At 67.8% G+C, this 53,255-nt stretch carries 65 protein-coding genes, 1 tRNA gene and 1 pseudogene (2 of these 67 cut by a window edge); 33 read left to right on the top strand and 34 right to left on the bottom strand.

From position 1 onward, the window contains the following. Positions 1–645 carry the 3' portion of a M23 family metallopeptidase gene (locus ACFTSF_RS13590; protein ID WP_380154121.1) on the top strand. The gene continues 204 nt to the left of window position 1, outside the view, so 645 of the gene's 849 nt are visible here — the last part of the coding sequence; the start codon falls outside the window, past its left edge; the stop codon is at positions 643–645. 1 nt (position 646) lies between these two features. Here ACFTSF_RS13590 and ACFTSF_RS13585 read toward each other — a convergent pair whose 3' ends face one another. Then, entirely contained in the window at positions 647–1,132 is a 486-nt protein-coding gene (locus ACFTSF_RS13585) for a GNAT family N-acetyltransferase (RefSeq protein WP_380154120.1), read from the bottom strand. Positions 1,133–1,189: 57 nt separating this feature from the next. Here ACFTSF_RS13585 and ACFTSF_RS13580 point away from each other — a divergent pair, with 57 nt between their 5' ends. Then, complete coding sequence (locus ACFTSF_RS13580) at positions 1,190–1,645, top strand: GNAT family N-acetyltransferase (protein WP_380154119.1); 456 nt, start codon at positions 1,190–1,192, stop codon at positions 1,643–1,645. Here the strand turns inward: ACFTSF_RS13580 and ACFTSF_RS13575 are convergent. Beyond that, positions 1,635–2,726, bottom strand: coding sequence for a sensor histidine kinase (locus ACFTSF_RS13575; protein ID WP_380154118.1), 1,092 nt, complete (start codon positions 2,724–2,726; stop codon positions 1,635–1,637). The genes ACFTSF_RS13580 and ACFTSF_RS13575 overlap by 11 nt on opposite strands. Continuing rightward, entirely contained in the window at positions 2,723–3,382 is a 660-nt protein-coding gene (locus ACFTSF_RS13570; protein ID WP_344144452.1) for a response regulator transcription factor, read from the bottom strand. The genes ACFTSF_RS13575 and ACFTSF_RS13570 overlap by 4 nt, the downstream gene beginning before the upstream one ends. A 37-nt stretch (positions 3,383–3,419) precedes the next feature. Here ACFTSF_RS13570 and ACFTSF_RS13565 point away from each other — a divergent pair, with 37 nt between their 5' ends. Continuing rightward, positions 3,420–4,070 (top strand): M15 family metallopeptidase, encoded by a 651-nt coding sequence (locus ACFTSF_RS13565; protein WP_380154117.1) that lies wholly within the window; start codon positions 3,420–3,422, stop codon positions 4,068–4,070. Here the strand turns inward: ACFTSF_RS13565 and ACFTSF_RS13560 are convergent. Then, on the bottom strand, positions 4,067–4,582 hold the full coding sequence (locus ACFTSF_RS13560; RefSeq protein ID WP_344144448.1) for an N-acetyltransferase family protein: 516 nt from the start codon (positions 4,580–4,582) through the stop codon (positions 4,067–4,069). The genes ACFTSF_RS13565 and ACFTSF_RS13560 overlap by 4 nt on opposite strands. 39 nt (positions 4,583–4,621) lie before the next feature. Here ACFTSF_RS13560 and ACFTSF_RS13555 point away from each other — a divergent pair, with 39 nt between their 5' ends. Then, positions 4,622–5,179, top strand: a complete 558-nt coding sequence (locus ACFTSF_RS13555) for a helix-turn-helix domain-containing protein (RefSeq protein WP_380154116.1) — start codon at positions 4,622–4,624, stop codon at positions 5,177–5,179. On the opposite strand, the gene ACFTSF_RS13550 is transcribed toward ACFTSF_RS13555, so the two are convergent. After that, positions 5,146–6,645 carry an FAD-dependent monooxygenase gene (locus ACFTSF_RS13550; protein ID WP_380154115.1) on the bottom strand — a complete coding sequence of 500 codons (1,500 nt, stop codon included), beginning with the start codon at positions 6,643–6,645 and terminating at the stop codon, positions 5,146–5,148. The two genes, ACFTSF_RS13555 and ACFTSF_RS13550, sit on opposite strands and share 34 nt — an antisense overlap. A 69-nt stretch (positions 6,646–6,714) precedes the next feature. Beyond that, complete coding sequence (locus ACFTSF_RS13545; protein ID WP_380154114.1) at positions 6,715–7,323, bottom strand: TetR/AcrR family transcriptional regulator; 609 nt, start codon at positions 7,321–7,323, stop codon at positions 6,715–6,717. Positions 7,324–7,426: 103 nt separating this feature from the next. On the opposite strand from ACFTSF_RS13545, the gene ACFTSF_RS13540 reads away from it, so the two are divergent. After that, on the top strand, positions 7,427–8,629 hold the full coding sequence (locus ACFTSF_RS13540; protein ID WP_380154113.1) for a TerC family protein: 1,203 nt from the start codon (positions 7,427–7,429) through the stop codon (positions 8,627–8,629). 121 nt (positions 8,630–8,750) lie between these two features. Further along, positions 8,751–9,548, top strand: coding sequence for a TrmH family RNA methyltransferase (locus ACFTSF_RS13535; protein WP_380154112.1), 798 nt, complete (start codon positions 8,751–8,753; stop codon positions 9,546–9,548). A 1-nt stretch (position 9,549) separates the two neighbouring features. Here ACFTSF_RS13535 and ACFTSF_RS13530 read toward each other — a convergent pair whose 3' ends face one another. Continuing rightward, positions 9,550–10,344, bottom strand: coding sequence for a class I SAM-dependent methyltransferase (locus tag ACFTSF_RS13530; RefSeq protein WP_380154111.1), 795 nt, complete (start codon positions 10,342–10,344; stop codon positions 9,550–9,552). Between the two features lie 124 nt (positions 10,345–10,468). Here ACFTSF_RS13530 and ACFTSF_RS13525 point away from each other — a divergent pair, with 124 nt between their 5' ends. From ACFTSF_RS13525 to ACFTSF_RS13515, 3 genes are all read left to right on the top strand, one after another. After that, positions 10,469–11,290 (top strand): alpha/beta hydrolase family protein, encoded by an 822-nt coding sequence (locus ACFTSF_RS13525; RefSeq protein ID WP_380154110.1) that lies wholly within the window; start codon positions 10,469–10,471, stop codon positions 11,288–11,290. 78 nt (positions 11,291–11,368) lie between these two features. After that, entirely contained in the window at positions 11,369–11,665 is a 297-nt protein-coding gene (locus ACFTSF_RS13520) for a putative quinol monooxygenase (protein WP_380154109.1), read from the top strand. After that, complete coding sequence (locus tag ACFTSF_RS13515; RefSeq protein WP_380154108.1) at positions 11,662–12,408, top strand: isocitrate lyase/phosphoenolpyruvate mutase family protein; 747 nt, start codon at positions 11,662–11,664, stop codon at positions 12,406–12,408. Before ACFTSF_RS13520 ends, ACFTSF_RS13515 begins: the two co-directional genes overlap by 4 nt. On the opposite strand, the gene ACFTSF_RS13510 is transcribed toward ACFTSF_RS13515, so the two are convergent. Next, a complete protein-coding gene (locus tag ACFTSF_RS13510) occupies positions 12,373–13,755 on the bottom strand; it encodes an AlkA N-terminal domain-containing protein (RefSeq protein WP_380154107.1) in 1,383 nt (460 codons plus the stop codon). The two genes, ACFTSF_RS13515 and ACFTSF_RS13510, sit on opposite strands and share 36 nt — an antisense overlap. A gap of 211 nt (positions 13,756–13,966) precedes the next feature. On the opposite strand from ACFTSF_RS13510, the gene ACFTSF_RS13505 reads away from it, so the two are divergent. Genes ACFTSF_RS13505 through ACFTSF_RS13495 form a run of 3 tightly spaced genes read left to right on the top strand, consistent with a single transcriptional unit; the run spans position 13,967 to position 16,015 of the window. After that, positions 13,967–14,512, top strand: coding sequence for an AAA family ATPase (locus ACFTSF_RS13505; RefSeq protein ID WP_380154106.1), 546 nt, complete (start codon positions 13,967–13,969; stop codon positions 14,510–14,512). Positions 14,513–14,558: 46 nt separating this feature from the next. Continuing rightward, positions 14,559–15,242 carry an RraA family protein gene (locus tag ACFTSF_RS13500; RefSeq protein WP_380154105.1) on the top strand — a complete coding sequence of 228 codons (684 nt, stop codon included), beginning with the start codon at positions 14,559–14,561 and terminating at the stop codon, positions 15,240–15,242. Next, positions 15,239–16,015, top strand: a complete 777-nt coding sequence (locus tag ACFTSF_RS13495) for an aldo/keto reductase (protein WP_380154104.1) — start codon at positions 15,239–15,241, stop codon at positions 16,013–16,015. Before ACFTSF_RS13500 ends, ACFTSF_RS13495 begins: the two co-directional genes overlap by 4 nt. Here ACFTSF_RS13495 and ACFTSF_RS13490 read toward each other — a convergent pair whose 3' ends face one another. Then, positions 16,016–16,897: an LLM class flavin-dependent oxidoreductase gene (locus ACFTSF_RS13490; RefSeq protein WP_380154103.1), complete on the bottom strand. Its 882-nt coding sequence runs from the start codon at positions 16,895–16,897 to the stop codon at positions 16,016–16,018. Positions 16,898–16,974: 77 nt separating this feature from the next. Between ACFTSF_RS13490 and ACFTSF_RS13485 the strand changes: the two genes are divergently transcribed. Together ACFTSF_RS13485 and ACFTSF_RS13480 are read left to right on the top strand one after the other, a co-directional pair. Further along, positions 16,975–17,400: a MarR family winged helix-turn-helix transcriptional regulator gene (locus ACFTSF_RS13485; RefSeq protein ID WP_380154102.1), complete on the top strand. Its 426-nt coding sequence runs from the start codon at positions 16,975–16,977 to the stop codon at positions 17,398–17,400. A gap of 3 nt (positions 17,401–17,403) precedes the next feature. Beyond that, entirely contained in the window at positions 17,404–18,066 is a 663-nt protein-coding gene (locus ACFTSF_RS13480; protein WP_380154101.1) for an alpha/beta fold hydrolase, read from the top strand. Here the strand turns inward: ACFTSF_RS13480 and ACFTSF_RS13475 are convergent. Genes ACFTSF_RS13475 through ACFTSF_RS13465 form a run of 3 tightly spaced genes read right to left on the bottom strand, consistent with a single transcriptional unit; the run spans position 18,050 to position 20,077 of the window. Continuing rightward, positions 18,050–18,355: a putative quinol monooxygenase gene (locus ACFTSF_RS13475; protein WP_380154100.1), complete on the bottom strand. Its 306-nt coding sequence runs from the start codon at positions 18,353–18,355 to the stop codon at positions 18,050–18,052. The genes ACFTSF_RS13480 and ACFTSF_RS13475 overlap by 17 nt on opposite strands. Positions 18,356–18,408: 53 nt before the next feature. Further along, positions 18,409–18,930, bottom strand: a complete 522-nt coding sequence (locus ACFTSF_RS13470) for a YciI family protein (protein ID WP_380154099.1) — start codon at positions 18,928–18,930, stop codon at positions 18,409–18,411. 22 nt (positions 18,931–18,952) lie between these two features. Further along, the gene (locus tag ACFTSF_RS13465; protein ID WP_380154098.1) at positions 18,953–20,077 is read right to left on the bottom strand and encodes a hypothetical protein; all 1,125 of its coding nucleotides are present in this window, start codon (positions 20,075–20,077) and stop codon (positions 18,953–18,955) included. Between the two features lie 79 nt (positions 20,078–20,156). On the opposite strand from ACFTSF_RS13465, the gene ACFTSF_RS13460 reads away from it, so the two are divergent. Continuing rightward, positions 20,157–20,585, top strand: coding sequence for a GNAT family N-acetyltransferase (locus ACFTSF_RS13460; protein ID WP_380154097.1), 429 nt, complete (start codon positions 20,157–20,159; stop codon positions 20,583–20,585). Here ACFTSF_RS13460 and ACFTSF_RS13455 read toward each other — a convergent pair. Continuing rightward, complete coding sequence (locus tag ACFTSF_RS13455) at positions 20,566–21,360, bottom strand: LLM class flavin-dependent oxidoreductase (RefSeq protein ID WP_380154096.1); 795 nt, start codon at positions 21,358–21,360, stop codon at positions 20,566–20,568. The genes ACFTSF_RS13460 and ACFTSF_RS13455 overlap by 20 nt on opposite strands. 69 nt (positions 21,361–21,429) lie before the next feature. Between ACFTSF_RS13455 and ACFTSF_RS13450 the strand changes: the two genes are divergently transcribed. After that, positions 21,430–21,942, top strand: a complete 513-nt coding sequence (locus tag ACFTSF_RS13450; protein WP_380154095.1) for a DinB family protein — start codon at positions 21,430–21,432, stop codon at positions 21,940–21,942. 3 nt (positions 21,943–21,945) lie between these two features. On the opposite strand, the gene ACFTSF_RS13445 is transcribed toward ACFTSF_RS13450, so the two are convergent. After that, positions 21,946–22,683, bottom strand: a complete 738-nt coding sequence (locus tag ACFTSF_RS13445) for a phytanoyl-CoA dioxygenase family protein (protein WP_380154094.1) — start codon at positions 22,681–22,683, stop codon at positions 21,946–21,948. Between the two features lie 133 nt (positions 22,684–22,816). On the opposite strand from ACFTSF_RS13445, the gene ACFTSF_RS13440 reads away from it, so the two are divergent. Next, positions 22,817–23,701, top strand: a complete 885-nt coding sequence (locus tag ACFTSF_RS13440) for a hypothetical protein (protein WP_380154093.1) — start codon at positions 22,817–22,819, stop codon at positions 23,699–23,701. A gap of 3 nt (positions 23,702–23,704) precedes the next feature. On the opposite strand, the gene ACFTSF_RS13435 is transcribed toward ACFTSF_RS13440, so the two are convergent. From ACFTSF_RS13435 to ACFTSF_RS13425, 3 genes are all read right to left on the bottom strand, one after another. After that, positions 23,705–24,388 carry a hypothetical protein gene (locus tag ACFTSF_RS13435; RefSeq protein ID WP_380154092.1) on the bottom strand — a complete coding sequence of 228 codons (684 nt, stop codon included), beginning with the start codon at positions 24,386–24,388 and terminating at the stop codon, positions 23,705–23,707. Positions 24,389–24,517: 129 nt separating this feature from the next. Next, positions 24,518–24,994 carry a GNAT family N-acetyltransferase gene (locus ACFTSF_RS13430; protein WP_380154091.1) on the bottom strand — a complete coding sequence of 159 codons (477 nt, stop codon included), beginning with the start codon at positions 24,992–24,994 and terminating at the stop codon, positions 24,518–24,520. Positions 24,995–25,155: 161 nt separating this feature from the next. Then, positions 25,156–25,238, bottom strand: a tRNA-Tyr gene (locus tag ACFTSF_RS13425). Between the two features lie 82 nt (positions 25,239–25,320). Here ACFTSF_RS13425 and ACFTSF_RS13420 point away from each other — a divergent pair. After that, entirely contained in the window at positions 25,321–25,812 is a 492-nt protein-coding gene (locus tag ACFTSF_RS13420; protein ID WP_344144399.1) for a YajQ family cyclic di-GMP-binding protein, read from the top strand. Here the strand turns inward: ACFTSF_RS13420 and ACFTSF_RS13415 are convergent. Then, the gene (locus ACFTSF_RS13415; protein ID WP_380154090.1) at positions 25,799–26,257 is read right to left on the bottom strand and encodes a DUF6882 domain-containing protein; all 459 of its coding nucleotides are present in this window, start codon (positions 26,255–26,257) and stop codon (positions 25,799–25,801) included. The two genes, ACFTSF_RS13420 and ACFTSF_RS13415, sit on opposite strands and share 14 nt — an antisense overlap. A gap of 10 nt (positions 26,258–26,267) precedes the next feature. Between ACFTSF_RS13415 and ACFTSF_RS13410 the strand changes: the two genes are divergently transcribed. Then, positions 26,268–27,263 (top strand): phosphotransferase enzyme family protein, encoded by a 996-nt coding sequence (locus ACFTSF_RS13410; RefSeq protein ID WP_380154089.1) that lies wholly within the window; start codon positions 26,268–26,270, stop codon positions 27,261–27,263. Positions 27,264–27,407: 144 nt separating this feature from the next. Here the strand turns inward: ACFTSF_RS13410 and ACFTSF_RS13405 are convergent, their stop codons facing one another. Further along, a complete protein-coding gene (locus tag ACFTSF_RS13405; protein WP_380154088.1) occupies positions 27,408–28,127 on the bottom strand; it encodes a hypothetical protein in 720 nt (239 codons plus the stop codon). A 101-nt stretch (positions 28,128–28,228) separates the two neighbouring features. On the opposite strand from ACFTSF_RS13405, the gene ACFTSF_RS13400 reads away from it, so the two are divergent. The 3 genes from ACFTSF_RS13400 to ACFTSF_RS13390 are packed head-to-tail and all read left to right on the top strand — an operon-like array spanning position 28,229 to position 30,679. Beyond that, on the top strand, positions 28,229–29,230 hold the full coding sequence (locus ACFTSF_RS13400; protein ID WP_380154087.1) for an NADP-dependent oxidoreductase: 1,002 nt from the start codon (positions 28,229–28,231) through the stop codon (positions 29,228–29,230). Next, positions 29,227–30,069 (top strand): alpha/beta fold hydrolase, encoded by an 843-nt coding sequence (locus ACFTSF_RS13395; protein WP_380154086.1) that lies wholly within the window; start codon positions 29,227–29,229, stop codon positions 30,067–30,069. Before ACFTSF_RS13400 ends, ACFTSF_RS13395 begins: the two co-directional genes overlap by 4 nt. Before the next feature lie 19 nt (positions 30,070–30,088). Further along, entirely contained in the window at positions 30,089–30,679 is a 591-nt protein-coding gene (locus ACFTSF_RS13390) for a TetR/AcrR family transcriptional regulator (RefSeq protein ID WP_380154085.1), read from the top strand. 3 nt (positions 30,680–30,682) lie between these two features. On the opposite strand, the gene ACFTSF_RS13385 is transcribed toward ACFTSF_RS13390, so the two are convergent. After that, on the bottom strand, positions 30,683–31,447 hold the full coding sequence (locus ACFTSF_RS13385) for a helix-turn-helix domain-containing protein (RefSeq protein WP_380154084.1): 765 nt from the start codon (positions 31,445–31,447) through the stop codon (positions 30,683–30,685). Between the two features lie 101 nt (positions 31,448–31,548). Here ACFTSF_RS13385 and ACFTSF_RS13380 point away from each other — a divergent pair, with 101 nt between their 5' ends. From ACFTSF_RS13380 to ACFTSF_RS13370, 3 genes are read left to right on the top strand one after another with little or no spacing between them, the layout of a single operon-like run. Then, on the top strand, positions 31,549–32,409 hold the full coding sequence (locus tag ACFTSF_RS13380; protein ID WP_380154083.1) for a phytanoyl-CoA dioxygenase family protein: 861 nt from the start codon (positions 31,549–31,551) through the stop codon (positions 32,407–32,409). Beyond that, on the top strand, positions 32,406–32,705 hold the full coding sequence (locus ACFTSF_RS13375) for a hypothetical protein (protein WP_344144375.1): 300 nt from the start codon (positions 32,406–32,408) through the stop codon (positions 32,703–32,705). The genes ACFTSF_RS13380 and ACFTSF_RS13375 overlap by 4 nt, the downstream gene beginning before the upstream one ends. Before the next feature lie 48 nt (positions 32,706–32,753). After that, the gene (locus ACFTSF_RS13370) at positions 32,754–33,332 is read left to right on the top strand and encodes a hypothetical protein (RefSeq protein ID WP_380154082.1); all 579 of its coding nucleotides are present in this window, start codon (positions 32,754–32,756) and stop codon (positions 33,330–33,332) included. On the opposite strand, the gene ACFTSF_RS13365 is transcribed toward ACFTSF_RS13370, so the two are convergent. After that, on the bottom strand, positions 33,329–34,336 hold the full coding sequence (locus ACFTSF_RS13365; protein ID WP_380154081.1) for a lactonase family protein: 1,008 nt from the start codon (positions 34,334–34,336) through the stop codon (positions 33,329–33,331). The genes ACFTSF_RS13370 and ACFTSF_RS13365 overlap by 4 nt on opposite strands. Positions 34,337–34,353: 17 nt before the next feature. Beyond that, on the bottom strand, positions 34,354–34,905 hold the full coding sequence (locus ACFTSF_RS13360) for a GNAT family N-acetyltransferase (protein WP_380154080.1): 552 nt from the start codon (positions 34,903–34,905) through the stop codon (positions 34,354–34,356). Positions 34,906–34,934: 29 nt separating this feature from the next. Between ACFTSF_RS13360 and ACFTSF_RS13355 the strand changes: the two genes are divergently transcribed. After that, the gene (locus ACFTSF_RS13355; RefSeq protein WP_380154079.1) at positions 34,935–35,777 is read left to right on the top strand and encodes an arylamine N-acetyltransferase; all 843 of its coding nucleotides are present in this window, start codon (positions 34,935–34,937) and stop codon (positions 35,775–35,777) included. Here ACFTSF_RS13355 and ACFTSF_RS13350 read toward each other — a convergent pair. From ACFTSF_RS13350 to ACFTSF_RS13310, 9 genes and pseudogenes are all read right to left on the bottom strand, one after another. Beyond that, positions 35,774–36,313, bottom strand: coding sequence for a DUF1707 domain-containing protein (locus ACFTSF_RS13350; RefSeq protein WP_380154078.1), 540 nt, complete (start codon positions 36,311–36,313; stop codon positions 35,774–35,776). The two genes, ACFTSF_RS13355 and ACFTSF_RS13350, sit on opposite strands and share 4 nt — an antisense overlap. A 20-nt stretch (positions 36,314–36,333) precedes the next feature. After that, positions 36,334–37,785, bottom strand: coding sequence for an NADH-quinone oxidoreductase subunit N (locus ACFTSF_RS13345; RefSeq protein ID WP_380154077.1), 1,452 nt, complete (start codon positions 37,783–37,785; stop codon positions 36,334–36,336). Beyond that, complete coding sequence (locus tag ACFTSF_RS13340) at positions 37,782–39,347, bottom strand: NuoM family protein (RefSeq protein WP_380154076.1); 1,566 nt, start codon at positions 39,345–39,347, stop codon at positions 37,782–37,784. The genes ACFTSF_RS13345 and ACFTSF_RS13340 overlap by 4 nt, the downstream gene beginning before the upstream one ends. Then, complete coding sequence (locus tag ACFTSF_RS13335; protein WP_380154075.1) at positions 39,344–41,110, bottom strand: NADH-quinone oxidoreductase subunit L; 1,767 nt, start codon at positions 41,108–41,110, stop codon at positions 39,344–39,346. Before ACFTSF_RS13335 ends, ACFTSF_RS13340 begins: the two co-directional genes overlap by 4 nt. Further along, positions 41,107–41,430, bottom strand: coding sequence for an NADH-quinone oxidoreductase subunit NuoK (gene nuoK, locus ACFTSF_RS13330; RefSeq protein ID WP_132407902.1), 324 nt, complete (start codon positions 41,428–41,430; stop codon positions 41,107–41,109). The genes ACFTSF_RS13335 and nuoK overlap by 4 nt, the downstream gene beginning before the upstream one ends. Position 41,431: 1 nt before the next feature. Continuing rightward, positions 41,432–41,926, bottom strand: a complete 495-nt coding sequence (locus ACFTSF_RS13325; RefSeq protein ID WP_380154074.1) for an NADH-quinone oxidoreductase subunit J — start codon at positions 41,924–41,926, stop codon at positions 41,432–41,434. A gap of 137 nt (positions 41,927–42,063) precedes the next feature. Continuing rightward, positions 42,064–42,279: pseudogene (locus tag ACFTSF_RS13320) on the bottom strand (4Fe-4S binding protein); the annotation flags it as partial. A 173-nt stretch (positions 42,280–42,452) separates the two neighbouring features. Then, the gene (locus ACFTSF_RS13315) at positions 42,453–43,238 is read right to left on the bottom strand and encodes a methylenetetrahydrofolate reductase (RefSeq protein WP_380154073.1); all 786 of its coding nucleotides are present in this window, start codon (positions 43,236–43,238) and stop codon (positions 42,453–42,455) included. A 118-nt stretch (positions 43,239–43,356) separates the two neighbouring features. After that, on the bottom strand, positions 43,357–43,701 hold the full coding sequence (locus ACFTSF_RS13310) for a YciI family protein (RefSeq protein WP_380154072.1): 345 nt from the start codon (positions 43,699–43,701) through the stop codon (positions 43,357–43,359). Between the two features lie 105 nt (positions 43,702–43,806). Here ACFTSF_RS13310 and ACFTSF_RS13305 point away from each other — a divergent pair, with 105 nt between their 5' ends. Beyond that, complete coding sequence (locus ACFTSF_RS13305) at positions 43,807–44,286, top strand: SigE family RNA polymerase sigma factor (RefSeq protein ID WP_380154071.1); 480 nt, start codon at positions 43,807–43,809, stop codon at positions 44,284–44,286. After that, the gene (locus tag ACFTSF_RS13300; protein WP_380154070.1) at positions 44,283–45,353 is read left to right on the top strand and encodes a hypothetical protein; all 1,071 of its coding nucleotides are present in this window, start codon (positions 44,283–44,285) and stop codon (positions 45,351–45,353) included. Before ACFTSF_RS13305 ends, ACFTSF_RS13300 begins: the two co-directional genes overlap by 4 nt. Here the strand turns inward: ACFTSF_RS13300 and ACFTSF_RS13295 are convergent, their stop codons facing one another. Next, on the bottom strand, positions 45,354–46,865 hold the full coding sequence (locus ACFTSF_RS13295) for an alkaline phosphatase family protein (RefSeq protein ID WP_380154069.1): 1,512 nt from the start codon (positions 46,863–46,865) through the stop codon (positions 45,354–45,356). A 154-nt stretch (positions 46,866–47,019) separates the two neighbouring features. Here ACFTSF_RS13295 and ACFTSF_RS13290 point away from each other — a divergent pair, with 154 nt between their 5' ends. Beyond that, positions 47,020–47,925: an AraC family transcriptional regulator gene (locus ACFTSF_RS13290; RefSeq protein ID WP_344144327.1), complete on the top strand. Its 906-nt coding sequence runs from the start codon at positions 47,020–47,022 to the stop codon at positions 47,923–47,925. A 70-nt stretch (positions 47,926–47,995) separates the two neighbouring features. On the opposite strand, the gene ACFTSF_RS13285 is transcribed toward ACFTSF_RS13290, so the two are convergent. Further along, on the bottom strand, positions 47,996–49,174 hold the full coding sequence (locus ACFTSF_RS13285; RefSeq protein ID WP_380154068.1) for a sensor histidine kinase: 1,179 nt from the start codon (positions 49,172–49,174) through the stop codon (positions 47,996–47,998). A gap of 14 nt (positions 49,175–49,188) precedes the next feature. Continuing rightward, a complete protein-coding gene (locus ACFTSF_RS13280; protein ID WP_344145573.1) occupies positions 49,189–49,845 on the bottom strand; it encodes a response regulator transcription factor in 657 nt (218 codons plus the stop codon). A 111-nt stretch (positions 49,846–49,956) separates the two neighbouring features. Here ACFTSF_RS13280 and ACFTSF_RS13275 point away from each other — a divergent pair, with 111 nt between their 5' ends. The 4 genes in view from ACFTSF_RS13275 to ACFTSF_RS13260 are tightly spaced (each overlapping or abutting the next) and all read left to right on the top strand, a layout consistent with a single transcriptional unit that may run on beyond the window. Further along, entirely contained in the window at positions 49,957–50,472 is a 516-nt protein-coding gene (locus ACFTSF_RS13275; protein WP_344144324.1) for a hypothetical protein, read from the top strand. Beyond that, positions 50,445–51,524, top strand: a complete 1,080-nt coding sequence (locus ACFTSF_RS13270; RefSeq protein WP_380154067.1) for a peptidoglycan-binding protein — start codon at positions 50,445–50,447, stop codon at positions 51,522–51,524. The genes ACFTSF_RS13275 and ACFTSF_RS13270 overlap by 28 nt, the downstream gene beginning before the upstream one ends. Further along, positions 51,521–52,183, top strand: coding sequence for an ABC transporter ATP-binding protein (locus tag ACFTSF_RS13265; RefSeq protein WP_380154066.1), 663 nt, complete (start codon positions 51,521–51,523; stop codon positions 52,181–52,183). The genes ACFTSF_RS13270 and ACFTSF_RS13265 overlap by 4 nt, the downstream gene beginning before the upstream one ends. Continuing rightward, a protein-coding gene (locus tag ACFTSF_RS13260; protein WP_380154065.1) for an ABC transporter permease crosses the window boundary here: on the top strand, positions 52,180–53,255 show its 5' portion. Its footprint extends 145 nt past the window's final position; 1,076 of the gene's 1,221 nt are visible here — the first part of the coding sequence; the start codon lies at positions 52,180–52,182; its stop codon lies off the right edge, out of view. Before ACFTSF_RS13265 ends, ACFTSF_RS13260 begins: the two co-directional genes overlap by 4 nt.

The raw sequence follows: 53,255 nt of genomic DNA, 5'->3' as shown, positions 1-53,255 counted from the left end.
CTCGGCTCCCGGGACGCATCCCGGATCAACCTGTCGCTCGCCGAGGCCAAGGCGTACCAAGAGCGCGCGGCCAGGGGCACCCTGACCTCGCGTCGCGCCCTGGCACTGTCGGCCGCCAAGGCGAAGTCCGCCCAGCTCGCCGCCGCGAAGGCCAAGGCCGTCGCCGCAGCAAAGGCAGCCGCGGTCGCGAAGGAGGCCGCGCTGGCCAAGGAGGCCGCGCTCGCCAAGGCGAAGGCCGCCGCCGGGCCGAAGGTCGTCCTGCCGACCACCGGCTACCACCTGACCGCTCGCTTCAACCAGGCCGGCGGCCGCTGGGCCCACAACCACACCGGCCTCGACTTCGCTGCGGCGTACGGGACTCCCGTTCGTGCGGTGATGGCCGGCGAGGTCATCCAGGCCGCCTTCGAAGGCGCCTACGGCCGCCAGGTGAAGGTTCGCCACGCCGACGGCACCGTGACGTCGTACAGCCACATGTCCGAGTTCGACGTCTCCGTCGGCGACAGCGTCACCGCCGGCACGCAGGTCGGCGCGATCGGCATGACCGGTAACACCACGGGCCCGCACGTGCACTTCGAGGTCCTGCCCGACGGCGAGAACCCGGTCAACCCCGACCCGTGGCTCCGCAAGCACGGCGTCAACCCGTAGTTCAGAGAGTCAAAGCCAGCACGAGGTCGTCGGTCGTCCCGCCGTCGATCAGGAACTCGCTGGTGTGGACAGCTTCCACCACGTAGCCGTGGCGTTCGTAGAGCCGACGGGCTGCCGTGTTCGATCCGAACACGTGCAGACTGAGCTTGCGAGCGCCGCGGCTACGCGCTTCTGCACCGGCAGCGGTCAGCAGCGCCCCCGCAACCCCGCGACCCCGAGCCGCCTTGGCGACCGCGAGCCCGTTGATCGCCAGTACGCCGGCTCCTTCGGGGAACGGGTACTTGTTCTCCAGCCGCAGATATCCCACGACGACGCCGTCGTCCTCCGCGACCAGGTGAGCCTCCGGCCCACTTCGCCCGAAGAAGGTGTCACCCATCTTCTCCAGGTACGACGGGAAGCCCGACGACCCGTCCCATGACGTCAGCTCGATCTCCAGCAGCGCCGCGTCGTCGGTTGCCTCTGCCCAGCGAATCTTCACCTCACTCATCTCACCATCGTCACCCAGCCGGGAGGTCACTCCCCCGGCGATGAAAGACTGGAGGCTGTGAGGACCCAGGTGGTGACCGCGGAAGATCGGGCAGCGCTGACGCAGTTCCTGCAGGAAGCCGATCTGACGTTGAGCGGTCTCGACGATCCCGGCGTACTGGTCTGGATCGACCGTGACGAGTCCGGCGCGGTGATCGGCAGTACCGGGTTCGAGCTCAGCACCGACCGCGACCACGCGCTGATCCGTAGCGTCGCCGTACATCCCGACGCCCGCCGCGGTGGCTACGGCACGGCGCTGGCGAGGTTCGCCTTGGACGAAGCAGCTCGCCAGGGCGCCCACTCAGCCTGGCTCTTCAGCCGCCGCTCCGGCCCGTTCTGGCAACGCCTCGGCTTCCACCCAGCCGATCGCGATGCCCTAGCCGCCGCCCTCCCCCACACCCACCAAGTCCGCCTCTTCACCCAAACCGGCCAACTCCACCGCGAAGTAGCCTGGTCCCGCCCACTCAGTCGCTGACTAGTTCAGCACTGGGAAGAGTGACTGTGGCGGTGAGGCCGCCGTTGGGGTTGGCGGTGAGGTCGAGGGTGCCGTGGTGGGTTTCGACGATGCGGGCGACGAGGGCCAGGCCGAGTCCGTGACCGGCGCCGTACCGGTCCTTGGCGAAGGGCTCGACGAAGGTGTGGACCTGGGTGGGGTCGAGGACCGGGCCGGTGTTGCGCACGATCAGGCGGCCGGGTGACAGCGCCAGGGTGACTGAGCCGCCGGGGCCGAGGTTGTGCCGGATCGCGTTCTGAACCAGATTCGTGACCAGTTGGTGCAGCAGGATTTCATTGCCCTCGACAACCGATTCGGCGAGCGCAGTCTCCACGGTGATCCCGGCCGCGCGGGCCTCGGACGTCAGCACCGGGAGGGCCGTACGGACAATGGCGGACAGGTCGAGCGGGTCGAGCTCGACCTCGCGATTGTTCAGCGCGGCCAGGCTGAGCAGCGCCTCGACAATGTCGATCCCGCGCTGGTTCGTCTCGGCCAGCCGTTTCACCAGCTCCGGCACATCCTGATGCTCGGGATCGGCCTGCGCGACATCGAGCATCGTCTTCATCACGGCATGTGGAGTGCGTAGTTCGTGCGAGGCATTGGCCGCGAACCGCCGGTACTGGTCGAACGACGCCTGCAACCGATCCAGCATCGCGTCGAACGTGTCGGACAAGTCCGTGAACTCGTCCCGGATCCCGGTCAGCCCGATCCGGTGATCAAGCGCACCGGTGGATGCCCGCTGAGCGGCCGCGGTGATCTCCTGCAACGGCTTGAGCATCCGCCCGGCCAGGAACCAGCCGCCGACCAGGCCGACGATCGCCAGGAAACCGATCGCGTACGCGGACAGTTTCACCGTCAGATCGAGAATTTCGCCGCGCGTCGGGGCCGGCCGTTCGTCGCGCGGATTGGCGGCGATGAACGGATAGTTCGGCACGATCCGGAAGACCAGCCACAGGATGCACGCCATCACGCCACCGGCGACGACCAGCAACCCGGCGTAGCTCAGAGTCAGTCGCAGCCGGACGGTCAGCCGCGGCCGCCACGTGATCAACGGCGAACTCATGCGCCCATCCGATAGCCGACACCGGGCACGGTATGGATCACCCACGGATCACCGAGCCGCTTCCGTACGGCGGAGATGGTGATCCGGACCGCGTTGCTGAACGGGTCCGCGTTCTCGTCCCAGGCCTTCTCCAGCAGGGTTTCCGCGCTGATCACCCCACCGCGTGCGGTCATCAACACCTCCAGGACGGCGAACTGCTTGCGAGTCAGTTTCACGAAATGGCCGTCCCGGTAGACCTCGCGACGATACGGGTCGAGCCGCACCCCGGCGTACTCGATCACTGTCGGTGTGGCCGCGGCGGGGCGGCGCAGTAGCGCACGTAGCCGGACGATCAGCTCGCGCAACTCGAACGGTTTGGTCAGGTAGTCGTCGGCACCGAGCTCGAACCCGGTCACCTTGTCGTCCAGGTCACCGGCCGCGGTCAGCATCAGCACGCGACATCCGATGCCCTGCGCAACGATCTGCCGGCAAACCTCGTCGCCGTTCGGGCCGGGGATGTCGCGGTCCAGGACGACGACGTCGTAGTCGTTCACCGCGACCGCCTCCAGCGCCGCGTCCCCGTCGAAGGCCAGGTCGGCCGCGATCGCCTCCAGCCGCAGGCCGGCCCGGATCGCCTCGGCGAGATAGACCTCGTCCTCCACGACCAGCACCCGCATACCGACCATTGAAGCAGGCCGGGGATATCGAAAACGTATGCCGAAACGTAGACGCTCCGGCAACATCGACTCAGATGAACTGTTCGGCATGATCGAAACCACACCTCGTCGCTCCACCGCCCTGACCGGGCTGGTGATCGTTGCCGCGGTCACCAGTTTTGGTCTGGCCGCCTGCTCCGCGGTCTCCGCCGCCGACCAGTCCGACACCTCGACCCCGTCCGGCACCCCGCGCGGCAAGTCCGGCGGCGGCAGCAAGCTCCCCGGCGCCGCGGACGGCAAGCTGCCGTCCGGGACCAGCGCCTTCGACACCGACCTGCCCGGGATCGCCAACCTCGATCCCAAACTGCGAGCGGCCGTCCAGAAGGCCGAGACTGCGATGAAGGCGGACGGCGTACCGATGCAGGTCACCACAGGCTGGCGGAGCAAGAAGTACCAGATCGAGCTGATGGACAAGGCGATCAAGCAGTACGGCAGCCGAGAGAAGGCGCGCAAGTACGTCGCCGATCCGGACGAGTCGCATCACGTCACCGGTCACGCGGTCGACATCGGCCCGACCGACGCCGACGACTGGCTGATCCGCAAGGGCAATCGGTACGGCCTGTGCCAGACCTATTCCAACGAGATCTGGCACTTCGAGTTGGTCACCACGCCCGGCGGCGACTGCCCGCCGATGACCACGCCGTCCTAGCTCGGTTCCTCCGGCGGATCCGGCAGTACGGCGAGTGGCCGTTGTCCCCAGGCCACGTCGTGCCAGCCGCCGAGCTTCCAACCGATGTTGCGGTAGGTTCCGATCGGTTCGAACCCGAGCGCCTTGTGCAGCCCGACGCTGGCATCGTTCGGCAAGGTCATCCCGGCGATCGCGGTCCGGTACCCGCGGGCGATCAGCCGCTCGAACAGCGCCTCGTAGAGCGCTCGCCCGGCCCCGGTACGACGCCGTCCGAGCTCCAGATAGACGCTGACCTCACAAGACCACCGGTACGCCGCTCGTGGCTTCATCGGACCGGCATACGCGTAGCCGGTCACCTGCCCGGCGTCCTCGAAGACCACCCAGGCGTGCGTCTCGAGCGCCTGCTTGATCCGCGCGCCCATCTCCTCCGGCGTCGGCGGCTCGGTCTCGAACGTGATCGCGGTGTCGGTGACATAAGGCGCGTAGATCGCCGCACAGGCTGCGGCGTCCTCCGGGCCGGCATCTCTGATCATGTAACGATAGTAGCCACAACTGTCGCTATAGTGGCAACCGTGAATCTCTCCGACTCGCTCGCCGCGACCGTGCACGCCGCCCGGATCGCCCAGGATCTCTCCGTGAACGCGCTCGCCGAGCGCTCCGGCGTCTCCCGCGCGATGATCGGCAAGATCGAGCGCGGCGAGGCCCAGCCGACCGCGGTCCTGCTCGGCCGGCTCTCGGGCGCCCTCGGGATGACCCTGTCCGAGCTGGTCGCTCGTGCCGAACACACCGGCGACCTCCTGCGCCGCGCGGCGGACCAGCCGGTGTGGACCGACCCGGTCACCGGCTACCGCCGCCGGGCCCTGTCACCGGTGACCGAAGGACCACTCGAGTTGGTCGAGGTCGAGCTGCCGCCCGGGGCCTCGGTCTCCTATCCGGCCGACGCGTACATCTTCAAAAGCCAGCAGCTGTGGATCCTCGAGGGCCGGTTGGAGTTCCACGAAGGACAGGAGGTACACCAGCTGAACCAGGGCGATTGCCTCCAGCTAGGCGCACCATCCCCCACTACCTTCCACAATCCGACCGACACCTCCTGTCGTTACGTCGTTGCGCTGGTCAAGTCGCGCACCTGAAACCACTTGCTCAGAGCAGCCTGCAGTCCTTCAGTTTGGTGGGCGTCATCCGCAGCCCACGCGACATATCCGTCCGGCCTGATCAGCATCGCGATCTGCCGCTCACCACTACCGGTTACCACGTCGACCTCGTCAGTCGCCTGTGACTTGTACGGCGAACCTTCGAGCAGATCAAGCAGGACCGGCCGACCCGAGCGCAGGATCTCGGCCAGGCGAACACCGTCAACGGTCAGGTCGGGGACTGATCGGCCGATCAGCGGGTGCGGTCCGTCGAAGTACCGGATGTCCGCGCCGGAGATCAGATCCGCGACATGCTGGACGACCGCGGGCTCAGCGAGCAGCTCGGCGAACACCTGCCGCAGCGCGGTGACATCGGGGCCGGGGGCAATCAATGCGGACTGTGCCTGGGTCTGCATGACCACTCGCTCACCGGCTGGACGGCGTTCCGATTCATACGTGTCGAGCAGACCTTCCGGCGCTCGGCCTTGGACCTCGGCGGCCAACTTCCAGCCCAGGTTGAGGACATCCTGCAGCCCGAGATTCAGTCCCGGACCGCCCATCGCCGAATGCACGTGGGCCGCGTCGCCGACCAGGATCACTCGGCCGACCCGGAACCGGTCGGCGATTCGCGTGTTGCCGCCGACAGTTCGCCGTACAAAGGGAGTCTCCTGCGTCAGCGGGAGATGGACGCCGAGGACGCGGTCGACGCTCGCCTGGAGTTCCTCGAACGTCATCTCCCCTTCCCCGGAGTCATCCCACTCGCCGGTGCTCACCAGCGCGGGGCGACCCGGGAACGGCGCGTAGACGAACAGGCCGTGATCCGAGCGATGATGCATGTACGGCGGCACGTCGCCGTACCCGGGAATCCGCAGTACGCCGGCCTGCTCATCGAAGTACTCGGAGGGGACGGAGGCGTGGCCGGTCCGGGAGACCATGGCGTCGTTGGTCACGCCGACGAAATCGATCCCGGCGAGTTTGCGGGTGCGGCTGCGACCGCCGTCGGCGCCGACGAGGAACTTGGCGCGAAGCGTGTACGGGCCGTCCGGACCGGTGACCCCGACGGTGACGCCATCGGCGTCCTGGGTGAAGTCGGCCAGCTCGTGGCCGCGGCGCAGCTCGGCGCCGAGCTCCAGCGCGCGCTCCTCGAGGACTGCTTCGATCTTCGGTTGCGGCGACGGCAGGATGTAGATCGGGTTGTCCTCGATCAGCTGCAGGGGCAGACGCATCGCGGCGAAGATGTACTCCGGACGCGGGGTCGGACCGCCTGGTTCGGCGCCGAGAGGTTCGGCGAGACCGCGGCGGTCGAGGGCGCGGGCGACCTGGCCGACCAGGCCATTGGCGCGCTGTTCGTTGCTGCGTTCGGCGAGGCGTTCGAGCACGATCGGGCGGACTCCGGCGAGCCTCAGCTCGGCGGCGAGGAGCAGGCCGTTCGGTCCGGCTCCGGCGATGACGACATCGGCATCCATGGCGGTTCTCCTTTGCGAAGGCAGGACTCAGCACCCCGGCTGCCGGCCAGGGTCTTGGTGGTTGGAGATTTAGGAGGGTTCGGGCAGACCGGCGGTGATCCGGTCCAGGACCTCGTTGAACAGCTCGAACATCGACCGCGGCGGATCGGCGCGCAGCCACTCGTGCGTCGCGGTCAGTTGGGCGGCGCCGACGACCTCGGCGACCAGCCGTGGATAGACGCCGGTCGCTCCGGTCCGCTCGGACACGATCACGATCAGCTCTTCGGTGACGGCAGCCTGGGCACCGGCCATCGCGCCTTGGAGCGCAGGCTCGGCGACCATCAACCGAACACCCGCCAGCCAGGATTCGTCCGGTAGTTGCAGACCGCCATGCCCCTCTTCCCCGAGCGTGAAGGCGGCGGCGACCGCGGCGCGAATCGCCTCCCACAAGGGCTCGTCGGCCGGTCGCCCCCGGAGCGCTTCGTTGACCGCGTGGCCGCGATCGACCTGGCGCGCCGCGATCGCCTCGGCCTTGCTGTTGAAGTAGTTGCGGAAGGTCCGCAACGAGACCCCGGCTTCAGCGGCGATGTCCTCGATCCGGACATTGGCGTAGCCGCGCTCGACGACCAGCCGGACCGCCGCCCAACTCAGCGCGATCCGGGTCTCGCGCTTCTTCCGCTCCCGCAGTCCCTCGGTCATGGCATCGACTCTACACAAACTTGCCCTTTAGGCAAAGATGCCTTTTCGGCAACTTTCTAACACTTGGCTTCTGCGGCGCTGCCGCCGTGATTGGCTGGGGCCCATGACGCTGGTCTGGGTACTGACCTTGCTCGGGATCATCGGGCTGCTGCTGTTCGACTACTTCTTCCACGTCCGATCCGCGCACGTGCCGACCGTGCGCGAGGCCGCGGTCTGGTCCAGTCTGTACGTCGGGATCGCGGTGCTGTTCGGGCTCGGCACGTTCATCTTCGGCGGCTCGGCGATGGGCTCGGAGTACTTCGCCGGTTACATCACCGAGAAGGCGCTGTCGGTCGACAACCTGTTCGTCTTCCTGATCATCATGACCAGCTTCCGGGTGCCCCGGGAGAACCAGCAGAAGGTACTGCTGGTCGGCATCGTCGTCTCGCTGATCGCCCGGGCCGGCTTCATCTTCCTCGGCTCGGCGCTGCTGAACACGTTCTCCTGGGTGTTCTACCTGTTCGGGATCGCGCTGCTGCTGACCGCCGGCAGCATGCTCAAACCGGAGACCGAGGAGTCACACTCGGCCCAGAACCTGGTCGTCCGGCTCGCTCGCCGGATGTTCCGGACCAGCCCCGACTTCGACGGCGACAAGCTGTTCACGGTGGTCGACGGCAAGCGGCTGATGACCCCGATGGTGCTGGTGATGGTGGCCATCGGCGGTACCGACCTGATGTTCGCGCTGGACTCGATCCCGGCGATCTTCGGTCTCACCCAGAACGTCTTCGTCGTCTTCACCGCGACCGCGTTCAGTCTGCTCGGCCTGCGGCAGCTCTACTTCCTGCTCGACGGTCTGCTGGACCGGCTGATCTACCTGTCGTTCGGGCTCGCGGTCATCCTCGCCTTCATCGGCGCCAAGCTGATCCTGCACGCCCTGCACGAGAACAACCTGCCGTTCATCAACGACGGCGAACACATCGAGGTCGGCGAGATCAGCACCGGCCTGTCGCTCGTGGTGATCCTGGTCGTGCTCGTGCTCACCATCCTCGCGTCGCTGCTCAGCACGCGCGGCCGGACCCAGACTGCGATGGCCCACATCCGTCGCGACGCAACGGCGTACCTGGACGAGGAGTACACCGACGACCCGGGCGAGCGCGAACGCATCTTCCTCCGCCTGCTCCGCGCCCGCGACCACATCGTCGCCCTAGGCCCCAAAGCCCGCCAGCAAGTCAAGAACGAGCCGGAGTTGTTGGCCCTCTGCCACCAAGTCTCCGAAACCCACGCCACCCTCCACGCCGGCCACACCAAGGGCTACATCCAGCCGTAGCGAACGACACGTAGTAGGGACCTACGTATAGCCAACTGCACGCCTGGGCTTTGCGGCCCGGGGACCGATTCGGCGACTACCACGTGTCCTTACCGACAACGTGCGCGCCTAGGGTAGGCGGATGCAGCGGATCTCGACGCGGAACGCCCGGTTCCAGGTGTGGCAGTCGTACTTGGGTAACCGGAACAAGCGGCAGCGGGCCGGGGAGTTCCTCGTGCACGGGGTGCGGCCGATCTCGCTCGCGGTCGACCACGGGTGGCCGATCCGGGCGGTGATCCACGATGCCGCGCGGCCGCTGTCGACGTGGGCTCGCGAGCTGCTAGGTCGACTCCCGGGTGTGGAGCGCATTGCGATGGAACCTGCGCTGCTGGCTGAGCTTGCGGAGAAGGACGAGCCCGAGCTCATCGCCGTCGTGGAGATGCCGGCCGACGACCTCGACCGGATCCCGGTCGGCCCCGGCTTCCTCGGGGTCGTCTTCGACCGGCCCACCGGCCCCGGCAACATCGGCTCGATCATCCGCTCCGCCGATGCCTTCGGCGCGTCCGGCGTGATCGTCACCGGCCACGCAGCCGACATCTACGACCCGAAGGCGGTCCGCGCGACCACGGGCTCGTTGTTCGCCGTACCGGCGGTCCGAGTCCCATCGCACCGCGAGGTGATCGACTGGGTACGACGTACTGACATCCCGATCGTGGTCGCGGGGACCGACGAGTCGGGCACCGTCGATGTCTTCAACTTCGATTTCACCCAGCCCGCATTGGTGCTGATCGGCAACGAGACCAACGGGTTGAGCTCCGCGTGGAAGGAAGCGGCGGACGTGTTGGTGCGGATCCCGATCACCGGCGCGGCCAGTTCGCTCAACGCGGCCAACGCGGCGACCGCCGTACTGTATGAGGTTTCCCGCCAGCGTTCGTTGTGAGTCAGGCGGTGCAGAGGATCTCGCCGTGCAGGATGGAGATCCAGCCGTCGGGCCTGGTCGCCCAGGTTCGCCACGCGGCCGAGATCTTTTCGAGCGTGGCCTCCGGTACGCCGGCCAGTCGGGCCTGATCGGCCATCGCCGACTGCAGGATGCGGTCGGCCCACATCCCGCCCCAGAACGCGCGACCGTCGGAATCGGCGAAGGTCCAGTTGCTCGCCGACGAGTCGACCTTCTCGAACCCGGCCTCGAGCGCCCACGACAGCAACTGCCGACCTGCGTCCGGCTCACCACCGTTGGCGCGGGCCATCCGCTGGTAGAGCGCCATCCACTCATCGAGCTCGGGGAGCGTCGGGTACCAGGCGAAGGCGCGATAGTCCGAGTCGCGGGCGGCGACGATCCCGCCTGGTTTGCAGACTCGGTGCATCTCGCGGAGCGCCTGCACCGGATCCGCGACGTGCTGCAACACCTGGTGCGCATGGACGACGTCGTACGTGTCATCGGGGATATCAAGTTTGTGGACATCGCCGACGACGAACTCGATCTCGATGTCCAGCTCGGCAAAGGTCGCGCGGGTGATGTCCAAGGCTTTGGAGGTCGCCTCGAGCGCGGTCGTCCGACCGGGTTCGACCAGGCGGGCGAGGTCGGCGGTGATGGTGCCGGGGCCGGCGCCGATGTCGAGCAGCGACATGCCGGGGCGCAGGTGCGGGAGGAGGTAGCCGGCCGAGTTCTCCGCGGTCCGCCAGCTGTGCGAACGCAGTACGGACTCGTGGTGGCCGTGCGTGTACACGTTATTCATCCCAGGCTCCTTTGCCCTCGGCGACACGCCTCACGGTAGCCCAAGATCTTGCTTCATGAGACATATCGTCTCGCATAGCGATACCCACTAGTTGCCTGGAGCAAATGCTTCTATCCCTGATGCCATGGTTGATCTCTCGTACGACGACGCGCTGCCGCTGCACGCGGACGTCGAGGTCCTGGGTGAGCGCGACGGCGTGGTCGTGGCCCGATGCCGTTACGACAACGCCGAGGGCTCACCGGTCGAGGGCTTTCTGGCCTTTCCGTCGGGCGCACTGCTGGCCGGCGACGAGGTGGCCGGAGTGATCTACCAGCACTCCACCGGCGGCAAGGAGGGGTTCCTGCCGGAGGCGATCCAGGTCGCCGAGGCCGGCGGGATCGCGCTGTCGCTGGCGATCGCCGACACCGGCGACTCGGTCCGCAACCTGCGCGAGTCGATCCTCGCGATCCGGCGCGGCGCCGACCTGCTCACGTCGTACGGCGTCGATCGGTTGGGCTGTGTCGGGCACTCGATGGGCGCGATGATGGCCGGCACGGTGAGCGGGATCGACCGGCGGTTCCGGTGCTTCGTGTTCGACTCGGGGCTGTCCGGGATGAGCATCTTCTACCGCGACACCGCGCACCCGGAGACCAAGCGGGTGCGGGAATCGATGACACCGGAAGAGTACGAACCACTGCTGGCGTTGATGGAACCGTACGACTGCGGGAACTTCGTCGGCGACGCGGCACCGGCTGCGCTGCTGTTCCAGTCGGCGTGGTTCGATCCGAACGTGAGCCGGGCGCATTGCGAGGCGTTCTTCGCGGCGGGGAGTGAGCCGAAGGAATTCCGGTGGTACGACACCGGGCATGTGATCAACGAGGTGGCGGCGTACAGCGACCGTGCGCGGTTCCTCGCCCAGTGGCTGGACCTGCCGGGGCTGCCGGATCGGCTGCGCTCACGTACTTGACCGAATATGGCCAGACTCTGAGGTGGGTGGCGGGCGAATCTTGAAGGGCTTCGAACAGACCTTTCAGGAGGAACTTTCATGTTGGCCAAGGTGTTTCCCATCCAGCTCAAGCCCGGTAGCCAGGCGCTCGCCGAGGAGATCGTGCGCTCGTTTGCGCCGCTCGGGCCCGGGGTTGAGGAGGGCACGCTGTCGTTCCGGGTCTACCGGCACCCGGCGAACCCGGACTACCTGCTGTTCGTCGAGCACTTCGCGAACCAGGCGGCGTACGACGCCCACACCGGATCGGCGGCGTACAAGGATCTGATCGCGGGCCGGTTCGCGGATCTGATCGTCGAGTTCATCGAGCACGACCACGAACTGCTGGTGAGCCTGTGACCACGCAGGCTGAGCAGGCCCGGCGGCTTCGGGCACTGCACGCGCAGCCGCCGCTCGTCCTGCCGAACGCGTGGGACGCCGGGTCGGCTCGTGCGATCGAGACGGCCGGGGCTTCGGCGATCGCCACCACGAGCGCCGGGGTCGCCTGGTCGCTCGGGGTGTCCGACGGTGGTGGGCTGTCGATGGCCGCAGCAGTTGGTGCGATCCGGGCGATCGTCGCTGCGGTCTCGGTGCCGGTCACGGTCGACATCGAGGCCGGGTACGGCGATGTGTCGGCGGCTGTGACCGCCGTACTGGAGGCGGGCGCTGTCGGCGTCAACCTCGAGGACAGCACCGGCGGCGTCCTCGACGAACCGTCCGTCCACGCTTCTCGCATTCGCGCGGCCCGCGCGGCTGCCGTTGCCTTCGGCATCGATCTGGTGATCAACGCGCGAACCGACACCTACATGTTCGGCGACGGCACCGGAACGATGGACCGTGCTGCTTTGTACGCCGAGGCCGGTGCCGACGTGCTCTTCGTACCAGCCGTCGTCGACGCACCGACCATCCGCACCCTGGCCGCCCACTCGCCGCTGCCGCTCAACGTGATGGCCGGCCCGGGCGCACCATCAGTCCCCGCGCTCGTCGAACTCGGCGTCACGCGGATCAGCGTCGGCCCAGCCATCACCGCTCGCGCCTACGCGTTGGCCACCGCCGCCGCAACCGAACTACTCAAGACCGGCACCTACGACACTTTGGCCTAGGTGGAAAGCAGCCAGAGACCTCCAAGGGCTGAGATGTCCGGCATCGCCCTCAAGCGGCCAGGCATCTCGCCCGCCAAGGCGCATCACCACCAACTGCGCCGCCCGCCGGCTCACCCCATCCACCTGCTCCAACCGCCGCCCCAACTCCTCCGGACTCCTACACTCCAGCTCAAGGTTGCCCTCAGCAACCTCTCGCGCCAACCCCGCCACCGGCTCCACCCCACGCAACGCCTCCGCCCCCGGAAACAAATGCGTCAACCCAAACCCCAACCCCGGCACCGCAATCCCGTACACCTCAACAATCTTCCGCAACACCTCATCCGCATCCCCCACGCCCCGCACCACTTCCCCCGACACCTCGTGTGCGCGGCCCGGCTCCCGCCGTACGGCTCCCTGATCTCGCGGCCCACCCACCTCGTCGGGTGCTGGCGGGTTGCGGACGATCGCCTGTACGGCTGCCTCGAACGGGCCCCAAGCCCCCGGCACGCGGATCCCGGGCCGTGCGGCAACCAGCGGACCGATCTCGGGGTCGGTGCTGAGGAACTGCCGTGCTGTGCTTGTGTCCGTCTCGAGACCGACCAGGCGCGCGGCGCGGTCGACCACGTGGATGACGCCCTCCCAGAACGGCAGATGGGCCTGCAGCAGGAGGTGATCCGGCCCGCCCGGCCCGATCTCCAGCAGGCCCGGTTCGCCGTCCAGCGTGATGGTGCGCCGATAGGTCCCGTCCTCGACCGACTCCACCCCGGGAATCGCGTTGGCCTTGAGGAACGCGCTCATCGCCTCCCAGTCGTACGGCGTGGTGAACGGCAACCGCAGTACCAGCCCGCCGTCCGCCGTCAACCGATCCGTCTTCCGCCGACGATCCCGCAGCTCCTTCGGTGAGGCCCGGAAGACCTCCCGCATCGCCCGGTTGAACTGCCGCAGACTCCCGAACCCGGACGCGAACGCCACCTCCGCGATCCCCAAATCACTGTCATCCAGCAACCGCCGCGCGAAATGCGCCCGCCGTGACCGCGCGAACTGATCCGGCGTCACCCCCAGATGCTCATGGAACATCCGTCGCAGATGCCGCGCCGACACCCCGATCCGCGCCGCCAGCGCCGCCTCTCCCGCAGCATCCAGCACTCCCGCGATGATCAGCTGCACCGCCCGGCAGACCAGCTCCGGCGCCTCGTCCGCTACGGTCCCCGCCACCCGATACGGCCGGCACCGTAAACACGCCCGGAACCCCGCCGCCTCCGCCGCAGCCGCCAACTCGAACGTCTGCACGTTCTCCGCCAGCGGCTTCGCCCCGCACCCCGGCCGGCAATAGATCCCCGTAGTCCGAACCGCCGAATACGTGGTCACGCCGTCACCCCCAATCCCAAGCCCTCCCCGTCATGCCCCAAACGCTAACCACCCCCACCGACACTTTCCGTCCCATCACCCGACCGACAGGACGTATAGACCTACCGCCCCGCTCAGCGCCCCCGCCGCGAGCATCAAATCGGCGTATACGTCCTGTCGTTGCGCGGATTTTCGGTTGGCGGGTCGCGGCCGAGATGGCTAGGGTTCGGCGGTGGACTCGAAGCCGCTGGTCGTCGTCGTAAGTGGTCCACCGGGGACCGGCAAGACGACGTTGGCGCACCGGGTGGCGGGTGCGATCGGATGCCCGGCGATCTGCCGGGACGAGATCAAGGAGGGGATGGCCCACGCCACCCCGGGATTCGTCGCCGGACCGGGCGATCCGCTCACGATGCGGACGCTGTCGACGTTCTTCGATGTGATCGGTCTGCTCGTCGGCCGCGGTACGACGATCGTCGCCGAGGCCGCGTTCCAGGACCGCATCTGGTCCCCCGGCCTGAGCCCTTTGCTCGGCCAAGCCGACCTTCGCATTCTGCATTGCACGGTCCCCGCCGAGATCGCCCTCGACCGCATCACCGCGCGAACCGAGACCGACCCGCGGCGTGCCGCACACGAGGACGCGCAGATCACCGCGGATGCACGGCTGCGGACCCACAACGCCTTCCAGGCCGTAGATCTGCCGGTTCCGTGCCTCACCGTCGACACCTCGGTCGAGGACTACAACCCGTCGTTCCGCGAGATCCTGCAGTTTCTGTCCTAGGGACCTATTACTGTCGTCGGTGACGCGATCGAAGAGGGGTCTGGGGATGCTGAAACGGTTCGACGAACTCACCACCGCACACGTGGCAGACGCCTGTCTCCGCGCAGGTGTTCCGGTTCGGACAGTGTCGCTCACCTCCGTGGTCGGCGACCGCATTGCCGGGCGAGCACTACCGGCTCAGCATGTGGGCAGCGTCGACATCTTCCTGGAGGCGTTCGAGGACGCCGCCGATGGCGATGTGCTCGTGGTCGACAACAGGGGGCGCCGCGACGAAGCGTGTGTCGGTGACATGGTCGCCCGCGAGGCACAGATCGCCGGTCTGAGTGGGATCGTGATCTGGGGTCTGCACCGCGATACCGTTGATATACAGCAGATCGGGCTACCGGTGTTCAGTCTCGGCGCACTGCCGACCGGTCCACTTCGACTCGACCCGCTCCCGGCCGATGCGTTGCTCACGGCAACTATTGGCGAGTGGACAGTGACCCGCGACGACCTCGTGCTCGGTGACGAGGACGGCGTGCTTTTCGTCCCAGCGGACCGGATCGACGAACTGTTCGACCTGGCCGAGTCCATCCGCGACACCGAGCGCAAACAGGCCGCCGAGATCCGGTCCGGCCGTTCGTTGCGCGAGCAGGTCAGATTCAAGGAGTACCTGACGGCCCGGGCGGCCGATCCGTCGCTGACGTTCCGTCAGCACCTGCGTGCGGTCAAGGGAGCGGTCGAAGAGTGAGCACCTGGAAGCTCGGTGACTACACCGTACGGCGGATCGGGTTCGGCGCAATGCGGCTCGATGCGGCCTCCGGCGTCGCCGTACTGCGTCGTGCCGTCGAGCTCGGAGTAGACCACTTCGACACTGCGGCGTTCTACGGACCTGCGAATGAGCTGATCCGCGAGGCGCTTTCGCCGTACCCGCCGGAGCTGTTGATTTCGACGAAAGTCGGCCCGGGGAACGACCCCGACCGCGGTTTCTACCAGGCGACCACAGCCGCCGAGCTTCGCGCGCAGGTCGAGGACGACCTGCGCGCTCTCGGCGTCGATTCGCTCGGCCTGGTCAACCTCCGCGTCTCCGACGACAGCGGTCCGCTCGCCGACCGCTTCGCCGTACTGGCTGCCATGCGCGACGAGGGCCTGATCCAGCACCTCGGCATCTCCAATGTGCGCGCCGACCACCTGCACGAGGCGCTCGCGATCGCGCCGGTCGTCTGCGTGCAGAACAGCTACTCGGTCGACGTCCGCACCGACGACCCGCTCGTCGACCTGTGTGCCGCTGAAGGCATCGCCTATGTGCCGTTCTCCTCGATGGTCGGGGCGCCGACCGCCGCGGTCCAAGCGGTCGCCGACGCCCAAGGGGTCAGCCCGCAGCAGGTCCGGCTCGCCTGGACTCTGCAGCGCGCGCCCAACATCCTCGCGATCCCGGGTACCGGCAAGATCCCGCACCTGGAGCAGAACGTCGCAGCCGGCGACATCCAGCTGACCGCGCAGGAGCTCGCCGTACTCGGCTGATCAGCTACCGACGGCGGCGCGGACGGCTGGGGCGACCTCGTTGCTCCACCGAGCGAGCTGGACGTCGAACGGCTCGGCTCCGCGCGGGAACAGCGTGAAGCCGCCGGCGCCGTGCTCGAGGATCGCGCCGGTGAGTTCCTCGACCCACTGGTCGCTGGAACCGCCGATCCAGACACCGTCCTCGCCGCGAGTACGACGTACTGGTGAGCTGGTGAGTTCGCCGGGGAAGTTGTAGATCGTGGCGATGTCGGCGGGCTTGCGGCCGACCGCCAGCGCGGCCTCGTCGATGATCGGGCGGGCCGAGCGGTACCCCTCGCTCAGCCAGTCGGCCGCGTGACCGGGGATCCAGCCGTCGGCCTGACGGCCGGTCGCGGCCAGCGACTTCGGCCCCTTCGAACCGGTCCAGATCAGCGGCGCGGCGACCGCAGCGGGCTGGAGATCGCCGATCGGGTAGTGCTTCGTGGGCTGCGGACTCCCGCCGTCGGACAGGCCGCGGACGAGCTGCATTGCCTCCTCGAACGCCTGCACCGCAGCCGCTGGGCGGAGCTCCGGCACGGCCATTGTGGTGATCGCGTTCCACGCTCCGCCGGCCCCGAGCCCCAGGATGAATCGGCCCTCCGACAACGCCGCGAGCGAGGTCGCCGTCCGCGCCAGCACCGGCGCCGGGCGCAACGGCAGGTTGGTGACGTTGACGAACGCCGACAGCCGCGTCGTACGGCCGAGCAGTACGCCGATCGCCGCGTACGCGTCGAGCAGGTCGGCGACGTACGGGTGATCCGACACGCTGACGTGATCGAGCCCGTCCCGATCGGCCTGGTCGGCCAGTCGCAGCGCGCTGCTGACGTCGCGAATCCCCGCCGGTGAGCCATATCCGAACCACATGATGAGCCTCCTGATTTAGTTCGTAGGCCTAAATAGTAGCCCTACGAAGTATCAGGTGTCCGGACTACACTGGTTCGATGGCGACGACGACGGCGCGCGACACCGAGCTGAGCAGTGCTCTCATCCAGGTCATGCACCTGCTCCAGGACCTGTACGCCGAGACCAGCCGCCCGCTCGGTCTCACCCCGCAGCAGGCGCACCTGCTCTGCATCCTGCTGATGGGTCCGCAAGGCATGACCGACCTCAGCCGCATCCTCAGCATCGAACGCTCGACCCTCACCAACATGGTCGACCGCCTGGAACGCCGTACCCTCGTCGCGCGCACCGCCCACCCCACCGACCGCCGAGCCTGCGAGATCCACCTGACCGACGCCGGCGAGACCTTGGCCCACCAGGCCCACGAGGCGATCACCGCCCGCATCACCGAGCGCACCGCGCATCTCCCGGCCGCGACCCGGGCAGAGTTCTGCGCCACGCTCAAATCCCTCCTCACCAACGCCTGACCGATGCGCTCGGTCGAGCACGCAGGCGCCCGAGTCGCGTACCAGGTCACCGGCGATGGACCGACGCTCGTCCTGGTCAAGAACAACCGCCGGCCGCGTGAGTTCCCCGCCGCGAACTGGCTCGCCGACCGATTCCGCATCCTCGAGATCCACCCCGTCGGTTTCGGCGCGAGCGACCGACCGACGACGTACGACTTCGGCTCGATCGGTGATCAGGTGCTGACCGTCCTCGACCACGAGGGCCTGGATCGCTTTGCAGTGTGGGGGTTTTCGCAGACCGCAGCCATGGCCGCGATCGTCGCGCGCAGCACGCCCCGTGCCCACGCACTCGTGATGGGCGGCCTGCCACCGATCGGTTTCCCGACCGACGGCGAGATGCGCCGCCTCGAGCGTGAACCGCGATTGCCGCGTCCACCGCTCGAGTTCTGGCGCGCCTATCGATCCTTCGACTGGCACCACGAACTCAGGATCTTCGCCGGCCCGAAGGTCGCCTACATCGGCACGGCCGATCGATCGATCCGCCCGGTACGGCGGCTCCGGCCGGTGCTGGAGGGGATCGGGTTCACGTACCTGGAGTTCGAAGGTCTCGACCACGCTGGTTCCGCGCTGAGCACCGACAGTCCCGAGGCTCGACATCTGGCCGAGTCGGTCAGTTCGTTGCTCTGAAGGGTGGGCCGGAGGCGGAAACCTCGTGCAGGAAGACGTTCTGGGACTCGATTGTGGCGGTTGTCGGGTCGGGGGATGGGGCGATGGCTCGCCAGGTGTTGAGGGTTTCCTCGGAGTCCCAGTACTCGAAGATGTTCACGCGACCCGGATCGATCGGGTCGGGCGAGATCGAGCAGTCGAGGCAGCCCGGGTAGGCACGCGCCGCGCGGACGATCACTTGATGCGCGGCGACGTTCTGGTCTCTTGCTGCCGGGTCCACCCACACACTGCCGGCCACGATGACTGTCATCGCTGTCTCCTTCCGTCACCCCACCGACGGACGGGGAACGCGGAAACAGACAGCTAGCGGCGGCCGCCGAAAGTCCAGGGGTGGACGTGGGCGAGATCGGCTTGGGCGAGAGCGGCGGCTGCTTCGGCGTCCGGGGCTTCGAGCAGTACGGCGCGGCCGAGGTGCGCGTCGGAGTCGAGGGCCACGAGGTCGCCGTACATGATGATGTGCGGCGAGGTGAGCGAGCGCGGGGCGTCGTCGGTGTGGACGAGGTAGCGCTCGTAGCCGTCGACCGCGTTCGCGAAGTCCCACATCGTGCCGCTGGTGTGGGACTCGAAGCGAGTGATGAGGACGGATTCGAAGACACCGTCGCGGTAGTAGGGCTCGTCGTACGCGAACGTCTTCACCGCTTCGAACGTCGGCAGGTCGATGATGTGCAGGCTGCCGGTGGTGCCCTCGCCGTCCGGTGTGAGGGTGGGTCCGCGGGCGATCAGCTCGTCGGCGTACCCATCCATGAACGCCCAGTGCTCCGGCGTCAGGCGCTCTTTGAGCTCACCTGCTCCGGCCCGATCCCGTCCGTACACGAAGTACTTCACGGGATCGGACCCTAGCAACCGATCAGGCCGTCGTTGCGGCGAGATGCAGGCGCAGGATGGTGTCGTAGTCGAGCACCTCGACACCCTCGGCCGCCTTCAGTTGCACGGCGTCGACGACGTCCTGCGAGCCGATCACCACGAGCTTGCGCGGCGACGTGATCTCCACGCCGTACTTCGTGTTCGCGAACGCACGGTTGTCCGCATCGTCGAAGTACGCGGTGACACGCGCGAGCTGGTCCACGCCGGCCGCGAGCGTCGTCGTACGGCGGTGCTTCTTGGCCCCATCAGCCAGCGGAAGCCGCAGGTCACCAACGACATGCGACCCGTCGGCCCGCTCCAGAATGAAGTCGGGCGTCAGGGCGGCCTCGTCGCCGCTCTGCCACTCCAGGTGCGGCTGGCGGATCAGCTTGGTCGCGTCGAACGCCGTCAGCAGGAAGTCCTCGTTGGCGCTCAGGAATTGGTCGACCGTCGACTTCGGCACGTCGTGCGCGAGGTAGGTGCTCGCGAAGACCGCGCCCTGCAGGTCGGCGCCGTCGTCGGCCCGCGGCACGCTGAGCGTCCCGATCGGGTCGGTGTGCGGCGCGGCGGCGGCGAAGTTGCGCAGGAAGTCGAGGTACTTCTCCGCGGGCTCCGAGCGGTGGATCGCCAGCGCGAAGAACACCCAGTGCGCCCGCAGCGCGGACCCGGCCGAGTGCACGAGCAGCGTCCGGTCGAAGGTCGAGTAGTTGCCCGGCGCGAACTTCAGCAGGTCGTCGCCCGGCCCGGAGAACTCCTGGCCGATCATCGCCCGCACACCCGGGAACCGCGCCTCGAGCTCACGCCGCCCGTCATGCGTCGCCACCGTCGCGTCCTTGAACAGGTTCTCGCCCGGCAGCGTCACCACGGCCGAGCCCTCGCCGCTGACCCCGAAGTACTCCTCGACGCTCGCGACCTTCTGCCGCCGCACCTCGAGACTGCGGTACTCCCGGCTGATGCCGACCAGCTCCACGATGTTCCAGTCCGGCGTCTCCGTCAGGACCAGCATCCGCGGATACAGCAGCGGACCGGCCAGCTCCCGCCGGTGGCTCACCGGCAGATGCCCGCTGATCTCCCGGAGGTGCTCCCCCCAGAACTGCGCGTTCACCTTCACGAACTCAGTCGGCTTCATCCCATCCCTCTCACACTTGTGCTCACCAACGCCAACCCTGCCCCGCCCGGCCGGTATTCCCAACCCTAGAGTTCGTCCCATGATCCCCTGGCGCCTCCGCCCCGCCACCCCGGCGGATGTCGAACTGCTCGCCGAGCTGCGCGCCGTCGTACTGCGTGCAGATCTTGAGCGCCTTGGCCGGTACGACGAGCGCCGCGTCCGTCAGCGCTTCCGTGACGGGTTCGACCCGTCTCACACGTGGGTCATCGAGGCATACGGCGAGTTCGCCGGCTCGATCGCCCTCCGCCCCGCCGACGACGGTCCGTGGCTGGAGCACTTCTACCTGCACCCCTCGATGCAGGGCCGCGGCCTGGGGAGCGCCGTACTGCAGCACGTCCTCGACTCACACGACGGTCTGGTGCGCCTCAACGTCCTCCAAGGCAGCCCCGCCCGCCGCCTCTATGAACGCTATGGCTTCATCGTCGACTCCGAGGACCCGGTCGACGTCTTCATGACCCGGAAGGTCTAGGCGGGCCGGCCGCGATGCGCTCGCGGACCTGCTGCATCCGCTCGGCGGAGTGATGCGGCATCTCCCAGCGCGTCTCGAGCCACCAGGTCGCCCCTGCCTCGGCCCAGGGCTGCACGGCGGTCGCATCCTGCGACTCGCCCTCGGCGATGACATCCATCTCGCGCTCCCCCAGCCAAGCCTTGAGCCGCGCCAGCTCCGCGGGTGTGTCCTGCCCCGGCGCGAACTGCGGCAGTACGCCGTCACAACGCAGCACGCGCCGCATCGACTTCGGCCGCGGCCAGGCTCCGACGACCCAGATCGGAATCCGCTCCTGCACCGGCCGCCCCACCTGGGCCAGGTCATCACGCTCGCAGCTGTACTCGTAGTACTGACCCTGGTAGTTGATCCCGCCGGCCCACAGCTCCCGGATCAGGTCGATCCCCTCATCTAGCATCGCCGCCCGTGTCCGCAGCTCCAACTCCTCACCCGTCCGCGGCAGATCCGTCTCGATCGCCCCCAGACCCACGGCCAGCGTCGCCCGCCCACCGGACACCTGGTCCAGCGTCACCACCTGGCTGGCCACCTTCCACGGCCGTCGCCAAGGCAGTGGCGTCAGCATCGTCCCCAACCGGATCCGCTCCGTCCGCGCCGCCACCGCACACAGCAGCCCCCACGGATCCACGCCGTACGCCGCCTCCCAAACAAACACGCCGTCCCACCCGGCCCGCTCAGCCAGCACAGCCTGATCCAACTGCTCACCAGCAGTCCCACCGGGCAAGATGAATCCGCATCTCATCCACCCGTTTTAACCCACCCCACCGACACTTTCCTGCGGCCTCCTGGTGACCGCCCTAAACTCGCGACCATGAGCACCTTTGAGCGCCCCGAACCCCCGCTCGCAGCAGGCGAGACCGAGTCGCTCATCGGCTTCCTGGAGTACCACCGCGCGACCTTCGCCTGGAAGTGCGCCGGCCTGGACGCAGCCGGTCTACAGGCGACCGTGGGCGCCTCGTCGATGACTCTGGGCGGCCTGCTCAAGCACCTCGCCTACTACGAGGACCATTGGTTCTCTCGCCGCATGCAAGGCAACAAGCGGCACCCGCAATGGGCCGGTCTCAACCCCGAAGAGGTCTGGACCGTCCACGAGACTCCCGAGGCCCTCCACGCTCTGTGGGAGGCCGCAGTCGCCCGATCCCGCGCGTTGCTGACCGAGACCCTGGCGAACGGCGGTCTGGACCAATCCGCCCGCCGTAGCCTGCCCGGCGGTGAGGTGCCCAGCGTCCGCTGGATCGTCCTGCACATGATCGAGGAGTACGCCCGCCACAACGGCCACGCCGACTTCCTCCGCGAATCCATCGACGGCACCGTAGGCGAGTAGCGCTCAGTCCTTCCGCCACATCATCCGGCTCCGCATCATCCGCGGCGTCTCCCGCGCATTAGGCGCAATCGAGTGCAGCACCCACGGATGCGTGATGTAGACGTCCCCGGCGTTCCCAGTCAGCTCAACCACGCGCACCGGAATCCCGTCCACCTCCGCCTCCCTGGTGGGGTCGATGTCCCGATCCGCACGAGTCAACTGCCGAAACCACTCGTGAGATCCCAGCACCGCATCCCGCACAGTGGTGAAGTCCCGCTCGGCGGTCCCCTGTAGGTACCGCTCGATCACCCGATGCGACCCCACAACCTGCGGCGTCCCACCACCCCCAGCCTCGATGTCGCCTAGCAGCGCCCAAACCTTCACTCCCGCCGGCACATCGTCGTACCCCACATCTGTGTGCCACTGCCGATGCGGTACCGCCCACTCGTCCCCGGTAGGCATGGTCACCAACACCTGCCCCTGATGCGGTGGCTCAACCCACTCCCCCAGCAACTGATCCAGCACACCCCGCAACACCGGACCAAGAATCGCGTTGGCCGCCGGATCCTTCCGACTGACCTTCAGCCCGGTGGGCCTGTGCGGCTCCCAGGTACTGCGGTCGTCCGGGCGCATCCCGTACAGCGCACCCAACTCACGCCACACGCCGTCCCGCACCCGAGCCGCATCCTCAGCCCCGAATGCCTGCGGTAGCTGCAATATCCCGTCCCGCGCAAACTCCTCCAGCTGGTCTTCGCTCACCATCTCCCCATGCTGAGCGCCCGCCGTACCGGCTCGCCACCGAGTTTCTCCGCTGGTGAGATCAGAGTGAAAGACCGGTGACACAGCAGCCACCTAGCGTCTGAGCACAGACTCAAACACCTGGGGGATCACTGTGTTGAGATTGATCAGTCGCGTCTTCTTGCTGCTCGCAGCAGCACTACTCCTCTTCAGCGGCACGCTGCTGCCGGCATCAGCCGCCCCACCCATCGGAGGCGCAACGGACGCCGGACGGATCGGCGCCCCGCCCAAGGAGTTCACCCCGCCACCCAGGCCGAACACCCCGGCCACGCGCAGCGCCCTCGCCCGGACAGAGGTGCGCAAGTTCACCTTCGACGTACAGCCCTATCGCTACTGGTACGCCTGGGCCTACTGCCCAGCCGGCATGGTCGCCACCGGCGGCGGCGCATACGCCGAATGGGACGGCGGCCCCGAACTCAAAGCCACCCGCGCCCTGGACGCCGGCGCCGGCTGGCGAGTCACCGTGGCCAACTACACCAACACCGTCCGCTCCGTCACGATGCAGGTCATCTGCTACAGCGGCCTCAGCAACTACAACATCCGTACGGCAACCATTCTGGCCCACCCGAACGCGATCGCGGCGGGCGGCGCCCAGTGCACGTCCGGCCAGGTCATCGGCGGCGGCGCCTGGGCCGACACCGACAACACCACCCTCGTCCGCCTCCAGCCCCTCCAAGCCGAGAACCGCTACTGGACCGCACTCCGCAACAACGACGCCGTCACCCGCACCCTGACCGTCCAATCCATCTGCGCCGACGGCCTCGGCTACCTCACCTACGACTGGTCCCCCGCCACCTCCGTCTTCCCAGGCGGCCGCCTCTACATCTCCGCAGGCTGCCCGGACGGCAAAACGATCCTCAGCGGCGGCGCCATCGGCACCCTCATCCACGCCGACGTCCTCAGCAACCGCTGGTACGCCACCCTCCGCAACGACCAACCCGACTTCCAAACCCTCTACGCCACCATCCTCTGCGGCACCTAAGCCTTAAGCCGCCTCAGGAGCCGGCGACCCCTGCGCCGGTAAGGCCGGCGCAGGCCGCGCCGCGCGCAGCACCCCGACAACGGCGCCGATGAGCCACAACCCGAAGGCCACAGACGCCATACCCCCACTCCAGAACCCAGCCAGGCACAACGCGACAACGACGTACGACACCCACACAGCCCACGTCGGCAGCACCCCCGCCTGCCGCGCAACCCGCGTCGTCACCGCAACCAGCACACCGCACCCAACCAGCCCAGTGAGCGCCAGAACCTGCCCTCCCATGCCAACCGCCCGCACGGTGTCCGCATCGGCGGTGAACTCGTCCGACCACGCCGCAAACGCACTCCCCACATCAAGCGAGACCCCAGTAATCATCAGCCCACCAAACATCGCCACAGCCGGCACGACCACATGCACCAGCGGGTCCCCGCCAGACAACCGATCCAGCACCAGCCGCAACCCACTGGCAAACCACAGCAGCAGCCCAACCCCCGCAGCAAGCACCGGCACCCCCACACCAGCAGCAGCCTGCCGCCCACCATCGTTAAGCCGCTCCAGAATGGCCGCATCCGACATCCCCGCGTCGTCAACCCCAACCAGCGAGCACAACGCCACCCCCACAACCAGCAACCCGACCGAAGCAGCCCCCGCCCACCCCGCCCGCCGAAGAGCCCCTGACCCGTCCATACCGCCTCCCACCCCACGACCACGCACCAAACCCGCCCCGCGCCACCAAGCAACCCCTAGCCCGAGCATGCATCCGCCCCCAGCCACCAGCAAGGGCCGCGACGGATCTCATTCCGGTCTCGACCTGCATCAGCGCCGTTCCAACGAGAAGGCGCTGAGGTCTTTCTCGAACAACGCCCCACTCGGCCGGCCTGGCACATCACAGGTTCTGACGTGCATGTAGCCGTGCGCTCGGTAGTAGCCATGCAGACGCGTATTGGTGCTCCAGCAGTTCAGCCGGAGCCAGCGCATGCCTTCCTGGCGGGCCCGACCTTCGACGGCACCGAGTAAGGCTGTGCCGTAGCCACGTCCGTGTTCTGTGACAAAGAACCGGCTGATGTACGTCTGAGCTTCAGCCAGCTCCTCCGGAGTCCAGAAGTCAGCTTCTGGGGCGATGATGGCCAGCATGGCGACCACCTGGCCGCCGACCTGCCACCCGACGAACTCGTGGGCGTCGAAGTCCCGGTCGATGTTGGCATGGACCTGAGCCACGTCGAGACCACCGCGGTACTGGTCAGTGCCCTTCGTCGCCAGCCACTCCCCCGCGTCGTCCCGGACCCTGTGCACGAGCGGCCGATGGGACTCATCGAGCGTTATGAGCATCAGGCGTCCAGTTCATTCATGCCGTCGACGCGGCCGGGGCCCTCCGCGCCCGTCCGCCAACGGCCGGACAGACGAAGACAGCCCCTGACCTGCATTGCTGCAGGTCAGGGGCTGTTTAGCGCCTGTGGCGGGTGCAGGGTTCGAACCTGCGTAGGCATAAGCCGACAGATTTACAGTCTGCTCCCTTTGGCCACTCGGGCAACCCGCCAGGGTGCTGCCGGTTCGTGAACCGGCGTGGGAGACGATACAACAGTAGGTGCCCCTCACAGCAAATCGGAAAGGAAGTGCCCATGGCTTCGGAGTCCTCCTTCGACATCGTGAACAAGGTCGATCAGCAGGAGGTGGACAACGCCGTGAACCAGGCGGCGAAGGAGATCAGCCAGCGGTTCGACTTCAAGAACGTGGATGCGGGCATCAAGCTGTCCGGCGAGGCGATCGACATGCAGGCGAACACCGAGGAGCGCTGCAACGCCGTTCTCGACGTCCTCAAGGACAAGCTGGTCAAGCGGCAGATCTCACTGAAGGGGCTCGAGGCCGACGAGCCCAAGCTGTCCGGGAAGATCTACAAGATCAACGCCTCGATCAGCGCCGGGATCACGCAGGAGAACGCGAAGAAGCTGTCGAAGCTGATTCGGGACGAGGGGCCCAAGGGCGTGAAGGCGCAGATCCAGGGCGAGGAGTTGCGGGTCTCCAGCAAGAGCCGGGACGATCTGCAGGCCGTGCAGGCGCTGATCAAGGGGCAGGACCTGGACTTCGCGGTGCAGTTCGTCAACTACCGGTGAGGTCTTGCAGGAGGAAGTGCAGGACGACGTCGCCTGACTGATCGGTCCAGAGCGCGGTGGCGTCCAGTACGGCGGCAGACACCACCCGGGCCTCCTTCACCAGACCCGGGTGGTTGTTGAACGAGGGCCAGGGGAGCACGGGGTACCCGTGCGCCTCGCCGTACTGGCGGACCTTCGGCATGTCTCCGACCGAGGCCGGCGGGAGTGAGTCGTTCGCCCAGGACCACAGCCAGGTGGACTCGGCCAGGCTGACTGTGCCGATCAGCGTCAGCCGGGCGGTGCGGAACGCCTGGCCGCCGCGGGACCACGTGATGGTGGCCTGCTCCAGGTCCCAGTCGTACTGGACGTCGTCACCGAGCTGTTCGACCAGCTGCTCCTGTCGCGCCGCGGCCCGGGTGGTCGCCTCCTGGACGATGCGATCCCACTCCTGGTGATCATGTTCCATCCGCCGGATCATGCCAGCCGACAGGTCCGAAAAGACCTCGCCGCGGGCCGGTACGGCGGGCATGCTGGGCGGCGTGGGTGACACGTTGCTGCGGCGGTGGCTGTACGACGACTTCGGGCTGGATGTGGTGGAACTCTCACCCGTCGGTCACGGGGCCGACCTGGCCGCACAGGTCTGGAGGGCCAGTACGGCGACCAATGCGTACGCCGTGAAGTGGAGTGGAGCCGGGACCAACACCGGCCACCAGGTGGCGGCGTACCTGGGTGACTGTGGGCTGCCCGGCGTACCGGAGGTCGTGCGGACGGTGGAGGGTGGGTTGTGGACCTTCCACGGGCAGAAGAAGCGGCTGACGGTGACGCCGTGGATCGAGGGGGCGCGGGCGGCTGAGGTTGGGCTGACGGGTGCGGAGTGGGCCGAGTACGGCGCTCTACTGCGGCGGGTGCATGACGCGGAGCCGCCGGTGCGGCTGCGGGATGCGTTACCGAAGCGGAGTCACATCGACGCTCGGGTCCCGGCGGCGGCCGCGGAGGTGCGGGAGCGGCTCGCGCAGGCGCCTCAGGACGAGGTGGAGGCGGCGCTGGGTGCTCTGTGGGAGGAGCACGCGGAGACGATCGACGTACTGCTGGGCGGCGATCCGCCGGCGCCTGAGGGGCCGCGGGTGGTCTGCCATGGTGATCCGCACCTGGGGAACGTGCTGGTCGCGAAGGACGGCGTACACCTGATCGACTGGGACGACGTGATCCTGGCGCCGCGGGAGCAGGACCTGATGTTCATGCTCGGCGGGATGGGCGATGTCGGGCCTACCTCACCTGAGCAGCTCGAGGCGTTCCTGAGCGGCTACGGACCGCACGCGATCGACGACGAGGCGGTGAAGTACTACCGGCATGTCCGTGCGCGCGAGGACGTCGTCCTGTGGTCGCACCAGGCCCTCACCGGCCCCGACCGCGAAGACTGCCTCCGCATCACCCAAGGCATCCTCACCGAGGGCCTGGCCGCTCAGTCGTAGCCGCCCGGGACCAGGTAGCAGTACACAATCGCCATGGAGCGTCGGTAAGGACACGTAGTGGTGTGGTGGGGCGGTGGTTGTTGCGCTCACAAGCGAGCTTGGCGGGGGCGAAACCGGCACTACTACGTGTTCTTCGCGACGGGGTTAGGCGTGGCGGACCCAGATGTTGGGTTCGGTGTAGGTGCCGGTGTTGGTGGAGCGGTCTATGTGGAGGACGGAGAGGCCGGCGGGGATTACGTAGGGGCCGGTGGCGGGGAAGGACATCTTGGTCCAGGTTTCCCAGTCGGCTACCGAGGCGGTGATGGTTTGGGAGGTGGGGGCGGGGGTGAGGATGGTGGCGCCTAGGCGGGTGTGGGTGCGGAGCCAGGGGTCCAGGGGGAGGCCGTCGGGGCGGGTCCAGGTGGCGTAGGCCTCGATGGGGGTTAGTGGGTAGCGGGGTTTCCAGGTGGGGCGTAGGGGGGCTATGACCTGCCCCAGCCCTGCCGCAACGGCTCGATCGCGGACTGCGGTGATGAGGGCGGCGGCGGTGCCGCGGAAGTCGGGGAGTACGGCGGCGGCCATCAGGACGAAGGTGTTCGGTACGACGCCTGTCTCGTACGACGTCACCGACCGCGCGAGCGAGTCGGTGTAGCCGCCGGGGAGGTCGTCGACCGTTCCGTCCCAGGCGAGCGGGACGCCCCAGCAACCGGCGGCCAGGTGGTCGTCGGCGGTGAAGTAGAACTCCCATTCGGGGAAGTACTCGGTACGACGCGAGCTCCATTGCGACGACGCGGCGTCGTGGAAGATGAATTCGGGCCAGCCTTCGGCGAACCGCACCTCGGCCTCTGAGTCGTACTGCGGAGCGTCCGCCGCGGGGATCAACACACCGGGCACGCTAACCGGCGGCCTTCAGCGGCGGCCAGCGCATTTTCTTGACAAGAATTCTGAGTAGACTCATTATTGAGAGCACTCAGAGAGTAGGTGTCATGCGAGCATTCGTGGTCAGCAAGTACCAGGGGCCGGTGCAGGAAGCGGAGGTGCCGGAGCCTGTCGTCGGGGAGCGCGACGTACTGGTCGAGGTGCGGGCGGCCGGGCTCAACGTGCTGGACGAGAAGATCCGGGCGGGTGAGTTCCGGCAGATCCTGCGGTACGAGCTGCCGCTGATCCTCGGTCACGACGTGGCCGGGACGGTGATCAGCACGGGCACGCAGGTTCACGCCTTCGCGCCAGGCGACGAGGTCTACGCGCGACCCAGCAGGATCGGGACGTTCGCGGAGCGCATTGCCGTCGCCGAGGACGACCTCGCGCTCAAACCGGCCTCGATCAGTTTCGAGGAAGCGGCGTCGCTACCACTGGTCGGCTTGACCGCCTGGCAGGCGCTGGTCGAGCGGGCCGATCTGCAACCAGGGCAACGGGTTCTCATCCACGCCGGCGCCGGTGGAGTCGGGACGATCGCGATCCAGCTCGCCAAGCATCTGGGCGCCACGGTGGCTACGACGGCCGATGCGGGCGACGCCGACTTCGTCCGGGAGCTCGGCGCGGACCACGTCATCGACTACCGCAGCCAGGACTTCGAACAACTCCTCACCGGGTACGACGTCGTACTGGACAGCCTCGGCGGCGAGAACCTCGCGAAGTCCCTGCGTGTACTGCGTCCTGGTGGCAAGGCGATCGGGATTGCGGGGCCGCCCGACCCGGCGTTCGGTCGCGAACTCGGCGCGAGTCCCGTGCTGCGGCTGGCGATGACCGCCCTCAGCAGCAGCATTCGCCGCCAAGCGCGCCACCGAGGCGTGACCTACGAATTCCTCTTCATGCGCGCCAGCGGCGAGCAATTGCGCCAGATCACGACGCTCGTCGACCAAGGGGCAATGCGCCCGGTCGTCCGCCGAGTCGTCGGCTTCGATCAGACCGTCGAGGCGCTGCAGTCGCTGGGCAAGGAAGGCAAGACCGTCATCACCAGAACAACAGAAACCGGAGAAGCAGCATGAACGTCATCACGGCCTACAAGGACGCGCCCACCCAAACAGTCGACGCCAAAGGCGTCACCTACGCCTATCGCGAACTGGGGCCGAAGGGCGGCATCCCTGTCGTCTTCTTCGTCCACCTCGCCGCGAACCTGGACAACTGGGACCCGCGCATCGTCGACCCCATCGCGCAGACGAGGCACGTGATCGCCTTCGACCAGCGCGGTGTCGGGGCGTCGACCGGCAAGGTGCCGGACAGTGTGGAGGCGATGGCCGACGATGCCTACGCCTTCGTCACGGCGCTCGGCTTCGACACGATCGATGTGTTCTCGTTCTCCCTCGGCGGCATGGTCGCCCAGGCTCTCGCGATGAAGCACCCCGAGCTGATCCGCAAGCTCGTCCTGACCGGCACCGGGCCCGCAGGCGGGGCAGGTATCGACAAGATCGCCGGCGTGACGTATTACGACATCCTGCGGGCGACGTTGACGCGCTCGGATCCGAAGGAGTTCCTGTTCTTCAACCGGGACGCAGCGGGCAAGCGAGCGGCGCGCGCCTTCGTGCAAAGGCTCGAGGAGCGCACCGTGAGCCGCGACAAGCCGTTCGCACTCCCAGGGCTTCAGACGCAGCTCAAGGCGATCAAGAAGTGGGGGCGCTCAGCACCGGCCGACCTGTCGAAGATCACCCAGCCGACCCTGATCGCGAACGGCGACAACGACCGGATGGTGCCCTCGGTACTGTCCGAGGATCTGCACCGCCGGATCAAGGGCTCGGAGCTGGTCATCTACCCTGATTCCGGGCACGGCGGCATCTTCCAGTTCCACGACAAGTTCGCCCCGGTCGCCGTGGAGTTCCTCAGCCTGTGAGCACGGAAGGACGGCAAGCATGCCACCGGTCGGACGGCGCGAGCGGAACAAGCAGGAGAAGCTCGATCGCATCACCGCCGCGGCCCAGGAGCTGTTCGCCGAGCGCGGCGTCGACGAGGTGACCACCCAGGAGATCGCCGACAAGGCCGACATCGGGGCGGGCACGCTGTTCCTCTACGCCAAGTCCAAGGGCGAGCTCCTGCTCCTCGTGCAGAACTCCGGGTACGCCGAAGCGTTGGTGGAAGGTAGATCGGCGGCCGAGCGCATCCCCGACGTACTGGATGCGGTGCTCGCGATCGTCCGCCCGGTCGTGGAGTGCAACCGCAAGCAGGTCGACAACGGACGGACCTACTTGCGCGAGATCGTCTTCGGCGACCCCGAGGAACCCCACCACCGCGACGCGCTCGCCCTGACCGTGCAGACCGAAGAAGCGATCGCCGACGTGCTGCGGCGGGACGAGCGGTTCAGCGCCGACGATGCCGCAACGCTCGCGCACATCGTCTCCGCGATCATGTTCATCAGCATGGCCGCGACGATCAACCGCGCCAACCCGATCGACGACGTCGTCCAGGAGATCAGGGACCAGGTCCGCGTGCTGCTCCGCGGGTAGCTGCTAGGCCGTCGTACGGATGGAGCGCGGGGACGCTCCGAGTTCTCGGTGGCAGGCCTTGTTGAAGGCTTGGAGGTCGGGGATGCCTACGGAGGCGGCTACGGCGGGGATGGAGAGGGTGGAGGAGACGAGCAGGTGCCTGGCTCGGGTCATGCGGCGGCGGCGAAGGTAGCCGATGACCGTGGAGCCGGTTTCGGCTTGGAAGAGGCGGGTTAGGTGATTGTGGGAGACGCCGGCGAGGCGGGCTACGGCGGCGACTGTGATGGGGCGGGCGAGGTTGGCTTCGATGTAGGCGGTGGCGGTGGCTACTGCGGGGTGGCGGGGGTCGCCTTCGGGGGTGGCGGCGGCTAGGTCGGCGACGCGCCAGAGGACTGTCCAGACCTCGGCGGCTACGCGGGCTGAGCCGGAGGGCGAGGCCTCGATCGCTGACCGCAGCAGACCGGTCAGCAGCGGCGCGGTGTCACCAGCATCCTGTACGACGGGCAGGTACGACGGCTCGCCCACATCAGACGGGCGGAAGTGGGCGTAGAGGTGTTCGGAGCGACCGCGGTAGTCGAACTGGACCAGCGCCCCGGCCGGGGTGAGCGACACGTAGCCGGGGGCCACGGCGTACGTCGTACCGGCGACTGTCAGGTCGCAGGAGTAGGTGTAGAGGTGCAGCTGCCAGAGGTCGGGGAGCTGGAAGACGTCGCGCAGCCGCCGGGTGCCGTGGATTCCGGATCCGACGTTGACGACCTCCGGCGGCGTAGCCAGTGGTAGCGCGATCATGGTGAAAAATTACCACCAGTGGTGATCACAACCCACGCGCAAGCACGAAGAATCGATCTAGCGTTGTGGAGTAGTAACCACCACCCCCGAGAGGGAGAACCATGCCCCATCCGCATCGCAAGAACCTCCTCAGCTCGGTTCAGATGGCGCATTTCGTCGCAACCGGCGCGCTCCGGATGGACGCCGTCGTGCCCGACGAGATGAACCGGCAGGCGATCGAGGTCCTCGACAACGGCATCCTCGGCGTCCCCTACGGCACTCCGCTGTCGGAGGCGTTCGTGGACAGCGAATTCGTCCAGCGGCTGGTGCAGCTGCCCGAGGTGGCCGGGGCGATCCACAGCCTGGTCGGCCCGGAGCCGACGGTCGACCACCACGCCGTGCACATCCGCAAGGCGAACGAGGGTGAGGCGCAGAACCTGCACGGTGACGCGATCATCGACGTCCGCCCGGACGCGTTCGACGTACAGCTCATGTACTACCCGCAGGACGTCACGCTGGAGATGGGCGGCACGCTCAGCGTCCCCGGCAGCCACCTGCGCCGTACCAACGAGTCCGACACCGGCCGCTACCAGAACCTGCTCGGTCAGACCCGTCTGGTCTGCCCGGCCGGCACCGTCCAGTTCCTGCACCACGGGATCTGGCACGGCGGCCGCAAGAACGACAGTGCGATCGACCGGTACATGTTCAAGATCCGCTTCAACCCGACCGTGCGTCAGGTCCGGCTGTGGAACCTCGAGGACCTGTACGACGACGAGGTGGCGCGCGAGCTGAGCCAGTCGTTCCCGTGGTACGAGAACGCGACCGGCCGGCTCGAGATCTACAACCGGGTGAAGCTGTGGCAGGCCATCACCGGTGACGACACCTTCGACCCGGACTACTGGGTCACCCGGGTGTCGAACCGCCCGCAGCGCGTGGTCTCCCAGCGCAGCGTCAACCCCCACGCCAAGAAGGTGATCGCATGACCGCAGCCGTTGAATCGCCGCAGCAGACCGTCCGCCAGCAGGTGCTGGTGCTGTACCTGGCCTCGTCCGCACTGGATGCGCGTGTCGTCGGCTGGTCGACGTACGACGGGACGGGTGCGACGTCGCCGACCACCGGGGACAGCGACGTACCGCCGTATGCGAACGGGCTGGAGGCGTTGAAGGACGGCTGGCGGTTGTTCCAGGCCGCGCAGTTGCTGCCGCCGCAGCCGGGACACGAGTACGACGTCTCGTTCCTGAAGCACGAGTTCTTCTTCGAAAAGCTCGTCACTGTTTGACGCACTGATAATCCACACTGCGCCATGGCATCAGTAGCATCTGGTGCCATGGCTCAGTCGTATCCGCCCCCGCAGCTCGGCGCACCGATCAAGCGCAGCCGGGGGCCGGTGGTGTTGTTCGTGCTGCTCGTGGTGGTGCTGATCGCGGCTGTCGCGGGGATCGTCGTGATCGTGCTCAAGCGAGTGAACGAGGAGCCTCCACCCGCGAAGCCGGCTGCGGCGAACACGCTGCAGTTCCGGCGAGTGGTGAAGCTCGAGCCGAACGCGTGCGCCAAGACGCCGACTGTCGCGAATGTGCGCTGCAGTGCGGACGGAACGAAGTACACGCTGGGGAAGGTCGAGCTGGACGGTACGCACGTCACCGACGTACAGGCGTCCGCGGACACCCAAGGCACCGGCTGGCTGGTGACGCTGACACTTGACTCCGCGGGTACCAAGACGTTCGCGACGCTGACCGGCCAACTGGTGAAGGCGAAGCCGCCGGCCAATCAGCTGGCGATCGTGGTCAACGACCGCGTAGTGTCGGCGCCGAGTGTGTCGGCGCCGATCACGGCCGGGCGGGTTCAGATCTCCGGCAACTTCACGTCCAAGCAGGCCAAGCAGCTGGTCGCGGACATCACTGGTTAGACCGGCAGGATGCAGACCGGCTTCGGCCAGTTCGTCGGGTCACCGTCTGGCGTCAGGAGGCCGTCAGCGATCCCGTACGTCGCGATGGTGTCGGAGCGCTCGTTGGCGGCGTACAGGCGGGTGCCATCCGTGCTGAAGGCCAGGTGGCGCGGCCAGTTGCCGCCCGAGTCGATGGTCTGGACGAGCTCGGCCGAGAGAGCATCCGCAGCGAGCGCGAAGACGGCGATGGTGTCGTCGCCGCGGTTGGAGCCGTAGAGGAAACGGCCGTCGGCGGAGATCAGCAGCTCGGCCGGGTAGCTCTCGCCGGGTGAGTCGGCCGGGCGGGTGGAGAGCGTCTGCACAACCTGCAGCTTGCCGCCGTCGTAGCTGCAGACGCTGAGCGTGGAGTCGAGCTCATTGATCACGTACGCCGCACTGCCATCCGGATGGAACACCAGGTGTCGCGGACCGGCGCCGGGGTGGATCCGCAGCAGGTCAACCGCTTCGAGGCGGCCTGCCGCGGTCAGCGTCGACGTGTAGACGGTGTCCGAGCCCAGGTCGACATCGAAGACGAACTCATCGAAGAACACGACCTGGTGGGCGTGCGGACCCTCCTGGCGATCGGCGTTCGGGCCAGTGCCTTCGCGCTGCAGGATCTGCGTCGCCGTACCGAGTGAGCCGTCGGCGGCGATCGGGTGGATCGCGATGGAGCCGGAGCTGTAGTTGGCCGACAGGAGGTACGCACCGGTCGGGTCGATGCCGAGGTGGCACGGGTGCAGGCCCTCGGTCGGCTGGTCATTCAGGAACTTGAGCCCGCCGTCGTCCTGGATCGCGAACGCGCTGACGCGGCCGGTCTCCTCCTCGTTGGTCGCGTACAGGAACCGTCCGTCGTCCGACCGGACCAGGAACGACGGATCGGCGGTCGCCGCCGCCACCGCGATCCCGTCCAGGGTCCCGAACCCGATCCCCTCGCCGCCTCCCGGCTGACTGGTGTAGCTCCCGACATAGATCTGCTCAGCGGTCATAGCCATACCCTGCCAGGTCAGTCAATGCCCGGCACTCCGGTGTCCAGCCCGTAGAGCGCCGAGCCCCAGCCGAGGTCCTGCACCAGTACCTGCCACCCCAGCCGCCGGTACAACCGCGGCGCCGTCCGATCGTCGGCGTACGTGGTCAGGAGCATCCGCCGATGCGGAAGCCCGTCGACGAGCGCAGTCATCAGCGCAGCCCCGATCCCCCGCCCCTGAGCCTCCGGAACGACCGCAAGCTCCACCACCTCGAAGTGCCCACCAATCCACTCTGCTGCAAGGTCGGGCGAGATCGCGGCAGCAATCCGATCCGACCACCACTGCCCAGGCCAACCGGTGAATCCGTAAGCGAAGCCCACGACCGGCCCGCCCGAGGTGTCGAGCGGCCCGGGCTGCGGCAGCCGGGCGGCGACCAGCCGGAAGTCGTCGCGTGCTGCATGGGTGGGCAGTTGCTCGGTTGCAAAGCGCACCCCGTCGGAGTGTTCCTCGCCGGCGAAGGCGGTGGCGAAGACCTCGCCTAGCTCGGTGGCGATGCCTAAAGATGCAGTTCGATCCAGGACGGCGATCACGCCCTCGATGCTGACATAACCTCGACCTCGTGGATACCGAAGCCTTCCTCCGCCGGATCGGCGTCGAGCACGAGGAGAAGCCCAGCCTGGACGGTCTGACCCGCCTGCACGAGGCGTACGTCGACCAGATCCCGTACGAGTCGGTGCAGTACCAGCTCACCCCCGGTACGCCGCTCGATCTCGAGGAGACCGCTCGGCGGATCATCGCCCGCGAGACCGGCGGCTACTGCTTCCAGCTGAACGGCGTCCTCGCGCTGCTCCTCACCAACCTCGGCTACCAGGTGACCATGCACCGCGGTGGCGTCCAGACCCCGAACCTGCCGGGCGACGTCGACGGCGGTCACCTCGTGCTGACGGTGCGCGGCCTGGTCGAGGACCCGGAGCGGGTATGGCTGGTCGACGCCGGGCTCGGCAACGGCCTGATCCATCCGACTCCGCTCGAGGTCGGCGCCTTCCACCAAGCCCCGTTCGACCTGGTCATCCGCCGTTCGGAGAAGACCACCGGCTGGCGGATGGACCACGATCCGCGCTTCGGCGTGTTCGGCATGGACTTCGAGGATGCTCCGGCGACCCTCAGCGACTTCGCCCACCGGCACGCCGAGCTGTCCGGAGATCCGCAGTCCCCGTTCCGCCGTACGGCGTCAGTCTTCCGCCGCAAGCGCGAGTCGATCGTCATCATGCGCTCGGTCAGCCGCACGGAGACGTTCGGCGACCGCGTCGACAGCAGCCTCATCGAGAACCAGGCGGACTACTTCGCGACCCTCGCGGACGAGTTCTTCCTGCCCCTCCCCCAGTACGACGGCACGCAGCGCGACCAACTGTGGCGTCGTATTTGGAAGCAGTACGAGGCCTTCGTCGCCCAATCCAATTAGCGCCGGGCGTGCCGGATCTTCAGCCGCCCGAACCCCATCGCCCCGGTGATCCGGATCGTCGGGCCACCGTGCCCGGTGGGCTGTCGCGCCTTGTAGCGCACGTCTTTCCACCCGGTCTGCAGCGCCTCGATCTCGACGATCGCGTTCCGCGGAACCGTGATCCGAGCCTTCCCAGTCCCAAGCTGCAACTCGATGTCGACCACCGGATCCTCGAAGATCGCCTGCGACAGATCAAGGTGCACCCGCCCGAACGCAGACTCGACCTTGAGCTTTCGAGGCACCTTCCACACGCCGCGCCGGTTGATCCGCCCACTCGCGGCACCGATGGCCGCCGTCGTCGCCGGGCGCTCCGCGGGGAGAGCGGTCAGCGCCACCTCGAGCTCGTTCTGCGCCTTGGCAGTCAGCACCTGGTGCAGGCGCTCATCCAGCTCCTCGTGCGTGATGAACCCACCGGTGTACGCACTCTGCAGACGCTGGACGGCGGCATTGCGGTCCTCGTCGCCGATCCGCGACGGCTCTTCCGGTGAAAGGCTCACCGGTTCACCCTAGCGGTGGATCAGGTTGCCAACGCGAACAATGTGCTGGGCAGCACCGAGACCACGACCGCGGCGGCGGTGAACAGCGAGACCATCACAACGGCCGGCGTCTCGATGTCGACCGAGAACGGGTCGTCGGCCGGCAGCAGGAACAGTTCGGCAACCCAACGCAGGTACACCGCGAGGCCGATCATCACGTTGATCGCCATCACGATCGCCAGCCAGCCGAGGTGCGCATCGATGACTGCCTGGAACGCCGCGAACTTGGTGAACAACCCGGCCAGCCCCGGCGGCAGACCCGCGAGCACGACCAGGAAGAAGATCAGCGCCACCGCGAGCCCAGGCTCCGACCGAACCATGCCGCGATAATCCGAGAGCAGCCCGCGAGGCCGATGCCGCTGCACGACCGCCACGGCACCGAAGGCGCCAAGCGTGACGACGACGTACGCCGCGAGGTAGCCGACGACCGCTTGGGCATCCCCGACCGCCAAAGGCGCGAGCAGGAAGCCGACCTGGCCGATCGACGACCACGCGAGCAGCCGCACGGCCTCTCGTTGCCGCAGGGCAGCCAGGTTCCCGACCGTCATCGTGACGGCGGCCAAGACCGCGATCACCAGCCGCAAATCGGAACCGTCCGGCGCGATCCCCGTCACCACCAGGACGAGCAGCCCGGCGACACCCGCCGACTTCGACACCACGGCCAGGAACGCGGTCACCTCGACCGGCGCGCCGACGTACGTGTCCGGAAGCCAGGCATGGAACGGTACGGCGGCGATCTTGAACGCGAACCCGACGACCACGAACAACCCGGCCGCAAAAGCGACCCGCTGCAGATTCGGATCGAGGCCGTTGAGCCGGTTCGCGATCGTGGTCAGGTACAGCGAACCAGTCACGCCGTACAGGTAGGAGATGCCGAACAGCATCACCGCGGTCGACAGCACCGAGACCAGGAACGCCTTCAGCGCCGCTTCGGAACCACGGCGGTCCCGGCGCAGCGCGACCAGCGCGAAGCTCGGCAGCGACACGACCTCGAGCCCGATCACCACCGTCGCCAGATCGCGCGCCCCGGCCAGCGTGGTCGCGCCGACCAGCGCGCTGAGCAGCAGGAAGTGGTACTCGCCGACGGGGATGTCCGCGGACAACAGCCGGTACGCCGACAGTCCGACGACCCCGAGCCCGCCGATCAGCAGCACGCCCCACAACCCCGCGGTCAACGGCTCGAACACCAGACTGCACTCGGCCGGCCCCTCGGTCACCGGCCGACAGAACGCCGGCTTGAAGTCATCGCGCTGCGCCCAGACGAAGACCAGTCCGAACAGGATCACCGCGCCGGTCAGCAAGGTGACGACGGTATGCCGGAGTTGTGCCGGCGAGCTGCGCCAGAACGCGTCGATGAGCAGTACGGCGACTGCGCCGATCGCCAGCACCAGCGGTACGGCGATGGCCTGCCAGTCTGTCCAGGTGAGCGTCACAGGTTCCCCCACTGGTGCAGAAGCAGGCTGGGCCAGACGCCGAGCAGCACGGTCAGCACGATCAGCGGCGACCAGGTGAGCAACTCGATCCGGCTCAGGTCGACCGCAAAGGCACTGGCCGGATTCTCGGCCGGGTCGCCCTGGCAGAGGTTGCGGATCAGCCGCAGGAAGTAGGCCGCCGTCAGCACGGTGCCGACTCCGGCGATCACCATGAAGACCAGGTAAGTTGCCCGCGGCAACGAGCTCGCCGGGTTGTAGGCACCCAGCAGAACCAGCATCTCGCCCCAGAACCCGGCCAGCCCGGGCAGACCGAGTGACGCCAGGCAGGCGAACGTGAGCAACGCCCCGATCCGCGGCAACCGTGCGTACAGGGCTCGGCCGATCGTGCGCAGGTCGCTGGTGTCGTGACGGTCCTTGATGGCGCCGGCCAGGAAGAACAGCAGGCCGGTGATGATGCCGTGGGCGATGTTCGCGAACAGCGCGCCCTGCATCCCGGCGTCCGAGAGCGACGCGATCCCGAGGCCGATGAAGCCCATGTGGCCGACGCTCGAGTACGCGATCAAGCGCTTCACATCGGTCTGGCCGAGGCAGGCCAACGACCCGGCGATAATCGCGACGGTCGAGAAGCCTGCCAGGTACGGCGCGATCGTCACCGTCGCGTCGGGCAGGACCGGGACCAGGATCCGGATGAGCCCATACGTCCCGAGCTTCAGCAGAACACCGGCCAGGATCACCGACCCGACCGTCGGAGCCTTCGCATGCGCGTCCGGCAACCAGATGTGCAGCGGCCACAACGGCACCTTCACCGCGAGCCCGACCGCGATCAGCAGTGCGGCAGCCAGCGGTACGCCGTGCCCGCCGAGCACCGGGGAATTCGTCAGCTGAACGAGGTCGAACGTCCCGGCCTGCCGGTAGACGAGCAGGAACCCGAGCAGCATCAACGCGGACCCGAACACCGTCATCAACACAAACGTGGTCGCGGCCCGCTTGCGCCCCGCCCGGTCGTGGTCGTCACCCCAGATGTCGATGATCAGCCACATCGGGATCAGCACGATCTCGAAGCAGACGAAGAACAGCACCAGATCCATCGCGCTGAACGCACCGATCACGCCCGCCTCGATCACCAGCAGCAACGCGATCAACGAACGCATCCGCCCGATCCGCGGAGTGATCTTCAACGAGTAGATGCAGCACAGGAACGTCAGCAGCGCGGTGAGGATGATGAGCGGCAGCGAGATGGTGTCGATGCCGATGTGGAAGCGGACGCCGAGCGGCGGGATCCACGGGATGTCCGTGACGGCACGCAGCGGCCGGAAGGTGTCACCAGGCGAAAGGCCGCCGTCTTGGCTGGTGTAGGCGAACCAGCCGCCGGCGGGCGACCAGAGCAGGACCGAGCCGACCAGGACGACGCCGGACACGACCGCGCCGTACGCCGCAGCCAGCCGATCGCCGAGCTGGATCGGGAGCGCCCAGAGCGCCAGCGCGGCGAGCAGCGGGAGGATCAGGATGCCGAGGAGGACGGCGACCTCGAAGCTGTTGTTCGCCGTCTGCACGGTGGTCATCGGGCGATCACCCCGGCCAGGATCGCGAGGGCTACGACGCCGACGACGGCGCCGGTGAGGTAGGTCTGGACGTTGCCGGTTTGCAGGAGGCGGAAGCCTTGGGACGCCAGCGTCCCGGTCCGGCCGACTGCGCGCACGTAGCCACCGATCACGTCGCGATCCCCCAGCACACTCAACTTCGACAGCCAACGCACCGGCACCACGAACAGCCCATGGTACGCCCGGTCCATCCCGAACTCACGCTCCAGCACGACCGGCCGCGGGTCCGCGCCGCGCGACCACAGCGAGTACGCCGGGAGTACGCCGAACAGCACGAGGACCGTGGAACCGAGCGCGATGACCCAGTTGAGGTGCAGACCGTCGACGTACCCGAGGGCGATCGCGGCGACCGCCAGCAGGACGAGCGGGCCGAGCATCAGCCAGGGTGCGTCCTTGAGTTTCGAGGTGTCGGGGTCTTCGAGATCCGCCATCGGGTCGTCCTGCTCGAACGCACCCATCGCCCCGGCCAGCGCCGGCGTCCGGAAGAAGACCCACAGCCAGAGCCGAGCGCAGTAGAACGCGGTGAACGCGGCAGTGAGTCCAACCGACGCCAGCACGACCCAGCCGATCGCCGAACCGTCCCCATGCGCGTGATCCCACGCCGCTTCCAGCACGGTGTCCTTGGAGAAGAACCCCGCAAACCCCGGTACGCCGGCCAGTGCCGCAAGGCCGACCGTCATCGTCACGAAGGTCACCCGGAGCGTCTTCCGCAGCTTCCCGCGTCGCGTGTACCGGCGGAGCACCACGAAGGCAGCGCTGCCGACCTGATGCAGCAGCACGCCGGCGCAGAGGAACAGCAGAGCCTTGAACGCTGCATGCGTGACCAGGTGGAAGAGCGCGGCGTGCCGCCCTTCCCGGGTTCCCAGTGACAGGGCCGAGAACATGATCGCGAGCTGGCTGACCGTCGACCAGGCCAGCACCCGCTTGACCTCGACCGCGTTCATCGCGCAGAGCGCGGCGAACAGCATGGTCACGCAGGCGATCACCGCGAGCACGGTCATCGTGGTCGCCGAGGCCGAGAAAACGTCGTACAGGCGGGCGATCAGGAAGACACCGGCAGCCACCATGGTCGCCGCGTGGATCAGTGCACTGACCGGGCTCGGACCGGGCATCGCGTCCGGAAGCCAGGTCTGCAACGGCACCTGAGCCGACTTGCCGACGACACCGACCAGGAGCAGTAGGGTGCCGGCGGTCAGGACACCGGGCGAGATCTGCGCCGGATCGAGCTCGGAGATCCGGAAGGTGCCCGCACCGACGCCGAGAACGAAGATGCCGAACAGGAAACCGACATCGGCGAGCCGGGTCATCAGGAACGCCTTGACGGCGCCGGAGCGGGCGTCGCGACGCTCCCAGTAGTGGCTGATCAGCAGGTACGAGCAGGCGCCCATCACCTCCCATCCGATCAGCAGCAGGAACAGGCTGTCCGCGACGACCACCGTCGCCATCGCGGCGGTGAAGAGCGTGACAAGAGCGTGGTACGACGCCGCGCGCTGGTGCAGGTAGCCGAGCGAGTAGACCTGCACGCAGGTCGCCACGACCCCGACCACCGCGAGCAGCAGCACGGTCAGATCGTCGGTGCGGACCGCGAACCCGATGGTCAGGTCGCCGATCTGCGAGTTCAGGAACGAGGCTTGGCCGGGATCGGCGCCGTACAGGAGACCGGCGATCAGCAGCAGGAGCAGCGAGAAGCCGACACCGGCCACCCTCCAGACAGTCGCGATCACGTCGGCGACTCCTCGTGCTCGACCAGGTCGCGGGCGGCGTCCGCGTCGACGTGACCGTGGCCGCGGAACAGCAGCAGCACGATCGCCAGTCCCAGCCCGATCTCGGCCGCGGCCAGCGTGATCACGAAAACCGCGAGGGTCTGACCGGTGGCCAGGCCATCGAGGTGCCACGCGTCGAACGCGACCAGGTTGAGGTTGACCGCGTTGAGCATCAGCTCGAGCGACATCAGGATGGTGACCGCGTTGCGGCGGGCCAGGACGCCGTACACGCCGAGGCAGAACAGGACGACCGCCAGCAGCAGCGGGAGGACCAGCGGCATCTCAGTCCTCCTTCTTCCGCTGGGACAACGCGATCGCTCCGATCAGCGCGGCCAGCAGCAGCACCGACAGGATCTCGAACGGGAGCACCCAGGTCTGGAAGATCGACGTACCGACAGCGTTTGCGGACCCGGCTGGAACGGTACCGATCTTTTGGTTGCCGAAGGCAAATACCACGCCGGAACCGAGCAACAGCGCGAGGACGACCGCGACGGCGGCCGCGAACGGGCTGCGGGCGGTGGTCAGATTGGGGAGCGGATTCGTCGGGGCCTTGGTGAGCATCAGGGCGAACAGGACTAGTACGACGATCGCGCCGACGTACACGAGGATCTGGACGAGGGCGACGAACTCGGCATGCAGGGCGCCGAAACATCCGGCGACTGCGCCGAGCGTGACGACCAGCCAGAGGGCCGCGTGCACGATCCGGCGCGAGGTCACGACCATCACGGCGGAGGCCACTGCCACCGCACCGGCGACAGCGAAGAGAGCAGTCGTCACGCCTCGCCCTCCGCGGCGGTTACGGTCGGGCCCGGGTCGATCGGCTGTGGGGCCGGGACGGTCCACATCCAGTCCCGCAGGCGGTCCTTCTCGTGCGTGAGGTTGCGGAGCTCGGTCTCGGCGTACTCGAACTCGGGAGACCAGAACAACGCGTCGAACGGGCAGGCCTCGATGCAGATCCCGCAGTACATGCACAGGCTGAAGTCGATCGCGAACCGATCCAGCACGTTCCGGCTACGCTCCCGCGCCTGCTCCCCCACCGACGGCGCCGTCTCCGTGTGCGAGTCGATGTAGATGCACCAGCTCGGGCACTCGCGCGCACAGAGCATGCAGGAGGTGCAGTTCTCCTCCATCAACGCGATCACACCCCGCGACCGCGGCGGGAGCTCCGGCTGGACGTCCGGATACTGCTCCGTGACGGACCGACGGCCCAAGGTCTTCGCGGTGACCTTCAGCCCATCGATCAGACCTCTCCCCGGTACAGCCACGCTCCACCTCCCCGTCGAACTCCTGTATTAGCAGGACACTAGTCGGTTCCGCGCCGATCTGGTGCGACCAGCTCCCTTTCCAGGCGGGCCGCAACCTGACGGTAACGGCTCACCGGTATCAGGTGAACGCCGTCGAAGGCACCCGAGTCACGGATGCGGAGGATCTGTTCGCAGGCGTGGTCGACGCCGGCCTCGCGATCCTGGTCGACCGCTTTGATCAGGCTGTCGGGGATGGTGAGCTGTGGGAGGGCAGCCAGGTTGCGGGCCATCGTCGGGCTGGCGAGGACCATCACGCCGGCGTAGACGGGGATGTTCAGGTCGACGGATTCGCGCCAGCGGAGGAGCTCGTCGACGTCGTAACTGATCTGCACGAACAAGAAGTCGGCCTCGGCCTTCCACCGCGGGACCGGGCGCAGGCGAGTGGTCGCGCCGACCTGGAAGGGCTTGAGACCCGGGTACGACGTCTCGCGGGTCTGCTCGATCATTGCGCGGACTGTGAGTTGGCTGGTGCGGGCGCCCTCGGCCGGGTCGTCGCCGTGGACGAAGAGGAACTGCTCGACGCCGTACGCCGCCGCCGTGAGCAGGTCACGCCGGAAGCCGAGCAGGTTGCGGTCGCGCGAGTTCAAGCAGGCGATCCCGCGCGACCCCATCGCCTGCACCTCATTAGCCACCGCAACGCTCGAGACGGTCGCCCGCCCGATGTGGTTGTCCGGGATGAGGAACGCGTCCGCGATCGGGCTCATCACCCCGATCTGGTGCCGCACCTTCTTGAGCTCAGGCCGCGTCGGCGGCTCCACTTCACAAATCAACTCAAATCCCGGCATACCGCCGACCCTACTGATGTGGTCGGGGGCGCCATGCGGAGTTTCAGGGGGCGGTCAGCTCCCGAGCAGATCCGGCACGGGCGGAGGGCGTTCTCGGCCCGGGGCACCTCGGCGACGGTCAGCCTTGGGCGGGCCGCACCTCGATCGCGAGGGGCTCGAGGACCTCGGCTACCTTGCGTGCCCAGTGGAGGGCGGCGTCCAGGTCGTCGGCTTCGATGACTGTGAAACCGCCTAGGTGTTCCTTGCCCTCGATGTAGGGGCCGTCGGTGACCAGGACGTCGCCGCTGGATGCCTTCAGGACGGTTGCGGTTTCCGGCGGGTGGAGGCCGACTGCGAACACCCAGGCGCCCGCCGCCTGCATCTCCTCGTTGACCGCCTGCAGCTCGCGCATGATCTTCTCGAGCACCTCCGGCTCGGGCACGGGTCCGTCGGGCTGGTAAATGCTCAGCAAGTACTGCGTCATCATGACCTCCTGGTTCCTAGTCTCACCCCTGCAACGAACCAGCTGAGCCCAGATCGACAGCATGCAACCTCCGGAGTGGCCCAGGTACTCGGGGAGGGTGTGGGAATGACACGGGACCGGGCGGAGTTCGAGGACTTCGTCGCGGCTAGATACGGGCAGCTGCTGCGGACGGCGTACCTGCTGACCCAGGACCGGGCGCTGGCCGAGGACCTGGTGCAGACGACGCTGGCCAAGTGCTGGCTGGCGTGGGCCCGGATCGAGGAGCCGGGGGCGTATGTGCACCGGACGATGCTGAACACCTACTCCGCCTGGTGGCGCCGCCGCTGGAACGGCGAGTACCCGACCGACGAACTCCCCCACGACCCGCAGTACGACGGCGAACCCGCGGTCGACCTGGGCAGCGCGTTGAGGCGACTCCCCCGGCGGATGCGGGCGGTCGTCGTACTGCGGTTCTACGAGGACCTCTCGGAGGCGGAGACCGCGCGGGTGCTCGGCTGTTCGGTCGGCACCGTCAAGAGCCAGACCAGCCGGGCGCTGGCGAAACTCCGCATCGATCCCCGTCTCGTCTCCCTGGAGCAGTCATGAGCCTCGACGAACTTCGGCGCCACCTCAGCGACCAGGCGGCCGAGATCGACCTCACCACCCCGGTCCCGCTCACCGAGGTACACCACCGGGCAACCCAGGTACGGCGCCGCCGGATCGCGACCGGGGTGGTCTGGGCAGCGGCCTGCGTGGTTACGGTCGCTGTCGTGCTCACCGGTACGCCGGTCCTCGATCGCAGCGAACCGGCGACGACCCCGACTCCCCTGCCGACGCGGGTCACGGCGTCCCCGACCGACGGCATGCCGACCAGCCCGGTCAAGCCGGCCAAGGGCGACTACGTCGTCAAAGGCGTCAACTACCAGGCCACGGTTGCCGGCGCCGAACTGCAGGTGGCCCGGGTCGGCGATCGGCCACTGTCGTTCTCTTGGACCCCGACCGACACGAAGGTCGACTTCCGGATCTTCTGCACGATCCCCGGCAACGGGGCGGCGAGCGGCATGGGCGCCGTCGTACTGCGGCTCGGCGGCAAGGTCATCACGACCAGGCCCTGCGACAACGTGTCCGATCCGCTGCCGGGTGAGCGGTTCGGCGCCGATCCGAGCCAGGACCTGGGCGTGCGCGTCGGCCGGACGGTCCAGCTGACTGCAACGGTTGTCGACGGCAACGGTCGTGAGGTGAAGTCGCCCGGCCTTCTGCTGGGTGCCGCCGTCTACACCCGCGCCGAGATCCGCGCCTTCGGTCCCCCGTACAACTACGTCGAACTCCCGGTCTTCGCCCAGTTCCACGGTCGCCAGTACCGCCTGGACGAGGGCATGGCCACTCCCACGTCCACCGATCAGCGCAACTCGAACATCGAGATCCAGGGCCCCGCCTTCGAGCCGTACCTCGCCGTCTTCGGCGTCGAAGGCAGCGGGCGGGCACACACGCTCGAACTCGCAGGCACGCCAGGCGGCCGGACCTACGAGTTCACCCCAGCCGACGGCCCGGCCTCCGGTCTCCACCTCGCCCCGGTCCCCGCCCAAGCCGCCGGCCCGGTCATCATCCGCCAGGTTGGGCGGCTGGTGACCTCCGGAGAACTGTTCCTCGCCCTCTATCGAGAGGTTGAGTGACTAGCGACTGACCTTGGGGTTGTCGATGGCCCAGTACCAGTCGTTGTCGCCGTTGGTGAGGGACCAGGTGAGCTTGAGGGTGCGGGCGCCGGCGGGGACGGGGATGGTGAGGCGCTCCTGTTTGGCGATGGCGTCGGCGGTGTAGGTGAGGACCGGCTTGGGGGCCGCGTTGTCGAAGGTGGCGAGCACGGTCGCGGTCTCGTTGCCGCTCTTCAGGTAGTGCGAGGAGAAGGTGACGGTCGCGGTCGCGGCGCCGGTGACGTCGTACGCCGGCGACGACAGCTTGCTGTTGAAGAGCCCGCTGCGCGACTTATCGGACCACTCATCCGAGTCGGCAACCGCGAAGACACCACGAGCCCGCACATTGCCTTCACGCGACTGGTCAGGAGCGGCGCGGGTCCAGAAGTCGTCCGTGGTGAACGACCAGCCCTGCCATTCGCGCACACCACCGGTACCGAGGCCAGCGTTGTCGATCGTCCATCCCGCCGGCGTGGAGTGCGTCCAGCCCTTCACATCAGCCGGTACGCCGGTCTCGTCCAGTCGCGGCTGCAGTGAGCCGACGAGCGAGTCGAACGGATCCGCAGGCGGTGTCGCGAGACCGTCGATATCGGGCGCAACCACGCCGAACCGGCTCAGCACGATGGCCGCGATATCCACGTTCTTCGGGGCGACCGCCGGCGTACCAGGCGTCGTACCGGGGCCGTTGCGGATGATGAACGACGACCGCTCCGCGACCGAGCTGCCGCCGTGACCGCCGGATTCGGTGTGGCCGTGGTCGGAGGTGACCAGGATCGTCCAGTCCTCGTTCGAGTACGTCGGCCGCGCGCGGACCGCGCTCAGCAGCGTCGCGATGTGCTTGTCGGTCTGCTCGGTGGCCTTCCGGTAGCAGGCACCGGCGGCACCACAGCTGTGTCCGGCGATGTCGACGTCCCCGAAGTACACGAAGGACGCGTCAGGGCCGGTGTCCTTCAGATAGGCCGCGGCGTCGGTCGCGATCTTGGCGTCGGCGGCCGCCCAGCCGAGGGCGTCGCCGTCGAGCGTCACCTTCTTCTGGATCTCGTCGCTGAAGATCGCCTGCCCGGCGCTGTTGGTGGTCAGCGGCGTCCAGTCGGCGATCGCGTACGTCGACAGTTCGGGGCGGGCGCGCTCGATCCGGGTCAGGAAGTCCGGGTACTGGGTCAGGTTCGAACCCGTCCCCCAGTTGTTGCTCTTGACCTTGTGCTTGTCCGGCCAGACGCCGGTCGCGTTGGTCGCCCACCCCGGTCCCGAGACGGTCGGGGCGAACGGCGAGGCGTACAAGGAGGTCTTGGCGGCCGAGCCGGTACTGATCAGGCTCTTCATGGCCGGGGTGTTGAAGGCCTGGATCTTGGTCAGCATCGCACCGTCGATGCCGATCACCAGCACCTTCTGCGTACGGGCGGACGGGGCGTCGGCAACGCCGAACGCGGAGGTGGCGAGCAGGCTGGTGGCGGCGACGATACCGAGAGCGGTGATTGCGAGGGGGCGGTTCACGGGCTCCTCCGAAGCATGGTTGATTGGTCCGGACCAATGCCATCAGGGATGAGCCGAGAGATCAACGGCTCGGCAGTGGCGCCCAGGTGAATCTCAGAAGACAGTGAGCAAAAGCGGTCAAGACCGGCAGGCCGCGGATCGGCAGGATCTAGGTATGGATCTGTTCGTGGCGTTGGTGGATGTGGTCGGCGAGAGCATGGACGACGTGTCCGCGTCCGGGGCCGAGCTGGCTCGGCGGTTGCACCTGTCGCGGTTCCACTGCGACCGGATCGCGACGGCGGTGGCGGGCGAGACCCCGATCGCTCTGCGACGACGGCTGCTGCTGGAACGAGCGGCGTACCAGCTGGCCGGTACTGACCGCGGCATTCTCGATATCGCGGTCGATGCCGGGTTCGGGTCGCACGAGGCGTTCACGCGGGCGTTCTCCCGGTCCTACGGGACGACGCCGAAACAGTGGCGCCGACAGCCGACGCACCCGTTCTTCCTCGACGCACCGAGCGGGGTCCATTTCCATCCACCGGCGGGTCTCCGCCTGCCGGCCCGACGAAAGGTCACCAGCATGGACATCGTCACCGGTCTCGCCGACCACCACGTGAGTCTGCTCGGCGAACTGATCGACCGCGCCCGCGACATCTCCCCCGAGGTCCTCGACGGCCCGATCCCCGCACCCGATCTGGACGAGCCGCCGATCACGCCGAGGCGGATGCTGGACCGGATGGTCTGGCAACTCGAGATGTGGCTCGCGGCCGTCGCCGCCGAACCGTTCGAGTTCCCCGAGAGCGGTCGGGCCGTGTCCCTGGGCCAGCTCCGCGATCGCTACGACGTGGCCGGACCGCGCTTCCTCGAACTCGTCCGCCGGGTCAGCGCCGAGAACACCTTCGACGAAACCTTCGTCGACTCGACCTGCGCTCCGCCCAAGGTGTCCAGCTACGGGAGCATGATTGCGCACGTGCTCACGTTCGCCGCCGTACGCCGGACGCTCGTCGTCGACGCGTTCGTCAAGGCCGGCCTGACCGACCTCGGGTACGGCGACCCAGCGCCATTCCTGGCGAGGTCCTGATCCGAATGGCGGACTGGGTCGGCGTCGGCCGAGTCGCGGGCGAGCTCCCCTCGACTGCTCCGGGGCTGCTCTAGCTCGGGTCGGTTGGGAGGGTGACGGTGATCTGCAGACCGCCTGCGGGGCGGGGTATGGCGGTGACGGTTCCGCCGTGGGCTTCGGCTACGGAGCGGACGATCGACAGGCCCAGTCCGGCTCCCTTGCCACCGACCAGTCGTTCGGAACCTAGCCGGTAGAACGGCTTGAACAACGCCTCCACCTCGTACGGCGGGATCTCCGGCCCGGTGTTGGTCACCTCGACCTGCACCTGGTCGTCCGCGGTCCGCGAAATCACCCGGACCCACCTGTCGCCCTCAGGAAGGTTGTGACGGATGCCGTTCTCCACCAGGTTGTGGACGAGGCGTTCCAGCAGCAGCGCGTCACCCCGGGTCGGCGCGTCGCCGGGACCGCGGATGACCTCGACCCCGGTCGCGGCAGCCTCCGCACCGAGCTGACCGGCAACGTGGTCGACGACATCCGCAAGGTTGACCGGGTACAGCGTGGTCAACTGCTTCTCCGAGTCGGCCAGAATCAGCAGCCCGTCGATCAGCTGCTCATGCCGAGCGTTGATCGTGAGCAGGCTCTCCCCCAGTTCCCGCACATCCGCGGAGGCCGTCCGCCGATGCATAGCCACCTCAACCAGCGCCCGCCCAAGAGTGAGCGGCGTCCGTAACTCATGCGACGCGTTGGCGACGAACCGCCGCTGACCGTCGAACGAATGGTCCAGCCGCTCAACCATGGTGTCGAACGCGTCCGCCAAGTTCTTCACCTCGTCATCCGGTCCCCGCAGCGCGATCCGCTCGTGCAGCGCCGCCGGTGACGCCGCAATGCGTCGCGCCGTGTCCGTGACCCGGTGCAGCGGCGCCAGCACCCGCCCGGCGACCAGCCACCCGAACCCGGCCGCCAGCGCGCCAACCGCAACCAATGCGATGCTCCCCTGGGTTACAAGCGACTTGGTAGCCGCCCGCCGCACCTGCTCACGCTGCTCCCGCATCGCCTGCTCAGCAGCCGCACCGGTGATCACAGCGCCGTCCTTGGTCGTCGTGAACACCTGGTTCGGCAGCGGCGCCTGCCCTCCCGGTGGCGGGGTGAGATAGGTCCCCTGCACGATCACTCGGTACTGCTGCCCGAAATTGTTGCTGAACAGCACATACGTCAGCCCGAGCAGCAGTGCGCCGGCCGCCAGGAACAGGCCGCCGTACAGGAGAGTCAACCGCCCCCGCAGCGTCAGGGGATGCGGTAGCCAACGCCGGTGACGGTCTCCACCAGTCCGGGTTCGCCCAGCTTCCGGCGCAGCTTGAGGATGGTCAGCCGCACCACTCCGGTGAACGGATCCACGTGCTCGTCCCATGCCTTCTCCAGCAGTTGTTCGGCCGACACAGTCGCACCGTCGGCTCTGAGGAGCTCCGCGAGTACGGCGAACTCCTTCTTGGACAGCGGGACATAGCGACCGTCCCGGAACACCTCGTGCCGCGCCGGATCCAGCGTGACGCCTGCACGCCGCAGTACCGGTGGATCGGCCGGATGACTCCGCCTACCCAGCGCCAGCACCCGTGCGGCCAGCTCAGCGAACGCGAACGGCTTGGTCAGGTAGTCGTCCGCACCGAGCCCCAGCCCGAAGACCCGGTCCGTGACCGCAGCCGCCGCAGTCAGCATCAGCACCCGAGTCATCGACCCGGACGCCACCACCTGCCGGCACACCTCATCACCGTGTACGACGGGGATGTCGCGGTCCAGCACCAGTACGTCGTACTCGTTCGTGGTCAGCCGTTCGAGCGCGGCGGCGCCGTCTCCCGCCACGTCGACCGCATGCGAGTCGTCGCGCAACCACTCCGCGATCGCTGCTGCCAGCAGCGGCTCGTCCTCGACCACCAGTACGCGCACAGTCCCCATGATCCCCGACGACCAGGTTTCCTCCGCGTTATCGCTCTCGGAAACAGCCGGGAAACGGCCTGCCGCGAAAGCTGTCGACATCACCGAACACGAGGAGATGTCATGCGCAAGACCACCCTGGCCACCGCGGCGCTGGCGGCCGTCGTACTGATGCTGACTGGTTGTGGAGGGAACGCACCGGACACGCAGGTCGCGTCCGGCTCCGGCGCCCAGTCGCAGGCCACCGCACCGACCAGTGCGCCGCCCAGCCTGAGCCGGGACGAGATGGCGGTCAAGTTCACCCAGTGCCTGCGGGAGAACGGGCTGGACGTACCGGACCCGGAGCCTGGCAAGGGACCGTTGCTGAAGTTCGGCCCGGAGTCGGGCGTCTCCCGGGAGCAGGTCGACAAGGCCATGGAGGCGTGCCGGCAGTACAACCCGCAGGCCGACAGCGCGCCGGATCCGCAGCAGGAGGAGAACGGGCGCAAGTACGCCGAGTGCATGCGGAAGAACGGCGTGGAGAAGTTCCCGGACCCGAAGCCGGGTCAGCGCGGCGTCATGATCGGCCCGGAGGTCGGTGACGACCCCGACTTCCAGAAGGCACAGGACGCGTGCCAGAGCATCCTGGCGGCGCGCTGATGCGCAGAGTGCTGACCGCTGTGGTCGTCCTGGCCGCCGGCGGAGCGATGAGCGCGTTCCTGGTGAACCGGGGCGACACCAGCCAGGCTGCGAACCAGACCGCGCAGCCGCTGCCGGTCAACACCACTAAGGTCACTCAGCAGACGCTCAAGGACACCGAGACCGAAGACGGCGAGCTCGGCTTCGGTACGACGGCCACTGCGGTCAACCGGGTCGCCGGAACGATCACCAGCCTGCCTGACAGCGGTCAGGAGCTCCGGCGCGGCAACACCGTCTACAGCGTCGACAACAAGCCAACCACGTTGCTGTACGGCGCACTGCCGTCGTACCGGCGGTTGGCGACCGGGAGCGAGGGACCGGACGTCCGGCAGCTCGAGCAGAACCTGCTGGCGATGGGTTACGACGGTTTCACCGTTGATGACGAGTACACCGCCAACACGGCCGAGGCTGTCGAGGAGTGGCAGGAGGACCTCGGCCTGGACGAGACCGGGGTGGTGGAACTCGGGGCTGTGCTCTTCGCGCCTGCCCACATCCGGGTCGACAGTGTGCAGGCCGAGGAAGGCGCACCACTCGGTCCGAATCAGCCGGTGCTCACCTACACCGGTACCCGGAAGGCCGTCACGGTTCAACTGGACGCTGCAGACCAGCGGCTCGCGAAGCCACAGTCGAAGGTCGACCTCACCTTGCCGGACGGAAAGTCCGTACCGGGCAAGGTGGAGAAGGTGTCGACGGTGATCATCCCGGCCGCGAGCCCGGACAAGGATCCGGAGACCAAGGTCGAGGTGATCGTTGCCATCGACAACCAAAAGGCGGTCGCGGCCTGGGCACTCGCCTCCGTCGACGTCACCTTCACCGCCTCGGAACGCAAGAACGTACTGACCGTCCCGATCGCCGCGCTGGTCGCCCTGCGCGAAGGCGGCTTCGGCGTCGAGGTCACCGACGGTACGTCGTCCCGGTACGTGCCGGTGAAGGCCGGCCTGTTCGCGAGCGGTCAGGTCGAGATCAGCGGTGCCGGGATCAAGACCGGGACCGTAGTCGGGATCCCGAAATGATCGAGTTGAGCAAGGTGACCAAGGTGTACCCGGGCGGGGTGACCGCCCTCGGCGGAGTCAGCCTGCGGATCGACCGCGGCGAACTGGTCGCGATCGTCGGCCCGTCCGGTTCCGGCAAGTCGACGATGCTGAACGTCCTCGGCACCCTCGACCGGCCGAGCTCCGGCACGGTCCGGATCGATCAGTACGACGTCGCGCGACTCTCCGACTCGGGTCTGTCCGCGTTGCGGGCGACCCGGATCGGGTTCGTGTTCCAGCAGTTCCACCTGGCGTCCGGCCGCCGTGCCCTGGACAACGTGGCCGACGGTCTTCTCTACTCGGGCCTCCGATCATCGGTACGACGCAAGCGGGCCGCGACCGCGTTGGAACGGGTCGGCCTCGCCCACCGGATGGACCACGAACCCCATGAGCTATCCGGTGGCGAGCGACAACGCGTCGCCGTGGCACGAGCGGTCGCGGGCGAACCCGCCGTACTGCTGGCTGATGAGCCGACCGGAGCGCTGGACTCCGCGTCCGGTGCCGGCGTGATGGAGCTCCTGCGCGACCTGCACGCAAGCGGCACCACGGTCGTCGTCATCACCCACGACCGAGACATCGCCGCCGCCCTGCCACGCCAGGTCCGAATGCGCGACGGCCTAATCCTGGAGGAGGCGACATGAGCCGTGCGGGACGGGGAGTGAGCGAGTTGCGGCCGGCGGGGCTGGGGGTGCGCGACGTCGTACGGGTTGGTGCGGTCGGATTGCGCACCCGGCCGATGCGGGCGTTCTTGTCTGCGTTGGGGATTGCGATCGGGATCGCCGCGATGATCGCGGTGGTCGGCATCTCGTCGTCCTCGCGCGCCGAGCTCGACGGCCAACTCGATGCCCTAGGCACCAATCTGCTCACGGTCGCGCCGGGAACCCGGCTGACCGGCGAGCAGGCTCAGCTGCCACTCACCGCGGAGGAGATGGTCGGCCGGATCGCACCCGTCCGGGCCGAGTCGGCGGTCGGGACGGTCGACGGCGCGTCGGTGTACCGGAGCAACAAGATCCCGGCCATCGAGACGAACGGCATCATCGCGTACGCCGCCCGGACGAATCTGCTCGACACGATCGGCGCAACGCTTCGCAGCGGCAAGTGGCTCGACGCCGCGACCGGCCGCTATCCGGCGACCGTGCTCGGCGCCGGCGCGGCCGAGCGACTCGGGATCACTCGTGCAGGACCGGAAGTCCAGGTGCTGATCGGCAACACCTGGTTCACCGTGCTCGGCATCCTCGAACCGGCCGCGCTGGCCCCCGAACTGGACGCTGCCGCGTTGATGGGCTGGCCGGCCGCCGCCAGTTCGCTGGCCTTCGACGGACACGCAACCACGATCTACACCCGCTCGGACGACGCCCAGGTCGAGGCGGTCCGATCGGTGCTCGGGGCAACGGCCAACCCGGAGGCCCCGAACGAGGTCGAGGTGTCCCGCCCGTCCGACGCACTCGCGGCCAAACAGGCCGCCGGTCAGGCCTTCACCGGTCTACTACTCGGCCTCGGCGCGGTCGCACTCCTGGTCGGCGGTGTCGGCGTCGCCAACATCATGGTGATCTCGGTCCTGGAACGCCGCGCCGAAATCGGCCTCCGCCGCTCACTCGGCGCAACCCGCGGGCAGATCCGCACCCAGTTCCTCACCGAGTCCCTACTGCTTTCCGCGCTCGGCGGGATCGGCGGGGCGCTCCTCGGATCCGCGGTCACGGCCGCCTACGCGTC

It is taken from the genome of Kribbella sp. NPDC056951 (genome assembly GCF_042674205.1).
Lineage (GTDB): Bacteria > Actinomycetota > Actinomycetes > Propionibacteriales > Kribbellaceae > Kribbella > Kribbella yunnanensis.
Note: the sequence above shows the minus strand (reverse complement) of the source record. Positions and strands in the feature narration are given on the sequence as shown.

Coding starts and splice junctions, on each gene's coding strand:
- ACFTSF_RS13585 (WP_380154120.1), bottom strand. CDS start 1,132: ATGAGTGAGGTGAAGATTCGCTGGGCAGAGGCAACCGACGACGCGGCG.
- ACFTSF_RS13575 (WP_380154118.1), bottom strand. CDS start 2,726: ATGAGTTCGCCGTTGATCACGTGGCGGCCGCGGCTGACCGTCCGGCTG.
- ACFTSF_RS13570 (WP_344144452.1), bottom strand. CDS start 3,382: ATGCGGGTGCTGGTCGTGGAGGACGAGGTCTATCTCGCCGAGGCGATC.
- ACFTSF_RS13565 (WP_380154117.1), top strand. CDS start 3,420: ATGCCGAAACGTAGACGCTCCGGCAACATCGACTCAGATGAACTGTTC.
- ACFTSF_RS13560 (WP_344144448.1), bottom strand. CDS start 4,582: ATGATCAGAGATGCCGGCCCGGAGGACGCCGCAGCCTGTGCGGCGATC.
- ACFTSF_RS13550 (WP_380154115.1), bottom strand. CDS start 6,645: ATGGATGCCGATGTCGTCATCGCCGGAGCCGGACCGAACGGCCTGCTC.
- ACFTSF_RS13545 (WP_380154114.1), bottom strand. CDS start 7,323: ATGACCGAGGGACTGCGGGAGCGGAAGAAGCGCGAGACCCGGATCGCG.
- ACFTSF_RS13540 (WP_380154113.1), top strand. CDS start 7,427: ATGACGCTGGTCTGGGTACTGACCTTGCTCGGGATCATCGGGCTGCTG.
- ACFTSF_RS13535 (WP_380154112.1), top strand. CDS start 8,751: ATGCAGCGGATCTCGACGCGGAACGCCCGGTTCCAGGTGTGGCAGTCG.
- ACFTSF_RS13530 (WP_380154111.1), bottom strand. CDS start 10,344: ATGAATAACGTGTACACGCACGGCCACCACGAGTCCGTACTGCGTTCG.
- ACFTSF_RS13525 (WP_380154110.1), top strand. CDS start 10,469: ATGGTTGATCTCTCGTACGACGACGCGCTGCCGCTGCACGCGGACGTC.
- ACFTSF_RS13520 (WP_380154109.1), top strand. CDS start 11,369: ATGTTGGCCAAGGTGTTTCCCATCCAGCTCAAGCCCGGTAGCCAGGCG.
- ACFTSF_RS13500 (WP_380154105.1), top strand. CDS start 14,559: ATGCTGAAACGGTTCGACGAACTCACCACCGCACACGTGGCAGACGCC.
- ACFTSF_RS13490 (WP_380154103.1), bottom strand. CDS start 16,897: ATGTGGTTCGGATATGGCTCACCGGCGGGGATTCGCGACGTCAGCAGC.
- ACFTSF_RS13485 (WP_380154102.1), top strand. CDS start 16,975: ATGGCGACGACGACGGCGCGCGACACCGAGCTGAGCAGTGCTCTCATC.
- ACFTSF_RS13480 (WP_380154101.1), top strand. CDS start 17,404: ATGCGCTCGGTCGAGCACGCAGGCGCCCGAGTCGCGTACCAGGTCACC.
- ACFTSF_RS13475 (WP_380154100.1), bottom strand. CDS start 18,355: ATGACAGTCATCGTGGCCGGCAGTGTGTGGGTGGACCCGGCAGCAAGA.
- ACFTSF_RS13465 (WP_380154098.1), bottom strand. CDS start 20,077: ATGAAGCCGACTGAGTTCGTGAAGGTGAACGCGCAGTTCTGGGGGGAG.
- ACFTSF_RS13460 (WP_380154097.1), top strand. CDS start 20,157: ATGATCCCCTGGCGCCTCCGCCCCGCCACCCCGGCGGATGTCGAACTG.
- ACFTSF_RS13455 (WP_380154096.1), bottom strand. CDS start 21,360: ATGAGATGCGGATTCATCTTGCCCGGTGGGACTGCTGGTGAGCAGTTG.
- ACFTSF_RS13450 (WP_380154095.1), top strand. CDS start 21,430: ATGAGCACCTTTGAGCGCCCCGAACCCCCGCTCGCAGCAGGCGAGACC.
- ACFTSF_RS13445 (WP_380154094.1), bottom strand. CDS start 22,683: ATGGTGAGCGAAGACCAGCTGGAGGAGTTTGCGCGGGACGGGATATTG.
- ACFTSF_RS13435 (WP_380154092.1), bottom strand. CDS start 24,388: ATGGACGGGTCAGGGGCTCTTCGGCGGGCGGGGTGGGCGGGGGCTGCT.
- ACFTSF_RS13420 (WP_344144399.1), top strand. CDS start 25,321: ATGGCTTCGGAGTCCTCCTTCGACATCGTGAACAAGGTCGATCAGCAG.
- ACFTSF_RS13415 (WP_380154090.1), bottom strand. CDS start 26,257: ATGGAACATGATCACCAGGAGTGGGATCGCATCGTCCAGGAGGCGACC.
- ACFTSF_RS13410 (WP_380154089.1), top strand. CDS start 26,268: ATGCCAGCCGACAGGTCCGAAAAGACCTCGCCGCGGGCCGGTACGGCG.
- ACFTSF_RS13400 (WP_380154087.1), top strand. CDS start 28,229: ATGCGAGCATTCGTGGTCAGCAAGTACCAGGGGCCGGTGCAGGAAGCG.
- ACFTSF_RS13395 (WP_380154086.1), top strand. CDS start 29,227: ATGAACGTCATCACGGCCTACAAGGACGCGCCCACCCAAACAGTCGAC.
- ACFTSF_RS13390 (WP_380154085.1), top strand. CDS start 30,089: ATGCCACCGGTCGGACGGCGCGAGCGGAACAAGCAGGAGAAGCTCGAT.
- ACFTSF_RS13385 (WP_380154084.1), bottom strand. CDS start 31,447: ATGATCGCGCTACCACTGGCTACGCCGCCGGAGGTCGTCAACGTCGGA.
- ACFTSF_RS13380 (WP_380154083.1), top strand. CDS start 31,549: ATGCCCCATCCGCATCGCAAGAACCTCCTCAGCTCGGTTCAGATGGCG.
- ACFTSF_RS13375 (WP_344144375.1), top strand. CDS start 32,406: ATGACCGCAGCCGTTGAATCGCCGCAGCAGACCGTCCGCCAGCAGGTG.
- ACFTSF_RS13370 (WP_380154082.1), top strand. CDS start 32,754: ATGGCTCAGTCGTATCCGCCCCCGCAGCTCGGCGCACCGATCAAGCGC.
- ACFTSF_RS13365 (WP_380154081.1), bottom strand. CDS start 34,336: ATGACCGCTGAGCAGATCTATGTCGGGAGCTACACCAGTCAGCCGGGA.
- ACFTSF_RS13340 (WP_380154076.1), bottom strand. CDS start 39,347: ATGACCACCGTGCAGACGGCGAACAACAGCTTCGAGGTCGCCGTCCTC.
- nuoK (WP_132407902.1), bottom strand. CDS start 41,430: ATGCCGCTGGTCCTCCCGCTGCTGCTGGCGGTCGTCCTGTTCTGCCTC.
- ACFTSF_RS13315 (WP_380154073.1), bottom strand. CDS start 43,238: ATGCCGGGATTTGAGTTGATTTGTGAAGTGGAGCCGCCGACGCGGCCT.
- ACFTSF_RS13310 (WP_380154072.1), bottom strand. CDS start 43,701: ATGACGCAGTACTTGCTGAGCATTTACCAGCCCGACGGACCCGTGCCC.
- ACFTSF_RS13305 (WP_380154071.1), top strand. CDS start 43,807: ATGACACGGGACCGGGCGGAGTTCGAGGACTTCGTCGCGGCTAGATAC.
- ACFTSF_RS13300 (WP_380154070.1), top strand. CDS start 44,283: ATGAGCCTCGACGAACTTCGGCGCCACCTCAGCGACCAGGCGGCCGAG.
- ACFTSF_RS13290 (WP_344144327.1), top strand. CDS start 47,020: ATGGATCTGTTCGTGGCGTTGGTGGATGTGGTCGGCGAGAGCATGGAC.
- ACFTSF_RS13275 (WP_344144324.1), top strand. CDS start 49,957: ATGCGCAAGACCACCCTGGCCACCGCGGCGCTGGCGGCCGTCGTACTG.
- ACFTSF_RS13265 (WP_380154066.1), top strand. CDS start 51,521: ATGATCGAGTTGAGCAAGGTGACCAAGGTGTACCCGGGCGGGGTGACC.